Annotated in this window: 52 protein-coding genes, 1 tRNA gene and 1 pseudogene; 15 read left to right on the plus strand and 39 right to left on the minus strand. The window is 34.4% G+C overall.

Annotated features, from left to right (window positions below):
• Positions 1 to 340, plus strand: a pseudogene (locus tag QZU75_RS04205) (ATPase); the annotation flags it as partial.
• A gap of 215 nt (positions 341 to 555) precedes the next feature.
• Here QZU75_RS04205 and QZU75_RS04210 read toward each other — a convergent pair.
• From QZU75_RS04210 to QZU75_RS04245, 8 genes are all read right to left on the minus strand, one after another.
• Entirely contained in the window at positions 556 to 1,248 is a 693-nt protein-coding gene (locus QZU75_RS04210; RefSeq protein WP_296881746.1) for a hypothetical protein, read from the minus strand.
• A 401-nt stretch (positions 1,249 to 1,649) separates the two neighbouring features.
• On the minus strand, positions 1,650 to 2,108 hold the full coding sequence (locus QZU75_RS04215) for a hypothetical protein (RefSeq protein WP_296881749.1): 459 nt from the start codon (positions 2,106 to 2,108) through the stop codon (positions 1,650 to 1,652).
• A 206-nt stretch (positions 2,109 to 2,314) separates the two neighbouring features.
• On the minus strand, positions 2,315 to 2,752 hold the full coding sequence (locus QZU75_RS04220) for a hypothetical protein (protein WP_296881751.1): 438 nt from the start codon (positions 2,750 to 2,752) through the stop codon (positions 2,315 to 2,317).
• Between the two features lie 678 nt (positions 2,753 to 3,430).
• Positions 3,431 to 3,883, minus strand: a complete 453-nt coding sequence (locus QZU75_RS04225) for a hypothetical protein (RefSeq protein WP_296881753.1) — start codon at positions 3,881 to 3,883, stop codon at positions 3,431 to 3,433.
• A 274-nt stretch (positions 3,884 to 4,157) separates the two neighbouring features.
• A complete protein-coding gene (locus tag QZU75_RS04230) occupies positions 4,158 to 4,397 on the minus strand; it encodes a hypothetical protein (protein WP_296881755.1) in 240 nt (79 codons plus the stop codon).
• 119 nt (positions 4,398 to 4,516) lie between these two features.
• Positions 4,517 to 4,708, minus strand: a complete 192-nt coding sequence (locus QZU75_RS04235; protein ID WP_296881757.1) for a hypothetical protein — start codon at positions 4,706 to 4,708, stop codon at positions 4,517 to 4,519.
• A 120-nt stretch (positions 4,709 to 4,828) separates the two neighbouring features.
• A complete protein-coding gene (locus QZU75_RS04240) occupies positions 4,829 to 5,731 on the minus strand; it encodes a hypothetical protein (protein ID WP_296881759.1) in 903 nt (300 codons plus the stop codon).
• Between the two features lie 202 nt (positions 5,732 to 5,933).
• On the minus strand, positions 5,934 to 6,356 hold the full coding sequence (locus tag QZU75_RS04245) for a hypothetical protein (RefSeq protein WP_296881760.1): 423 nt from the start codon (positions 6,354 to 6,356) through the stop codon (positions 5,934 to 5,936).
• A gap of 117 nt (positions 6,357 to 6,473) precedes the next feature.
• Between QZU75_RS04245 and QZU75_RS04250 the strand changes: the two genes are divergently transcribed.
• On the plus strand, positions 6,474 to 6,704 hold the full coding sequence (locus QZU75_RS04250; RefSeq protein WP_296881761.1) for a hypothetical protein: 231 nt from the start codon (positions 6,474 to 6,476) through the stop codon (positions 6,702 to 6,704).
• 284 nt (positions 6,705 to 6,988) lie between these two features.
• On the opposite strand, the gene QZU75_RS04255 is transcribed toward QZU75_RS04250, so the two are convergent.
• Positions 6,989 to 8,449 (minus strand): sodium-dependent transporter, encoded by a 1,461-nt coding sequence (locus QZU75_RS04255; protein WP_296881762.1) that lies wholly within the window; start codon positions 8,447 to 8,449, stop codon positions 6,989 to 6,991.
• 51 nt (positions 8,450 to 8,500) lie between these two features.
• On the opposite strand from QZU75_RS04255, the gene QZU75_RS04260 reads away from it, so the two are divergent.
• The gene (locus QZU75_RS04260; protein ID WP_296881763.1) at positions 8,501 to 8,878 is read left to right on the plus strand and encodes a DUF4258 domain-containing protein; all 378 of its coding nucleotides are present in this window, start codon (positions 8,501 to 8,503) and stop codon (positions 8,876 to 8,878) included.
• A gap of 9 nt (positions 8,879 to 8,887) precedes the next feature.
• Here the strand turns inward: QZU75_RS04260 and QZU75_RS04265 are convergent, their stop codons facing one another.
• From QZU75_RS04265 to QZU75_RS04325, 13 genes are all read right to left on the minus strand, one after another.
• Positions 8,888 to 10,372 (minus strand): putative glycoside hydrolase, encoded by a 1,485-nt coding sequence (locus QZU75_RS04265; protein WP_296881764.1) that lies wholly within the window; start codon positions 10,370 to 10,372, stop codon positions 8,888 to 8,890.
• 10 nt (positions 10,373 to 10,382) lie between these two features.
• Positions 10,383 to 12,182, minus strand: coding sequence for a putative glycoside hydrolase (locus QZU75_RS04270; protein ID WP_296881765.1), 1,800 nt, complete (start codon positions 12,180 to 12,182; stop codon positions 10,383 to 10,385).
• Positions 12,183 to 12,304: 122 nt separating this feature from the next.
• Positions 12,305 to 13,654, minus strand: coding sequence for a signal recognition particle-docking protein FtsY (gene ftsY, locus QZU75_RS04275; protein ID WP_394350231.1), 1,350 nt, complete (start codon positions 13,652 to 13,654; stop codon positions 12,305 to 12,307).
• Between the two features lie 430 nt (positions 13,655 to 14,084).
• Positions 14,085 to 14,519 (minus strand): prefoldin subunit alpha, encoded by a 435-nt coding sequence (gene pfdA / locus QZU75_RS04280; protein ID WP_296881768.1) that lies wholly within the window; start codon positions 14,517 to 14,519, stop codon positions 14,085 to 14,087.
• A gap of 16 nt (positions 14,520 to 14,535) precedes the next feature.
• Positions 14,536 to 14,760, minus strand: coding sequence for a 50S ribosomal protein L18Ae (rpl18a, locus tag QZU75_RS04285; RefSeq protein WP_296881769.1), 225 nt, complete (start codon positions 14,758 to 14,760; stop codon positions 14,536 to 14,538).
• 24 nt (positions 14,761 to 14,784) lie between these two features.
• Positions 14,785 to 15,459 carry a translation initiation factor IF-6 gene (locus QZU75_RS04290; protein WP_296881770.1) on the minus strand — a complete coding sequence of 225 codons (675 nt, stop codon included), beginning with the start codon at positions 15,457 to 15,459 and terminating at the stop codon, positions 14,785 to 14,787.
• Positions 15,460 to 15,504: 45 nt separating this feature from the next.
• A complete protein-coding gene (locus QZU75_RS04295; RefSeq protein ID WP_296881772.1) occupies positions 15,505 to 15,750 on the minus strand; it encodes a 50S ribosomal protein L31e in 246 nt (81 codons plus the stop codon).
• Positions 15,751 to 15,761: 11 nt separating this feature from the next.
• Complete coding sequence (locus QZU75_RS04300; protein WP_004032463.1) at positions 15,762 to 15,917, minus strand: 50S ribosomal protein L39e; 156 nt, start codon at positions 15,915 to 15,917, stop codon at positions 15,762 to 15,764.
• A 20-nt stretch (positions 15,918 to 15,937) separates the two neighbouring features.
• On the minus strand, positions 15,938 to 16,522 hold the full coding sequence (locus QZU75_RS04305; RefSeq protein ID WP_296881773.1) for a hypothetical protein: 585 nt from the start codon (positions 16,520 to 16,522) through the stop codon (positions 15,938 to 15,940).
• Between the two features lie 5 nt (positions 16,523 to 16,527).
• Complete coding sequence (locus QZU75_RS04310; protein ID WP_296881775.1) at positions 16,528 to 16,884, minus strand: DNA-binding protein; 357 nt, start codon at positions 16,882 to 16,884, stop codon at positions 16,528 to 16,530.
• Between the two features lie 21 nt (positions 16,885 to 16,905).
• Positions 16,906 to 17,343: a 30S ribosomal protein S19e gene (locus QZU75_RS04315; RefSeq protein ID WP_296881777.1), complete on the minus strand. Its 438-nt coding sequence runs from the start codon at positions 17,341 to 17,343 to the stop codon at positions 16,906 to 16,908.
• Between the two features lie 96 nt (positions 17,344 to 17,439).
• Positions 17,440 to 17,697 (minus strand): YhbY family RNA-binding protein, encoded by a 258-nt coding sequence (locus QZU75_RS04320; protein ID WP_296881778.1) that lies wholly within the window; start codon positions 17,695 to 17,697, stop codon positions 17,440 to 17,442.
• Positions 17,666 to 18,031 carry a ribonuclease P protein component 4 gene (locus tag QZU75_RS04325; protein WP_296881780.1) on the minus strand — a complete coding sequence of 122 codons (366 nt, stop codon included), beginning with the start codon at positions 18,029 to 18,031 and terminating at the stop codon, positions 17,666 to 17,668. The genes QZU75_RS04320 and QZU75_RS04325 overlap by 32 nt, the downstream gene beginning before the upstream one ends.
• Before the next feature lie 291 nt (positions 18,032 to 18,322).
• On the opposite strand from QZU75_RS04325, the gene QZU75_RS04330 reads away from it, so the two are divergent.
• Positions 18,323 to 20,068, plus strand: coding sequence for a CAP domain-containing protein (locus QZU75_RS04330; protein ID WP_296881781.1), 1,746 nt, complete (start codon positions 18,323 to 18,325; stop codon positions 20,066 to 20,068).
• Between the two features lie 153 nt (positions 20,069 to 20,221).
• On the opposite strand, the gene QZU75_RS04335 is transcribed toward QZU75_RS04330, so the two are convergent.
• The 8 genes from QZU75_RS04335 to QZU75_RS04370 all read right to left on the minus strand — a co-directional run bounded on the left by QZU75_RS04335 (position 20,222) and on the right by QZU75_RS04370 (position 30,935).
• A complete protein-coding gene (locus QZU75_RS04335) occupies positions 20,222 to 20,761 on the minus strand; it encodes an adenylate kinase family protein (protein WP_296881782.1) in 540 nt (179 codons plus the stop codon).
• A 21-nt stretch (positions 20,762 to 20,782) separates the two neighbouring features.
• Entirely contained in the window at positions 20,783 to 21,877 is a 1,095-nt protein-coding gene (locus QZU75_RS04340; RefSeq protein ID WP_296881784.1) for a GTP-binding protein, read from the minus strand.
• Positions 21,878 to 21,934: 57 nt separating this feature from the next.
• Positions 21,935 to 24,661 (minus strand): STT3 domain-containing protein, encoded by a 2,727-nt coding sequence (locus tag QZU75_RS04345; RefSeq protein WP_296881785.1) that lies wholly within the window; start codon positions 24,659 to 24,661, stop codon positions 21,935 to 21,937.
• Positions 24,662 to 24,941: 280 nt separating this feature from the next.
• Positions 24,942 to 25,652, minus strand: coding sequence for a hypothetical protein (locus tag QZU75_RS04350; RefSeq protein WP_296881786.1), 711 nt, complete (start codon positions 25,650 to 25,652; stop codon positions 24,942 to 24,944).
• 429 nt (positions 25,653 to 26,081) lie between these two features.
• Positions 26,082 to 28,250, minus strand: coding sequence for a DNA topoisomerase I (gene topA / locus QZU75_RS04355; RefSeq protein ID WP_296881788.1), 2,169 nt, complete (start codon positions 28,248 to 28,250; stop codon positions 26,082 to 26,084).
• A 206-nt stretch (positions 28,251 to 28,456) separates the two neighbouring features.
• Positions 28,457 to 28,621, minus strand: coding sequence for a hypothetical protein (locus QZU75_RS04360; protein ID WP_296881789.1), 165 nt, complete (start codon positions 28,619 to 28,621; stop codon positions 28,457 to 28,459).
• 39 nt (positions 28,622 to 28,660) lie between these two features.
• Entirely contained in the window at positions 28,661 to 30,370 is a 1,710-nt protein-coding gene (gene serB, locus QZU75_RS04365; RefSeq protein WP_296881790.1) for a phosphoserine phosphatase SerB, read from the minus strand.
• A 13-nt stretch (positions 30,371 to 30,383) separates the two neighbouring features.
• Positions 30,384 to 30,935: a TATA-box-binding protein gene (locus tag QZU75_RS04370; RefSeq protein WP_296881791.1), complete on the minus strand. Its 552-nt coding sequence runs from the start codon at positions 30,933 to 30,935 to the stop codon at positions 30,384 to 30,386.
• A 567-nt stretch (positions 30,936 to 31,502) separates the two neighbouring features.
• Between QZU75_RS04370 and cyaB the strand changes: the two genes are divergently transcribed.
• The 6 genes from cyaB to fen are packed head-to-tail and all read left to right on the plus strand — an operon-like array spanning position 31,503 to position 36,659.
• On the plus strand, positions 31,503 to 32,048 hold the full coding sequence (cyaB, locus tag QZU75_RS04375; RefSeq protein ID WP_296881792.1) for a class IV adenylate cyclase: 546 nt from the start codon (positions 31,503 to 31,505) through the stop codon (positions 32,046 to 32,048).
• Between the two features lie 48 nt (positions 32,049 to 32,096).
• Positions 32,097 to 33,260 carry a homocitrate synthase family protein gene (locus tag QZU75_RS04380; RefSeq protein ID WP_296881793.1) on the plus strand — a complete coding sequence of 388 codons (1,164 nt, stop codon included), beginning with the start codon at positions 32,097 to 32,099 and terminating at the stop codon, positions 33,258 to 33,260.
• Positions 33,261 to 33,269: 9 nt separating this feature from the next.
• Positions 33,270 to 34,523 carry a homoaconitase large subunit gene (gene hacA, locus QZU75_RS04385; protein ID WP_296881794.1) on the plus strand — a complete coding sequence of 418 codons (1,254 nt, stop codon included), beginning with the start codon at positions 33,270 to 33,272 and terminating at the stop codon, positions 34,521 to 34,523.
• Between the two features lie 9 nt (positions 34,524 to 34,532).
• Positions 34,533 to 35,096: a chorismate pyruvate-lyase family protein gene (locus QZU75_RS04390; protein ID WP_296881796.1), complete on the plus strand. Its 564-nt coding sequence runs from the start codon at positions 34,533 to 34,535 to the stop codon at positions 35,094 to 35,096.
• 10 nt (positions 35,097 to 35,106) lie between these two features.
• The gene (locus QZU75_RS04395) at positions 35,107 to 35,667 is read left to right on the plus strand and encodes a chorismate lyase (protein ID WP_296881797.1); all 561 of its coding nucleotides are present in this window, start codon (positions 35,107 to 35,109) and stop codon (positions 35,665 to 35,667) included.
• An 8-nt stretch (positions 35,668 to 35,675) separates the two neighbouring features.
• Entirely contained in the window at positions 35,676 to 36,659 is a 984-nt protein-coding gene (gene fen, locus QZU75_RS04400; protein WP_296881798.1) for a flap endonuclease-1, read from the plus strand.
• Positions 36,660 to 36,893: 234 nt separating this feature from the next.
• On the opposite strand, the gene QZU75_RS04405 is transcribed toward fen, so the two are convergent.
• The 4 genes from QZU75_RS04405 to QZU75_RS04420 form a co-directional block, all read right to left on the minus strand.
• Positions 36,894 to 37,544 (minus strand): DUF2119 domain-containing protein, encoded by a 651-nt coding sequence (locus QZU75_RS04405; protein ID WP_296881800.1) that lies wholly within the window; start codon positions 37,542 to 37,544, stop codon positions 36,894 to 36,896.
• A gap of 22 nt (positions 37,545 to 37,566) precedes the next feature.
• Positions 37,567 to 38,817, minus strand: coding sequence for an adenosylhomocysteinase (locus QZU75_RS04410; protein ID WP_296881801.1), 1,251 nt, complete (start codon positions 38,815 to 38,817; stop codon positions 37,567 to 37,569).
• Between the two features lie 33 nt (positions 38,818 to 38,850).
• Positions 38,851 to 39,489, minus strand: coding sequence for a class I SAM-dependent methyltransferase (locus QZU75_RS04415; RefSeq protein ID WP_296881803.1), 639 nt, complete (start codon positions 39,487 to 39,489; stop codon positions 38,851 to 38,853).
• Positions 39,490 to 39,595: 106 nt separating this feature from the next.
• Entirely contained in the window at positions 39,596 to 40,228 is a 633-nt protein-coding gene (locus tag QZU75_RS04420) for a zinc ribbon domain-containing protein (RefSeq protein ID WP_296881805.1), read from the minus strand.
• Between the two features lie 154 nt (positions 40,229 to 40,382).
• Between QZU75_RS04420 and QZU75_RS04425 the strand changes: the two genes are divergently transcribed.
• The 5 genes from QZU75_RS04425 to QZU75_RS04445 all read left to right on the plus strand — a co-directional run bounded on the left by QZU75_RS04425 (position 40,383) and on the right by QZU75_RS04445 (position 45,852).
• Positions 40,383 to 40,491, plus strand: a tRNA-Met gene (locus QZU75_RS04425).
• A 107-nt stretch (positions 40,492 to 40,598) separates the two neighbouring features.
• On the plus strand, positions 40,599 to 41,765 hold the full coding sequence (locus QZU75_RS04430) for an aldo/keto reductase (RefSeq protein WP_296881807.1): 1,167 nt from the start codon (positions 40,599 to 40,601) through the stop codon (positions 41,763 to 41,765).
• Between the two features lie 8 nt (positions 41,766 to 41,773).
• Positions 41,774 to 42,517, plus strand: coding sequence for a HesA/MoeB/ThiF family protein (locus QZU75_RS04435; RefSeq protein WP_296881809.1), 744 nt, complete (start codon positions 41,774 to 41,776; stop codon positions 42,515 to 42,517).
• 250 nt (positions 42,518 to 42,767) lie between these two features.
• Positions 42,768 to 44,123 carry a type I glutamate--ammonia ligase gene (gene glnA, locus QZU75_RS04440; RefSeq protein WP_296881810.1) on the plus strand — a complete coding sequence of 452 codons (1,356 nt, stop codon included), beginning with the start codon at positions 42,768 to 42,770 and terminating at the stop codon, positions 44,121 to 44,123.
• Between the two features lie 46 nt (positions 44,124 to 44,169).
• Positions 44,170 to 45,852: a DUF128 domain-containing protein gene (locus tag QZU75_RS04445; RefSeq protein WP_296881812.1), complete on the plus strand. Its 1,683-nt coding sequence runs from the start codon at positions 44,170 to 44,172 to the stop codon at positions 45,850 to 45,852.
• Here the strand turns inward: QZU75_RS04445 and QZU75_RS04450 are convergent, their stop codons facing one another.
• The 5 genes from QZU75_RS04450 to QZU75_RS04470 all read right to left on the minus strand — a co-directional run bounded on the left by QZU75_RS04450 (position 45,853) and on the right by QZU75_RS04470 (position 50,579).
• Positions 45,853 to 46,143 carry a DUF2097 domain-containing protein gene (locus QZU75_RS04450; RefSeq protein WP_296881818.1) on the minus strand — a complete coding sequence of 97 codons (291 nt, stop codon included), beginning with the start codon at positions 46,141 to 46,143 and terminating at the stop codon, positions 45,853 to 45,855. It abuts the gene before it with no gap.
• Positions 46,144 to 46,263: 120 nt separating this feature from the next.
• The gene (locus QZU75_RS04455; RefSeq protein WP_296881813.1) at positions 46,264 to 46,554 is read right to left on the minus strand and encodes a DUF2097 domain-containing protein; all 291 of its coding nucleotides are present in this window, start codon (positions 46,552 to 46,554) and stop codon (positions 46,264 to 46,266) included.
• A gap of 44 nt (positions 46,555 to 46,598) precedes the next feature.
• Positions 46,599 to 47,474, minus strand: a complete 876-nt coding sequence (locus tag QZU75_RS04460; RefSeq protein ID WP_296881815.1) for a formylmethanofuran dehydrogenase subunit C — start codon at positions 47,472 to 47,474, stop codon at positions 46,599 to 46,601.
• A 2-nt stretch (positions 47,475 to 47,476) separates the two neighbouring features.
• Complete coding sequence (locus QZU75_RS04465) at positions 47,477 to 49,195, minus strand: formylmethanofuran dehydrogenase subunit A (protein ID WP_296881819.1); 1,719 nt, start codon at positions 49,193 to 49,195, stop codon at positions 47,477 to 47,479.
• A 7-nt stretch (positions 49,196 to 49,202) separates the two neighbouring features.
• Positions 49,203 to 50,579, minus strand: coding sequence for a formylmethanofuran dehydrogenase subunit B (locus tag QZU75_RS04470; protein WP_296881817.1), 1,377 nt, complete (start codon positions 50,577 to 50,579; stop codon positions 49,203 to 49,205).
• Between the last annotated feature and the right edge of the window lie 55 nt (positions 50,580 to 50,634).

A 50,634-nucleotide genomic window follows, 5' to 3' on the forward strand; every position in this document is an offset into this window, starting at 1 on the left:
AGGATTTTATGAAATCCAAACAGGATTTAATAAATCAAGAGGTAAAATTTTAGAAAATATTGTTTTTTTAGAACTTCTTAGAAGAAATTACAAAATTACTATTGGAAATATTGATGGACTTGAAGTAGATTTTGTATGTCAAAAACCTAACAAAACAATATACATACAAGTATCTGAAAGTATATTGGATGAAACTACCCGAAATCGAGAGTTTAGAAGTTTAGAAAAAATTAATGATAACTACAATAAATATGTATTAACACTCGATAATTGGGATTATTCAAAAAACGGAATATTTCATATGAATATAATTGACTTTATAAAAGACACAAACATTTAAAAATGTAACTGATACAACAATTTTTCCCGATAAAAAAATATCAATAAATGAAAAAACAATTATTATTTTAGACAAAAAAAATCAAATTGATGATTTCAACAGATTATTTAATGATAAATTAATTAATCCAAAAAATATATAGCAAGAAAAATTATACAATTTAAAAGAGAATATTTTGGTTTTTGAACCATATATTCTCATTATTGATTTGATTATTATCTGCTAGTATACCAAATTATTGCTTTAATAGGCTTATACCCCTTAATAAGCGGGGAATGAACATAAGTATATATCCTATCATTTTTTATTTTTGTCACTGTCCTAGTTTTATATTTTCCAGTTTTTGTGTTTTTATAGTAAAATTTCACTTTTTTAAAAATAGTACGAAGCGGTTTACCGCTCTTTCCATCATGAACTACTTCCACAGTGAGTCCACGAGGGTACTGTCCGTTAGTATTTGTATATATACTATATAGAGTATCTTTTGTTTTTAATGTCTTTTTAACTGGGTAATGTTTAGATAGTTTAAAAGGAATACTTACCGCTGCAGATATTTTTTTAGATGATTTTAAAACAATATTATCCGGAGAATCTGTAGTAGGTGCTGATAAAATATTTGATTCAATAGTGCATACTGCAGATAAGCGTGTTGATTCATTAGTGCATATTGCAGATAAAGCAGATGAATCATTGTTTATTGATGCTTTTAATTTACAGTCCTCTTCACTAGCAATAGGTTGTTCAAGTATATCATCATTACTTGGTTCTGCAGTTAAATTGTCAATGTTTTCTGTATTTTCTAATGCTATAACTTCATTAGTTGCATTATTTTGCGATGCACTGACAGAACTTATTGTTAAAACTGACAATAATAGCAGAGTTATCAAAATTATCTTTTTAAATTTCATGATTTTCCTCTTTTTGTTATTTTTAATTTTTTAAAAGCTATTGAAATAAAATAATTTAAAATATTTTTTTAAATTTAATCGGAGTTTTAATTAGTATATGTTTTAACTGTTTTTTTATCACCCCAGTATTATATCCTAGTTTAATGTTGTGTGTAATATAGTTTTATGATATATTGTTTTTATATTTTTACCAACATTAATGTTTAAAACTTGTATAACAAGAAATGTTTTAATGTTAATGGAGTTAAATAAAATAAGTATTTTTAATCTTAATCTTGAATATCTCCACTGAAATGATGCATCAGAGAATTATCAAAGCCAAAATAAGTTAAAGAACTGAAATCGTTAATGTAAAAAATAAGTCAAGGAGTGCCGGCAAAGCCAGCACTAAAAATATTTAATTATTTATTTCTTCTAAATATTGTAATACCACCAGCAACAACAATCAAAATCAATACAATGAAGATTGGATTACCAGTTGCCAACAAATTATGAAGGGCATTTCCGAGAGTATTGTTTCCGGCAGTATGATTTGTTGCATTTCCTGTAGTGTTGCCTGTTTTGTTTGCAGGAGTAGAGTTTGTTATCTCAGGAGTAGCGTTTCCTGTAGTATTGTCATTGGATATAACAGGTTCTGGATCAGTTGGAACTGTTGAACCGGAATCGCCATTGCCATTACCGTTTGTATCTGCATCACCAATAGCACCGTTGGAATTATCAGAACTGCTAGTATCCTGTGCCTGAAGAGTATCAGAACTTCCGCCTTGATCAGCGGCAACTTCTTCAGCACTTATTGCACCCACAGAACATACTAAACAGCATATTACTGCCACTAATAAAAATATTTTTAAAAAATTCATTATATCACCAATAATTTGTGAATACAACAATAATCAGTTAAGACGTATTAACTGGTTATGTGAATATACTATTAAACAATCAACATATATAAATCTTTTTGAATGTCAATATAATAAGACATTCCAAAAAAAAATTAAGAAAAAATTATACAAAAAACAGGAAAATAAGAGGTGCCGGTCCCCCGGCACGATATGGAGAAATAAGTTTAATTTTTTCTGATTATGCAATAACCACTTAAAAGAGTACATACACCAAGTAATATTACAATCGGATTACCGGTTGCATGTAATTTATGTGTTAAACTTGCATTGATGTTTGAATTTGAAAGGTTAGAATTTGTTGTGTTTGTCACGTTTTCACCGGCAGCGTGACCGGTTTGATTGAGCATTTTTGACTCATCGTGAGCTGCATCAACTGGAGCAACAGTTCCGTTGTGGCCGTTCTGACTTTCATTTAAGTAAGAATCCCCTCCGGCAGCATGGTGAGTATTAGCAGAAGGAAGCAATCCATCATGCCCAATATAATTTCCGCAAATACTATCTGCGCTTAAATTACCATGATCAATTGCATTAACTGCACATGCTGAAATGATTACGCAGAAAACTGCGAATATTACGATTACATTAATTTTTTTAAGATTCATTCATACCGCCTTTGAATATTAATTTTGAAATTTGTTTTGGGCAATTGAGGAGATGAGTTTTCCTTGCACAAATAATTATATGAATACGACCATATATAAAGTTTTTCGAATGTAAGTGGTTACTTACATCTTAAAAAATTGAAAAAAGAAATTTAAAAGCTAATTTTAAAAAAATAATTAATTTAAAGATTAATAATTTAAATTCCAGAAATTTTTGTTGGAAAAACGATTAAAGATTCAAAAATTGTTTCCAGTTGACAAAATTGTTTCAACTCCATTAAATTAACCCCAATTTATAATTAAAAGATTATAAATCAGTTAAATATATATCAAACATATTAAACATGGAAAAATACATTTTTTTCATATTACAAATAAAAAGGAGGTAAAAAAACAATGCCTACAAAACTAGAACGATTTAAAAAAAAGAAATGGAGGGTCCAAAAAAACTCTACACTCGTGAAATAAATTCTCTGACATAAGCACAAAAAAGTCAATGATGTCATTCTCCATATGAAAAAGATCTTCAACCATCTAAAATTAAAATAAAACTATTTTTTAAAACAAAAAAAAATCTAAAAATTGATTAAAACATACGCCTGATTGAAATTTAAAAAAAAAGGAAATAAGGGCGTGCTGACAGTTAAGCCAGCACGCAATATGGCAAAAATAATTTAATTATTTTCTTCTTATAATAGCATAACCGCCAAGAACTGCAGAAACAGCTAATAATGCTACAATTGGATTACCGGCTACAGGCAATTTGTGTGAGGAGGTTGCATTGGCAGTTTGGTTAGAAACACCAGCACCAGTTGAGTTTGTAATATTTTCACCAGCAGCATGACCAGTTTGATTAATCATTTTTGTTTCATTGTGGCCAGCGGCATGCAGAAGATCAGTTGCATTGTGGCTGTTCTGACTTTCATTTAAGTAAGAATCACCACCGGCGGCATGCTGAATTTCATCATGAGCATAATCCGGAGGAATAATCAATCCGTCATGTCCATCATGAGCTGTATAAATATCATCAGCATTTGAATTACCACTATCAGCCGCACATACTGCACCTGCAGAAATAATTACACATACTATTGCAAGAATTACTAATACATTAATTTTTTTGAGATTCATTATTATCACCTTTTAATATTAATTTTGAAATTTGATTTGAGCAATTGAGGAAATGAGTGTTCTTTGCACAAATAATTATATTAAAAAGACCATATATAAAGATTTTCGAATGTAAGTGCTTGCTTGCATGATAAAATAATTAAAAAAGAAATTTAAAAGCTATTTTAATAAAAATAATTGATTAAAAATTAATAAATGAAATTTAAAGTGATATGAACAAAAAAAGATGATAGAAATTAAACAAAAAATATAAAATTAAATAATAGTCAAAAGACTATTTTGCATTTAAAATATCCTTTTCAGACAAACCAGTCAATTTAACAGCCTCATCAATAGAATACCCATTATTAAGAAGATTCAAAGCAATTTCAAGTTTACCATCACGAATACCCTCTTTAAAACTTTCTTTAAAACCTTCTTTAAAACCTTCTTTAAAACCTTCTTTAAAACCTATTTCACGACCGCTCTTAATACCTTGATTTTTGAAATATCTTTCATTCGGATCAATTAACATATTATTCCTCCACAGATAATGATAATTTTGATTGAGAAATTCAAACTAGTCATTATACTCATCCACAACATTTAAATTACAATAACAGATTGAAAAAATTAAAGATATAAAATTAAAAACTATTTAGCATTTAAAATATCCTTTTCAGACAAACCAGTCAATTTAACAGCCTCATCAATAGAATACCCATTATTAAGAAGATTCAAAGCAATTTCAAGTTTACCCTCACGAATACCCTCTTCACGACCTTCCTCACGACCTTCCTTAATACCTTGATTTTTGAAGTATCTTTCTCTTGGATTTATTAACATACTATTCTTCCCCCGATAATGATAATTTTAATCCAGAAATCCAAACACTAGCTATCATACCCATTCACTTAATTACAATTACAGATTGAAAAAATTAAAACAAAAATATAAAATTAAAAACTATTTAGCATTTAAAATATCTTTTTCAGTCAAACCAGTCAATTTAACAGCCTCATCAATAGAATACCCATTATTAAGAAGATTCAAAGCAAATTCAAGTTTAGCATCTTCACGACCTTCCTCACGACCTTCCTTAATACCTTCTTCACGACCTTCCTTAATACCTTGATTTTTGAAGTATCTTTCTCTTGGATTTATTAACATATTATTCTTCTCCATATATTGATTATGTTCGTCTTCAGTTAACATATTAACGCTTAACATGTCAAACAAATATATTATTGCCATTTTTTCGTTAATATCGAATAATAACCTTTCAGAAATTTCTTCAAGTAACTTTCGTGCCCTGTTTAGAATATCAAGTTTAGATTCATCGAAATCAGCATAAACAATTAATTGCAATGAAGCAATATCCTCATCAGTGATTTCACCATTATTATTTAATTTATCTTCAATGTTTTTAAATATATCCTTAGCTTTGAATTCCTTAAGGGAAATCATATGCATAGTATATACACAGCCTTCTTTAATTACAAAGTCTTTTTTAGTATATTCAGTTTTTTCCGCACACAATATGTATAATTCAACATCATTATCCTTAAAAATACGTATTGAAGACACATATTGGAAAAATCTTTTGATGTCATCTTCTGTTGGAAGAAAGGTTTGACATTCCAAAATAAGACTTATAATTTTTTCGTCGTTTTTTGCTTCTGCAACAAAGTCCAAACGGGAAATTTTCGGACCTAAACCTGTATATTCAGACATCATCATTTTAGTGATTTTAAATGGAATTTTTACAAATTTCAAAACACCATTAGCACGTTTTTGAAGAACACTTTTGAAATAATAGTCATTATACTGAGCGTATTTCTTATCCGTAATCTGAATATTTGAAGTCATAATAGTTAATTAGATTTAAATCCTATTTAAACTTATTCTTTTTTAAAATACAATATTTATATCACTTTATTAAAAAAATAAACGAATATAAATCAATATTGAATTACAGTTAAAATTAAAAATCGGCACCATCACTAAAACAGTTAAAATAAAAAAAAAAGTAAAAGATTAGAATAACCCTAATCAGGAGTTAAAGTAAAAATCAGTCTCTTCCCATAACACCAATCATCAAAGACATGTCTTTTGATGTGAGAGTTACGGTATAATCCTGCTGATGAAAGCTGAATTCATAAGTGCCGTTCTTTTCAACCAAATCGCCTTCAACAGATCCGACCATTGTTTTTGAACCTGACACGCCCTTGAATGCTGTGGCATTCCCGCTTTGATTTGCATCCTTAACAACATTTACATTAAATGTTTCATTATTGCCTTCAAAATGCATATCTGTATTGTCGTGATAGGTTAAATTATAACTTGTCGGCATTACAAAATCAAAGCCGTTCAATGAGTATTTTTGAACTTCCTTATATGCAAACGGGCCTTCGTGAGGCATATAGGTTTCAGCACATACAAAACCTATTGAAGCCAAAAGCAAAAGGCCTACAATAAATATTTTGAATTTCATGTTAATTAGTATATAATTCATGTTTAAAAAAACTTTTTAAATGAGTCTCGAAAATCTTTTAAAATATAATTTACATAACAATTATTAACATTTACAGCTTTAATGGGAGGCGTAAAAATGGCAGAAAAAAACATGGCAGTTGCAATAGTCCTATCTATAATCTTCACAGGCCTTGGAATTGCTTATGCAGGGGATGTGAAAAAAGGACTGACCTATTTTGCAATCGCAATTGTGCTGAATATTCTGGGCATGTGGGTATCCTTTTTATTCAGCTGGGCATCATATCTTGTTTGGGCCTATGCAATATATCTGACCTATCTGGAAGTCAATGCCGCTAACGGCAGATAAATTCAAAAGTGACAGAATATCTCCGATTGAAGACATTGACAAATTCACAGAAGGCCAAAAGCAGTTCGATGACCCATTATATTTAAATTAATCTATATCTTGACGGGATTAACAATCAGAATCTGACACATCCATTAAAATAATAATATTTACCGCCAACCATACAGAAGTTAAAAAATAAAACTAGCAAAATTATTTATCGAAAATTAAATTTAATACAAGAGAAAAGCATGCGAAATATCGCAGTTACAAAATCGCTTAAAAAGAAAAAAATTGAAGATAGGTTAACTATCTTCTTCCGGTTGTTTAATCCTTGTCATGAAATATGCAACGGCCATAACTGAAGCAATAATAATCAAATCAATTATAATTTCAAATGATTTGGCAGTTGAAAAGAGTTTTATAATACCAGAAACCCACATTATGATTAAAACAATCGGCAATAAATATTTAATAATAAAAGTCCATGTTTTACCGACAGTAAATGTTGATGATTCGTTTAAAACATCCAAGAAGCGATCAACACCATATACCCATGCAAATATTATACATTGAACAGCAATTAAAATCAATATTCCAAACTCATTTACAAACGAATCGACAATACCGACAAGATAACTGCTGATTCCGGTTGTCAGTAAAAGTGAAAATGCACAACCAATAATCGCCAGAACAGTTGCGGTCCTTTTACGTGACCAGTCAAGTTTTTCGGCTGTTGAATTCAACATCGGCTCCAAAAATCCAAGTGCTGAAGTGACCCCTGCAAACAAAATAGCAAGGAACAGCAATGGTGCCAATATACGACCAATAGGACCCATAATATTGAAAATCATTGGAAATACAACAAAAATCAAACCGGTACCTTCAGTTACCAGCTGAGTCATCGGAGTTCCGGCCGTCACTGACATGTAACCTAAAATTGAAAATACTCCGAATGCAGTACAGATTTCAAACAGAGAGTTGGATGCAACAACAATCAAAACATTATCAATCAGTTTTGAGTTTTCAGGCAGATAGCTTGCATAGGTAATTGCAATAGCCTGACCCATACTCAGTGAGAAAATAATCTGGGCAAAAGCGGCAAGCCATATATTTACATCTGCAAGTCTGCCCCAATCGGGAGTAAGCAATGTATTGATACCTAAACCTGCACCAGGCAGTGTCAACGCATAAACGATGATAATTCCCATTATTATAAATAAAGCAGGAATCATGATTTTTGAAACCTTACCTATGCCCTTATCTACATCTCTATTTGCTATGAACCATATTATAACCCACAAAATCAAAACGCCAACTGTTGTTGGAATAAGCAAAAATCCTGCGTTGGACAGATTGGAACTTCCACCAACATTTTGAACAAAGTAAGCTGCTGTATCAGTTCCCCAATTGAAGGTAAAACTGGCCAGAAGGTAAATCAAATCCCAGCTTAAAATCACCATATAATAAATAGTTACTATAAACACAAAAAGAACTAAAGCCCAAGCAACAAACTCATATTTCGGATTGATTTTCCGCATTATATTCGAGAAAGAATCCTTGAAGCTAAATCCCACACCATACTCCAAAATTAAAAAAGGAATTCCCATAATAGCTATTGCTATAAGATATGGAATAAAAAAAGTTCCTCCACCATTAGAATAAAGCACATAGCTGAAACGCCAAATGTTACCTAATCCGACAGCGGCTCCAATCATAGCAAAAATAAATGATAATGACGAATCCCATTGTGAATGTCTAGACATAATAAATATTTTTATTAAAAGATATATAATAAAGTTTACATATTAATTGTAATGAATGTTTTTGACAAATTTTTAATGGGAGACACATCAGACATAAACTGGTGTTTTGAAAACAGGCACTTTATTGAACGACTCGACGAAAATGGAATTTCAAGGAAATACATTGTCGATTGTCTTTTAAATGAAGAACCCGTCAGCTGGGAGCATGTTGAAAGGGAAAAGTATGCTGCAGTATTTAAGGCACCACCTTCAAAGGACTATAAGGAAATCAGAGTACTCATGGCCTGCAGCGGCAACTCAATTGATCTTATTACCGTTATGAGAAACAACGAAACAACAACTAATCGCCAGAATAAGCAGTACCAATCAGAAAAAAAGAAAAATATAGAAAAAAAGCGTTTAAAAGCCTTATCAAAAAGAAAATGGTAACAATAAGGATTAAACCTTATTGAAATCTAATAATTTTGTAAGTCCCATCCTGAACAATAAAACACCTTTTGCTCCTCCGCTTTTAGCAGCCTGAGCATCTTTTAAAAGCTGAGAATATGACAGAGGTTTAGGATTGCTTTCAGACTTATATGTCTGAAGACCTGTCCATATCTGGGCACCATTGGAATCAAATACCAAGGCATTTGTAACGTATTGAATCCATGAGGTTGTTTTACCGTAATTTCCTTTATAAGCCATCGGAATAATGACATCAAGGTATTTGCTCATTGTAGGAACATCCTGACCGTAATAGTATTCAAGTGCGCCCGGTTCAGGCATTACTGATGCTGAAATAATGCAGTTCGGCTGAACCTTTCTTACTTCCACACAGACCTTTTTGACAAAGTAGTTGATGGCCTTTACGGAATAATCATAATTGTAAGCTGTTCCGGCATATCTTACATAATCCAGATGAACTCCGGCAACACCCTTAATTTTCGCATAACTTTTAGCCAGTTCAATTTTCTTGTTCATGTAGCCGTATTTATAAATGCCGTCCTTACCTACAGGAACATGCCATTTTCCGTCATAGAACACCTGCATCCAAATATGAACTTTCATTCCATACTTATTTGCATTGCTGATCCATGATGTTACTGTTTTTTTACCGAAAACATCTATAGCATAGGAGTGAAGGAAAATATGTTTGGTTCCTTTTGATTTAAGTGTTTTTAAATTAACACTTTTCATGTCAGATCCCCACATCCAGTATCCGTTGCCTTTCGGTAGGGAAGCCTTTACCTTAATATAAGTGTAGCCCTTTGAAGAAAGATAAGGACTGTTTGCCTTGAATGAATATGAAACCTTACGTGTACCTTTTTTTAAACTTAAAAATGCCTGAGCATATCCTCTTGAGTCAGTAACTGCTTTATGAGATTTTCCATTAGCCACAATAGTTACCTGCTGGTTTTTTACTGCAGCCCCGGAACTTGTAAGAAGACGGACAATAAAGACTGATTTTGAGCCCTGTCTGTAGTTGATGTCCTTATCAGCAACCTTAAAGACTGTTTTAACAGGATCCTTTACAGTAATTGTGGAAGTTCCGTTTGAAGGAGAATAAATTTCATCTCCTAAAAAGGCGAAAGTTGCTTTGTAGGTTCCTTTGGCAAGCTTTACATTCACTTTGGCTTGTCCGTTAGAATCTGTGGTCCTTTTATAGTCAATTTTATTGATATTTATTGAAACAGGTTTTGATGCAAGAGCAGTGCCGTTTGATGTTAATGTCACTGTAAACTCTGTTGAAAATGATTCATAACCTGTCGTAGGTTTTGCTGAAATTTCACTGTCATTTAAATCATCAACAACAGAATTATCTTCCGCTAAAATATCGCCGCCATCCGCTTCAGCCACATCTGTTATGTTTTCTGCGGCCGAAACGGCTGAAAGGGATACGAGCGTTAACGCCAATATTAAAAAAATTACTAATTTTCTCATTTAATCACCCTTAAAGAGTATCAAAGTCAAATAAATTGAATAATGAATATCTGAATACTATTATACCGTCAGCTCCGCCATATCCTGCATTGACAGCATCGTTTTTAAGCTCGGAAGCAGGCAATTTATTGACATTGCTGTCAGATCTATAGCCCTGAAGACCTGTCCATACCTGTGCTCCATTTGACTGGGATACCAATGTTGAGGTCACTGATTTAATCCATGAAGTTGTCTGACCGTAATTTCCCTTATATATCATAGGAACAATAGCATCAAGGTATTTGGTTAATGTAGGAATGTCCTGACCATAATAATACACATTTGAAGACACTTCCGGCATGACCGCTGCAGTAACCAGAAGCTTTGGATTGAGAGCGTGCAACTCATTGCAGACTTTCTTTGTAAAGTAATTGATAGCTTCAACACCGTTGGAATGCTTATATGCAGTTCCAGGGAATCTCAAGTAGTCAAAGTGAATTCCTGCAACGCCGTCTATTTGAGCATAGCTTTTTGCTTCCTTAATAACAGAGTTGAAATAACTGTATTTGTATGATCCGTCATCATTTACCGGAGAAATCCAGTTTCCTCCTGAATAGAAGGCCTGCATCCATATATGAACCTTGATTCCCAGTTTCTTAGCCTGTGTTGCAAAGCTGGCCACAGCACTTTTTCCATGAAGTTCAACAGCATAGAAGTTTAAGAATATCTGATTTACTCCATATTTTGCCATAGTTTTCAAGTCAACATTATACATGTCTGCACCAAAGAGCCAGAAACCGTTGTTGACTGGTCCGCTGGATTTTACCTTTATGGTAAATGTCTTTACAGATTTTTTATAGGTTTTAGCAGCATAGTATGCGGCTACCTTAAGAGAATATTTTCCCTGATTTAACTTAATATTGATTGAAGCCATACCATTTTTGTCTGTTTTAACTTTGTAGACTTTTCCGTTAAGCTTGAACACAATTATTTTGCCAGCTATAGGATTATTTCGAGCATCCACATGTTTAATTTTAAATACATCAGCAGTCTTATGAATATAGACTCTATCAGTCTGTTTTATGATGTTTGTAGGCATTCCCTGCCTGACAGATATCTTGGATGTGCCGCTTGCATAATGGGCATTCTTGATAGAATAAAACTTGTATTTTATTGCATATGTTCCCTTGCCACAGTTGATATTTAAAAATGCCTGACCTTTGGAATTGGTGGTCTTTTTATAGGTTTTGCCCTTGAAATTAAAAACTACCTGTTTATTTGGAACAGGTATTCCGTCAACAGTTAAGGTGACCATATAAGGATTTTTTACACCTTTATATGCAATATAGTTTGAACCCTTGATTTTTGAGACGGTATCCCCAACAATGGTTATTATTTTAGAACCGGATGTTTTTGTATATCCGTCAACCTTAAAAAGATAGCTCAATTTGTATGTTCCTTTGGTATCACCAAGTTCATAAAAGATATATCCGTTGCGGTTTGTTGTCAGATTGGTAACTTTCTTATTGAAAGTAATCTGAACAGGCTTTTTGGAAATTCCTTTTCCTTTATCATCCAAAATCTGAATACAATATGTAGAATTTAAAGTGAATACCTCAGTAACTGTAGTTCTTGAATTTGCAGTTATTTTTTTGGTAGTAGATTTGGCGGATGCCTGCAAATTGTCTGAATTTTCTGATTGAAGCTTATCAGCATCATTTTCTGCACTTACAATTTGAGAATTCTCATCATCCGCAGCTTGAATATTATCCGTCTGGTTTAAATCATTTGCACTGACTGCACCCAAACATAAAAGTACAGCTATAATCATGCAAATGAAGAATACCGATTTATATTTGATTTTATCACCCCTAATTGAATATAAAAAATATTCCACTCTAATATTTGTAATATAAATATAAATTTTTAATACCTTATAAAGTTTTTTATTGCTTATTCTGCCTCCAATGCCTCATCTTCGGAGAATAATTGGTTTAACATCCAATCTGCATCATATTCTTTAATATCATCATATCCTTGGCCGACACCTAAAAACATGATAGGCTTTTTGATGACATAACCAATGGATAAAGATGCTCCTCCCTTACTGTCAGCGTCAGCTTTAGTTAAAATTACTCCGTCAATGTCAATAGCATCATTGAACTTTTTAGCCTGTTCTGTTGCATCATTACCGGTTAAAGCATCACCAACGAATATCACCAAATCAGGATTTGAAACTCTCTTAATCTTTTTCATTTCATCCATAAGGTTGGTATTAGTCTGCATTCTACCTGCAGTATCTATTAACACAAGTTCTTTTCCTTGAGCTCTTGCATGCTCGACAGCATCATATGCAACCGCAGCAGGGTCAGATCCTTTTTTGTGCTTGATGATTTTTACACCAACATTATCAGCGTGATAAGTTACCTGTTCAATAGCACCTGCCCTGAATGTATCGGAAGCTGCAATTACAGGAGTGTAACCTTTTTTAAGATAGTAATTAGCCAATTTTCCGATTGTGGTTGTTTTCCCGGTTCCGTTGATTCCGACAAACATTACAACAAGAGGTTCGCCTTGGGCCTTTTTCTCTTCAATCATTTCTGTCATTGATTTGCCCGGAATGTCAATGATATCTGCAACGGTATCTTTTAAAGCATTGTATGTTAATTCTGTAATGTCATTGCTTCTTTTTACTTTCTTACCGACAAGGTTATTTTTAACACCGTCTACAACTTCTGTAGCTACTTCCATAGCTACATCCCCTTGGAGAAGTTCCATTTCAAGTTCAAAGAGAATGTCTTCGACGTGTTTTTCCTGAATGGTTTTTTCACGAACAAAGGAGAATATTCCTCCAGAAGCTTCGCCGTCAGCAGAAATATCGTCCTTATTCTTATTTCTGCTCCAGAAGTGAGATTTTTTCTCTTCTTCATCCTCTTCAACTTCTTCAGAGTCATTTTCTTCTACATCATCATCTTTATCTTTGTTCCTGCTCCAGAAGTGAGATTTTTTCTCTTCTTTGACCTCTTCTGCTTCTTCATCTTCTTCTACATCATCCTCAACGTCCTCTTCAGCATCATCATCTGAAGATTTTCTGCCGAAACTCCAGAAGCGGGATTTTTTCTCTTCTTTAACTTCTTCAACTTCTTCATCAGAAGTTTCTTCACCGGCAACCTCAACTTCTTCTGTAACCTCATCAGAAGTCTCATCATCATCAATTTCAGCTTCCTCATCGAAAGCATCTTCAGCAGCAACTTCAACTTCCTCATCTAAAACTTCTTCAGCAGCAACTTCGGCTTCTTCCACATCATCATCCTCAGATTCTTTTTCATCATCTGAGGATTTTTTGCCTAAACTCCAGAATCCTGATTTTTTCTCTTCTTTAACTTCTTCATCAGGAGTTTCCTCTTTAACTTCCTCTTGAGTTTCTTCTTCTTTTTTCCTGCCGAATGAGAAAAATGAAAATCTGGTACCTTTTTCTTCCTGAAGGTTATCCTCTTGTTCTGCTTCTTCTTTGAGTTCTTCTTCCAGTTTTTCACTTGTACGTGAAAATTTCTTTTTTAATGATTCAAACAAAATAACCCCACCTTTTCAGTTTAGTTAAAAATTTAATTATTTATATTTATATTTTTCATAGTATTTAAAAAAGAAGTTAAAAAAAGGATATTTTTCAAAAAAAATAATTTGTCAATAATAAATTTAAAAAAAATAGAAAAAAGAAAAAATTGTAAAATATCTATCCCATCTGGGTCATGTTGCCCTGAGCTGCAGCTGCAATTTGCTCAGCCTGAGCCTGAAGAGATCCGACAATGTCTGTGCATTGCTGTAAGTTAGCAAGCATTTTATCCAAACTGTCTTTTAAATCTTCTTTCTGACCTGTGAGAATTTCACGAGCTCCTTCAGCATCCTTTTTAATAGCGATGCCGGAACCGATACTTACAATAATTTCGTCAGTACTTTTAATTTCTCCTTTAATGAAAGAACCAGCACCTACAGGAACAAAAGCTTCAACAGATTCTTTTCCTTCAATATCTTCTAAAGTTGAAAATAATGCGTCAACTTCAGCAATGGAAGTCTGAATCATGTCAATCTGTTGTTGAATTAATTCAGCTTGTTGTCTGTATGCGTTAATTTCATTAAGAAGACTGTTTAATCTTTGCTGATCTTCCATAGTTACACCAACGTGCCTATAAAATTTCTTTTACAATAGGGTCTTCGACATCTTCAGGAGCAATTTCTTCAATGGATTTGATAGAAATCTGGTTCCTGTTAATACCATGTTTACTGCCGAAACGGTCATAGATTTTTTGTTCTATGTCAGCTTCACAAGTAGCTTTGTATTCTTTAGTGAATTCATGGTATTCATCACCCATTACAAAAGTACCTTTAACTCTGTAAATTTTTGTTATCATATAAAATCCCTCATGATATATTAATTAAAAATTATCATCCAAAAAGCCTAATGCTTCTTCAACTCTAGCCATTTCAGGACCAGTACTGTCTTTAGCTACAATTGCTCCATTGACATTTGCAATGGAACAGGCTCCTACTAAAGAAATACCTTTACCAACAGTACCAATATCTCCTTCAACACCAAATACTTTATGAGCGAAGTTAACTTCTGAGGAAGTGGCATTTTTGGTTATTAAAAATCCTTTGTTTGTAACTTTGATTAAAGAACCAATGATATCAGTTCCTGCAATGGAACGTGCCTCTACATCAACGTCCAATGTATCGGCGATAATATTCTGTGCCTCTTCTGTTAAAAACGGACTTACAATTGCACCTGAGTCATTTGCCGCAATGATATTTCCAACAGCAGTGTAATGACCCGGAATGGTAGCAACTTTCAATCCCAAATCTTCAAACTGTTTAACTTCTCTGTCAAGAACGTGTGGGGAAACAACGATACCGTTTGAATTAGCTACAGCTAAAGATCCGATAAGATTACTGCCTGAAACAGAAGATTTTACAATATCAACTTCCAATGTTTCCTTAATAATTTCAGCTTTTTCATCTATGAGATTATAAGGAACAATAGCTACATCATCAGTTGCAAGAATAAAAACTCCTATATTCGGATTTCCTACAATATCAACTCTTTTCAACATATTGTTACCTCACATTGATCAAATATATGGCGAAGGTACTTATAGCTATTCTGCTAAAGTAGCTTTCACTACACCATCATCATCTTTAACTGCTTTAACAGTGATTTTAGAAGGTATTTTTTGAATACCTCTTTCCCAAATAGCATGATTGATAGATTCATCAATTTTAACTTCTTCAGCTTTCATGTGTTTGGTCAAGAAGTTTTTAACTTCTCTAATAGCTCTAGGAGCTCTGATAGTCCTTTTGACATTTTTTACATTTCTAAGTGGAATTGTGTAAACTCTTTCCATTTTAACCCCTCTTATAATTTAAGACTGTTTCTTCTCCAATGTCTAGGTTTTGGTCTGTATCTAAGTTTACGGTTAGTTTTAGCATAAGCCCAGATTGGAATTCTCCTGTTTTGTTTATTTGCTTTTGCCATTCTTAATTTTTTAGCTAATGGTTTATTTCTACTCATTTTCTCACCTGTAATAATAATTATTTTTTGTATCCAATAACACGAGTTTGATAATGTTCAGGGAATATATCCAGTGAATTTCCTCCTTTCTCATCAATCAATGTCCTGATTTCAACCTCATAGTCTGAACTGTTGTCCTTGTTTGACTTTTCATGTGAAATCTCAAAGAGATTTGAGGTAATAAGTTTCACAGATTTGTGACCGAAACTGTCGAGATTAATGTATTGAACATCTTTTCTGTCTTCAAGACTTCTTATCTGATTGACTGTCAGTTTTGGAGTTCTGTCATCACGTCTTGTCCCGTCGGCAATAATATCATATTTTTCTGCAACCATCTCAACGACATTCTCATGAATATACTTGATTCCGTCATTTGGAAAACCGTCTTCAAGTATCATATCACAAGTCTTATCAAGAATGTCAGTGTCCATATCAAGAACCCTATGGTTGAATCCAAGTGATTTTGCTGATTTACTGGCAGGAATATATGAATCATAAACGCCGAAATTGGCAGTGCACAATTCAACATCAAGACCCAGTCTTTTAAGCATGACAGCCATAAAAGACGAATCTTTACCTCCACTATATAAAACAGCTGCTTTCATTGATATTATTTCCTTGTAATTTTAATTTCTCTTTTCTGACCCGCAATGTTGCGTAATAAAACTTTCAACTGCTCGTCAGTAACTTTTCCTCTTAAACTTCCTGCCTGAGCGGATTGAATCAATTGAAGTTCAATCTGATTTACCATTTCAGGTTTGGTTAATCTAAGATTTCCTAGCCTATTACGAGCTTCAGGAGTCAAAATTTGTGCTAAGATTTGTTTTTTCTGAGCTTCAAATTGTGCCTGTGCTTCTTGCTGTTGAGCTTGAGCAGCAGCCTGTTGCTGTGCCTGATTTTGCATAGCAGCTTGTTGAGCTTGTAATTCAGCCATTCTTTTTTGACGAATTTCATCTAAATCGCTCATATCAAACTCTCCGAATTATAATTAATATTTTTCAAGTTCAGGAATATCTTTAATGATTTCAGCAGAAATTTTATCTAAGAATGATCTTCCTGCTGGGGAGACAACTCTTCCACCTTCAACTTTTTCTACATATCCTGCGTCTTCTAACTGGTGAAGTGCGGTTCTGATAATGGATCCGCTTCCTTTTCTGAACACTTCAGGACGTACACCACGGTCTTTTTTACCACCGTAAAAAGTTCTTAAACTCATAACTCCTACAGGACCATCCATGTAAACTCTTCTGATGATAGAAGCAGTTCTGGTATACCACCAATCTTTGTCTTCAGGTTTTCTTTCTTTGTGAACACCGGTTTTAACAAAATTGGACCATGCAGGGGAATTGATTTTTTCGTTATTTTTAAATTCTTCTGCGACTTTTTTAATTAATAAATCTGCAGGTACATCAAATACAGTAGTCATATTAATTCTCCAATATTTTTATTAAATAATTGTAGCTTAATCCACTGTAAATTTAAGACCTAAAAAATAGGGCCTGTAACTCTAAATTTAAAATGTTTAAGGCTTTTTCTTATAGATTACCGCAACGTGGCCTCTAACATCAACGAGACGTGCTCTTGTTTTAGAGACTATTTCATCTATGTAATCATCTTTATTTCTAGCGATATTCTTTGCAAATTTAAGTTTAACAATTTCATTAGCTTTAAGCTGGCGTTTAATCTCTTCAATAACATTATCATTAACACCGCTTTTACCAATGTTGATTGTCATCGCATTAAGAGCTCTATTCATCAGTTCTTTCTTTTCGTGACTCATATTTAGCTCTCCTCTTTAATTTTTTCTCCTTGTGATAAGGAATTTTCATTACATGACCACACTCACCACAAAAAATGTTGACCTGTGAGTCAACCAGCCGGACGGTGCAGTTATGGCCAGGATAAAGGAAACACTTGCATTTCCTACAATACCTTCTGGACCATTTCTCAGGCACTTTGATATTGTATTTTGTGGATAATTTCAAAGCAAGTTCAACGTAGCGATCGGATCTCTCTGGATGGGTGATGAATTCCATCTCAGCACGCTCAAAAAGAATATTCATTCTTTCAATCGCTATATTAATCATCCACTTTGGTCGTTTTCCTCTACTCAAAAATATCCTCCTTTAAAATGTAGGATATAATATTCAAAATTGAATTAAAATGATTTGCGCAAATTAAAACAAAAACCATAGTTAGAATAACCTTAGGTTAATATGAATATTAAGAATAAATATGTTTATTACTATTTATAAAGGTTATGGAAAATTTGAAAATTCCGTGAAAATATTCCTGACAAAATAAAAAAATATTTTGTAATTGGCTTCAATAACGATTGGAATCGCCCTATTATTATTAAATGAATAATATTGATTTATAATTACATTTTTAAAGAAACATTAAACATGAGATTTAAAAAACTCCTCTTAGTCAGTTTAGTTTTACTGACTATTTTTACAATAAGTGCAGTTAGTGCATCAGACAACATTACGGATGATACACTAAGCGCTGACGATTCAGCAATTGAATTGTCAGATAAAGAAATCAAGACAGACGAAATTTTAAAGACAGATGCCAACGAGGAGGTGCTGTCCCTAAATGATTCAAACATGAAGGCTGATTTTGTAGACCAGTATGATAACGGTACAATTTACACAGTCAATCCCGAAACAGACTTCTATGTGAATGACCATGACAGCGATTATTTAAGAGTGAAATTTCCAAACCTGGTCACCGGAACCCTGTCACTTTCCATTGACGGCAAAATAGTGAATGAAAAAGAAATAACCGCTAAAACCCATTATCTTTTCATAAACACAAGAAGCTACGGATTAACTGAAGGAAGCCACACATGGAATCTTGCATATTCCGGAGATGACTACTATGCATCAACATCCCTAAATGGTACATTTGTCCTAAACCCTGCAAGCGAAACCTTCGTTAAAAAAGATTCAAAAATGAACGTTTATGTGGTTACACAGGATGAAAGTGGAGTAATCTATGCAATTGATGAAAACAAAAACCTTTCAATCAAAAATACAAAAACCGATTACTTCAATGTCAAGTTTCCAAAAGAAGTTGCCGGAACATTATATCTCTACATTGACGGCAGGCTGAAATCTACCAAAAATATTACCGCAAAAACCCATTATTTCTTTACAAATGCAGAGGAATACAACTTGAAAGCTGGAAAACACACATGGAAGATAGTTTATTCCGGAGACGATGAATACAATTCCACAAGCGAAGACGGCACATACACATTATATGAGAATACCAAAAAAGTGCCAATCAATAAAACAACCACTTCATTAAGTGTTCCTAAAACAAAAACATTTAAATTGTCACAAAAAACCAAAAAGTATACCGTTACATTAAAAGCAAACAAAAAAGCATTGAAAAAGGTTAATGTTTACCTCACACTTTCCTCCGGCAAGAAATACAAAAAGACATTTACCGCAAAAACAAATTCCAAAGGTCAGGCAACATTCAAGATAACCGGATTGACCAAAAAAGGAACATATACAGGTACAATAAAATATAAAGGAAGCAAAGACTACAAGACTATCGGATACAAAATAACTGCCAAAAATGTCAAGTCAAAACTTAAAATTACAAGAGGAAAAGTGATTCCAGATACAGGAAAATATTATATAACCGTTCCTATTATAACAGCAGACATTGACGGCCAGCTTGATGTTAGTGAGGTTTATACCTTATTAAACGAATTCAGAACCCAAAAAGGCGTATGGCAATTGGATAAAAACAACCAGAACACAACCTTCTTCAACACCAACCCTTCAAATACCCTCAAACCTTTAACAACTGATGAGGAATTGGAAAAAGTTGCACAGAGAAGAGCAGAAGAAGCATATGAAGTATGGAACAAAACAGACAAACTAAGCCATGACCGTCCAGACGGCAGCGATTGCTTTACAATATACCCTAAATTAAAAGACTATGGAGAAAATCTTGCACTAGGTCAAACCACTGCAAAGCAAGTAATGGAATCATGGAAAGAAACCAATGAACCATACGAGCGCCAAGGCCACAGACGCAACATGCTTAAACCGGACTTCAACTGTGTAGGAATTGCTGCATACAAAATGAACGGTATAACCGTCTGGGCACAAGCTTTCGGAACAATATGAAAGATTAAACTCTTTCATCTCCACTTTTTTTATTATATTACTAATTTGATAATATTTCTTTATTTATTATTTTAAAGAAAAACAATAATACAAATATATTTTTATGAGATTTGAATGATTTTTTAAAATAAAAAACGTAATAATTTTATTAATCTAATTAATCAACCAGTCAGTAAAATCAACATCACCGACAGGATAGCTGCCGCCATTTTCAATGACGTCTTTTACAAGGTCTGCTGCATCTTCAATACTTAAATCACTTATATCAAGTTCATAAATATCATCGCAGTATAACTCATATGCTTCAGCTGAACAGACTCCAAGAGCTTCGGCTTCAAGGTTTTCATGTATCTTTGACTGTGAATAATCACGGGCTTCAAGGCGTTTTTCTAAAATTTCAGGCCTTACCCTTAAAACAATCACCTTATCAGCGCCCTGACATAAATGAGACAAATGCCCTTCAAAAATAGTCAGCCCGTCACTATCAGAGATAATTTCAGATACTTTTTCGTTTAATGCGGGAATATCAATGACTTTGTATCCTTTTTCATCATCGATTCCTAAAACAAAATCATTTTCAATAGCTAAATCATTAATTTTAATCAGTTTACAGTTTAAATCATTTGAAAGCACTTCACTGATAGTTGTTTTACCTGTACATGGAGTGCCTGTTATAAAAATACTTTTACACATAATATCAAAAAAAAAGAAGAATTATTTTTTTAGAATAATTCTAAGTACATCCTCATCATCCAATACGTGGTCGGGACCTACCTTTTGTCCTGGGAATTTAACTGAAGTTCCCCAGATTTTAGCATGACGGAAATTCTTTACGAATTCTCTGTGCAGTTTTCTGCATGCGTCAATAACGGTAGAACCTTTTTTAATAACCAACGGATCTTCCATGTCCGCTTTTCTACCTTGGGGTTTTAGATATACACGAACCAAATCCAAGTTGTCAAATATCAAATCTTTCAGCTCATCAATATTTGTTTTTTTATCGGCAGAAATTGGAATGAATTCTGGAATGTATTTTTTTAACTCCTCTATGTATGCGTCATCTACAAGATCCACCTTATTTAATAGAACTAACATCGGAACATATGATTTATTTCTATCGAGTACGTCAATAAATTGGTCCATTGTCACATCATCTCTAAAAAGAACATCTGCATTTATATATCCATACTCATTTAGGATAGATCTGATAGTTTTCTCATCAAGATGAGTTAACTTACAGGTTGATGAAACTTTTACTCCACCTAATTTTTTCCTTTTGACAGTCACATCAGGTGGCTGTTCATTCGGCCTTATTCCAATAGCTCTTAATTCTTTTTCAATAACCTTAATATGTTGTGGATTTAAAGTATCCAGGACGACTAAAATCAGATCAGCTGTTCTTGCAACAGACAAAATTTCTTTACCCCTACCTTTACCGCTGCTTGCTCCTGTAATGATTCCAGGAATATCAAAAACCTGAATTTTTGCATTCTTATGCTCCATTACACCAGGAACAATATCCAGAGTAGTGAACTGATATGCTCCGACTTTACTTTCAGCATTGGTAATTTCATTTAAAAGAGTTGATTTACCTACAGACGGAAATCCTACAAGCACAACAGTAGCATCACCTGATTTTTTAACGTGAAATCCCTGTCCTTTGGACCCGCCGCTGCTTCTCTGCAAGGACTCCTCTTTCAGCTTGGATAATTTAGCTTTAAGCTTACCAATATGATGTGAAGTCGCTTTATTGTAGGGTGTTTTTTGAATTTCTTCTTCAATATCTTTTATTTTCTCCTCGATACCCAATTTAAATCACCAAAATATTAAAATAAAAAAAAAGTTTTAGATTAGGAAAATCCTAATCTAATTGCTAGTTGAGTTACTAGTTGTATTGGTGCTGGAACTGCCAGAACCGCCTCCAGCAACTGTATTGTTAAAGTTTACATTGAACAGCATTACACCGTTTTCCACGTGAACATTTTCAAATATGTTTTGTCCCGCTCCACCTAAAAGGTATAATCTAGTAAACATCGAATCGGCCAGTTCATTACTGAACAGAATTGGCGTATACTGATTCTTGTTACCCATCAGGAACAGGGTGAAGTTGGCGTCCTTGACATCACCAACAGACTCGTTTTTCATGATATAACCGTCTTCAATAACGATTATATTGGAAATGTTCAATGGGTTGTATGTAGTGTTGTTGACTTTAACCTGCTCACCTGTTTGTGAGTAAAGCGCTTCAGTGTAACCTGAAGTGGTATTGTTACCTGTACCTCTGGTAATGACCGCATTGAATTCAACTGGTCCGTCGGTAATCAAGTTTACTTTACCGGTTTGACCAGGCTGCACATCAACACCGCCTGTTCTAGGTACGTAGTAGTAGTAGTTTTCGGAAGTTTGGTTTTCAAAGTTCCAGTTTCCGAAGTAAGTCCACCAGGCCGCTTTTCCAAGCATATCTGAAGATGCAACAAATATTACAGGACGTGGGTTGTCAGGGTGAGTAAAGTTGACTACAGTACGTGCCTGTTCATCATTCAAGTTATACTTGCTTGTTAAAGTTTTTTGAGCGTCATCTGCTGTTCTAGGTAAGATATCAATTAATATGCTGGTAGCTTTAGATGCGTCTCCAGTATATTCAATCAATGCTTCCTGAGCGCTTGTACCTGTTGTATCCAACATTCTGAAGATACCTGCCGATAGATCCAGATTGCTGGTAGTCATCGCCTGTCCGAGCCAGAATGCCCGGTCACCTGATTGAGAACCTCCATCGAAGGTTACTTGCCTGTCTGCGGCAACCTCAAACAGGTACCCGAAGTCCCACCAGGATGTGATTACAGTATCGTTATCGGTATTTTCATTTACCCATGCCATTGCATTCCACATTGAATCGCTGGTACCAGGAACAACGTTTGCTGAAGTCTGATAAGCAGCACAGATAGATGGTGAAATCAATGCCAGTACAAGAGCAACAATTAACACGTACTTTTTAAGAGGCACTTTTTTACTTGCGCTTGATTTAAGGGCATAAACAGTTATTAAACCTGCGACTACAATAATCAGGAACAGGACAATTCCGTACATGCTGTTTATTTGGGCCAATGGTATAGCTGCCAAAAATCCTGTAAAGAAGAATAATACAACAAGAATTCTGTCGTCAGTTAATTTATTTTTAATGTAATCTGTGGCAAATCCAACAAATATACCAGTAAGAAGAGCAAACGGCAATACGATTGTGGTAATGAACCTTGAACCTCTACTTACCGCAAGAGCTGTAATTACTACCCAAACAACAAATAATGTTGCATATAAAATAGTTGTACGTTTTGAAGTTAAAAGTTCTTCAACTGAACCGAAGTTGAAACTGCCTACATTTAAATTAAATCTACGTTCATCATCAATTTTTTTAGCTGAAGCAACCCTTTTATCTTTTGAAGGTTTTTTAGCTTTTGTATTGTCGGTTTTTACTTTAGCATTTCTGAAACCGAAAACTCTTTTAATCAATACATATAATACTGCTAAACCTGCAAACAATACAGAGATACCACCCATACCGTTAACTACACCATCGGTACTAGCTAAAAATGCTGAAGTCATTCCGCTACCAAGCAGACTTGGTAATTGCATCTCTGCAACAGAAACAAGAACGTTCGGGAATCCGTTAATAGCCCTTGAAGCGGATTGCAGGGAAAGTAATCCCAGTAAGTTACCGAATAAACCGGTTACTCCATCTATACCTCTGAAAACTGCAAGACCGATAACACCAACAACACCTAAAATTATTATAGACAATAATGCATTTTGATGTATAAACCAGCTGATCTTGCTTGAATACTCGCTTGGATCATCTTCACCAACATTGAAGATGTAACATGCAATCAGATAAACAACTGCAAATACACCCATAAGACCTACGTAAAAGATATAACCAGTCCAGGATATGGAAAACAGTCCAATTGATAAAATTGACAGTACCGCAAATAATACCTTGAAAATAATATTTTTCGCCCGTATACACTCTACAAAGAAGAATATAAAGAACAGCGAAAATATGTAATAGAACATATCTGTATCGAAAAATCCTGGGAATGTGTGCGCAAAGTAGTTTGGAGCAAGCGCAATAATCACTGTGGCTACAATCGCTCCGTAATCATTTGTCAGTCTTCTTGCAAATATAAATGCGGGAATAACAGCAAAAATTGAAACGAATGCACCAGTCCAGAATGCAACTTCTTTTACAGTGTGATCTGGGAACAGGCTATGGAAAAATGACGTAATATATACAATACCCAGTTCGTAATTAATCTTGTTACCCGTAGGAGCGTACCTATGCATATCCCACTCACTACCATTTACCATTTCATCTCCTACAAAACCGTGTTCTACATAGTCGTTGGTCAACCTATAGTTATAATATGAATCCATTTCACTAAAATAAGGAAGACCTGAAGAATCTATATATTCACCCTTCATATCATCGGATAGAATATTTAAATCGGCTGCAGGAAGTTTTAATGCAAAGACAAAAGCTAATAAGATTACTATAATAAGCACTGATTTAGCTACTGTCATCATAGTTTCTTTATTCATTAAAAATCCTCGTTTTAAGTTCATTGATGATTGTTGAAAAACAATCTATAATTATTAAAGTTAATTTTCTTAATTTAATATCGATATTAAATAAAAATATTAATTAAACAGATAATATTTTTATTAAGATATATTTATATTTCTTAACATTATTAAGTATTTTGTATGTATTACTTTTTTGACAAAAAACAGAAAAAACAAAAAAATAAAATTTAACTTAAAATCCATCAAAATCCGTTTAAAAATAAAATGAAAAGGGATTGTAATAAATCCCCTGAATTTATCTTCTGCGATAGCAAGGAATTATCGCAAGTAATGCAAGCGCAAGAAGAACCAATGGATTACCGGTTGCCGGTAATGTTTCTGTAGCCGCATTAGCTTTTATGGCAGCATTGGAATTTTCAGCCACATCGATGAAAGCAAAATATGTGCTGTCTTTAGTAGGAGCAGCATTATCTGCCGCAGCCATTGCAACAATCACCTTAGGACCGCTTTGGGTAGCTAAAAATGTTAAGGTAACATCATCACTTTCACCTGCACCAAGATAACCGAAATCAATACGATAGACACCATTATTTTCACTAACATCAGCATCGTCATCATCAACAAGGATAAAACTCTTGTCTATTGTTGCTTTTAAATCAGTAAATGAAACTGCTGCACGGGCATTTTCAGCATCTGCATCGCCAGTGTTAGTTATTGTGACTTTGATTCTGAAATTTTCACCTGCAACAGGTTTATCAAGTACGTCAACCTTTACGCTGAGAGTAGTAGGCTCCAAATCCTCCTCGTCATCTAACGGTGCTATGTCTTCTTCTTCAACATCTTCTTCAACTACATCGCTTTCTTCATCCACACTTACTTCTTCATCAACATCGTCAATTTTAAGTTCATTAGAAGCATCTGAAACGTCTTCTGCAACAGCAGTGCCTACAGATGCAATGAATACAAATATTAATAATATGGCTAATAATTTACTCTTTAATTTCAATAAAATTCCCCCGAATTTTATAAACAAAATTCTTACAGAACATTATAACAAATTAACTCAAACATATTAGACCGGAACCTGATAGAGCCAAACATATCTGGCAAAAAACCACAATATGCCTGACAGTACTAGATTAAAATAATCATAATATACCTTATTAATCAACTTATTGAATATTTGTAAATAAATTTTGACATCAAATGAGATATTTAATCCTATTTTAAAAAAAATATGAATAAATATGTATAATAATATTTGTAATGCATCACATATATAGTAGATGGATTTAATTTAATAACAAAATACAAATAACCATCCAAATTAGCTGAAAAATTAAAACAGGAACTGTAAAAATCCAAAAAAAGCATAATTGAAATATAATAGGATATTTAACTAAAAAAAAAGAAAAAGAATAAAATTCAAATAATATTAATCTGAATTATTCAATTTAGACTCAAGTTCTTCTAAAGAACAGGTAAAGTTGCATTTTGGAAATCCGCTGCAACCGACGAATTCTCCAAACCTTCCTGAACGTTTAAGGAGAGTTTTTCCACATTTAGGACATTCCCCTATTTCTTCAGGATTATGGTTTTTTGTAGCGGCAGCATCCTTTCCACAATTCGGATCAAGACACATTTCCCTTCTGTTCTTACCCTTACCCGCAGCAATCATTGGAAGACCGCATTTTTCGCATGTCTTTTTAATGACACTGGCATTTCTAGGAATTGAATATGTAACATTACAGTCAGGATAATTGGTACATCCAACAAATTTACCATAGCGGCCGGATCTTTTAACAAGTTTTCCGCCACAGCTGCACTCACCAATGATGTTACTGAGCTGATAGGCCTCATATAGTTTGGATCCTATGCCCTTAACGTTTTTGTTGATGTCATCCAAAATCTCCTTGACATCCTGTTCGCCTTCATTTACAACACTGTCTCTTGTGGTTTTATCCTGGTTGATTCCTTCGAGCTTATTTTCCAAATCCCTAGTTAGTTCTTCGCTTGTTAGGTTATTACAGTAGGTATTTAATGTATCGATTAGATGCTCACCCAATGCATTTACTTCGATTTTAGTTCCTTCTATATATTTCCTGTCATAGAGCTTATCGACAATATCTGCACGGGTTGCCTTGGTTCCGAGGTTTTTCTTTTCAAGTTCCTTTATAAGAGAAGCCTGATTATAACGGGCAGGAGGTTTAGTTTCTTTTTCATCCTTAATAAGCTCCTTGACACTCATCAAATCTCCCTCTTCAACATCAGGGAAAGGTTCATTGTCAATCTTTCTGAAAGGATAATGTTCCATCCATCCTTTATATGTAACCCTTCTTCTTGAAAACTTGAATTTTTCACCTTCAATGTCCAAAATGGTTTTCATGGTTTCAAATTTGGCTGAATCGAAAAATACTGCTATAAATCTGTAAACGATTAAATCATAAATCTTCTGTTCATCCTTGTTTAATTTGGATGTAGGTAAAATTCCTGTAGGGTGGATTGGAGGGTGAGCTGCATCCTCTTTTTTACCATTGTGAGGTTTTAATTTTGAAGGCAGCTTGTCAATATGCTTTTTAAACTCTGAATTGGCAGACAGTTGCTTGAATATATTTGCAAAGCCCAAACTTTCAGGTAATTTTTGAGATGATGTACGTGGATAGGAAGTATAACCTGCACTGTAGAGGTTTTGAGCTGCAACCTGAGTTCTTTTAGGTGAAAAACCAAACACATTATAGGCTTCTGCCTGAAGTCCGCTTAAATCAAAAGGAACAGGAGGTTTGGTTTTGGAGTTTGAAAGAGTGATTTTATCAACTGTAGCATCCTTGCCGTTGCATTTGTTAAAAATTTCTTCAGCACGCTGTTTATCAAAGATATTTCCGTCAACATGCTTTATTTCAATATCTTCAAAGTCAAGAATAGCCCTTAAATTCCAATAAGGTTCAGGAACAAAATCCCTGATTTCCTTTTCACGGTTTACAAGAATGGAAAGTGTAGGAGTTTGAACCCTACCTACAGACAATTTCAAAAACCTGTGCTTGGTTTTTTTAACGGCATCTGAAAGAGCAATTGAAAGATTCATTCCGAAATAATAATCCAGGATATGTCGTGCAATACCATTGTCGACCTGGTGCATGTCAATGTCAATTCTGTTTTCATAAGCATCGACAATGTCCTTTTTTGTTAATGTGGAGAATTTCATTCTTGATGACTTATTAAGGGAATCTTCACCGCAGGCATATTTTAAGGCATTATAACCAATTAATGTTCCTTCAACATCATAATCGCAAGCATGGATATAAGAATCAGCACCTTTTCCAAATTTTTTAATTGCATTGAGATAATTTTTAGTAAAAGAACTGCTTTTGCTTGCTTCGTAGGACGGAACCCAATGAAGATTGAATGATACTCGGTATTTTGAATCCTTAGGCAGCAATGAATACAAATGTCCAACACCAGAAACGACAGTAATATCCTTTGAATCCCTTGTTAATTCCCAATATTTAACTTTCTTATTATATACTTTCTTTTTGGCACTTGATGAAAGTGCTTTTGCTATTTTTTCAGCAGAACTAGGTTTTTCGCAAATTATTACTTCACGCATTCTATCTCTCTAAATCACAATTTTTTATAAATATATTTTAATAAAATTTATCATATAAAAATATTACGATTGAGATTATGAAAAGAAAATCCTCAACAAAATATTCAAAAATATGATGAAAATATAAACAATAGTTGAAAATAAGTTAAAATTGATTTTAAAATTAATTATAAGATAAAAATAAATTAGTATATTTATAGAGAAAATTATTCTTTTTTAGGAACTACTTTTTCTTCTCTAAAAAAGCTGTAAAATTCAGCACAAAAATCGCAAATAGGATACTTTCCATTACGATAATAAGCAAGTTCAGAATTGTTCATGTCAAATTCCTTACCGCATAAAAAACAGGTTTCGATTTTTTCTTCAGACATTATATAACCTAAAAAAATAAAAAAATAGAGGTTAATTGCTTAACCTATATTATATTTTTGCAAGAGTAAGATCTCTTCTGTGGAAACTTTTCCACCTTGTTTAAATTTAGCAAAGATTTCTTCAGCTCTTTCTTTTTCTTCACGGTTTTTGTTACCGCCGGAACTGCCTTTGTTTTCATTTCTTCTTTTCTTAGGTTTGTTGGAACCTAATTTTTTGTTGATAACATGAATGTCGCTTAAGATAGCTTTAAATTCTTCATGTTTAGCAGAAGCGTTTTTACGTGCTTCGATGAATTTTTTATGAGCTTCGTCAGCAGCAGTTCTAATATCATCAGTTTTTCTGAAGTAGGTGAGCATTTCTTCGTGAGCTTCTTGAGCTTTTTCAGAAAGTTCAATAACTTTTTCATGTTCTTCTTCAGATACTTTTTTGAGTTCTTGAGCTTCAGCTTTAACGGATTCATCTTCATGAATTTCCATTAACTGTTTTCTTAAATCATTTGCATTTTTAACAAGCTGATTTTCTTTTTTAATGTCTAAAACGCGAGTTTCAATGATTTTATCAATCTTTTTGATTTCATTTTCTATTTTGATTTTATCGCGTTTACCTGAAGACCATTCGAGATTTTTGATTTTATTATTAGCTTCGTTACGAGCCTTTTTAGCAGCTTCAACTTCTTTGTTGATTTCATTACGCTCGTTTCTGTATTCAATAGCTTTATTTAAGTTTTCTTTCAATGATGCATTTAATTCATCACGGATTTTGCGTTGTTCTTTAGCTATTCTATTGAATTCTTCCCTTTCTTCTGCAACTTTGGAGATTTCAGCTTCTTTTTCATCTTTTTGTTTTCTTACACCTTCCATGGTGTCAGCAAGAACAAATTCAGATTTAGGGAGTGCTTTTTTATCTTCTTTCTCTTTAGCTTCTTCAGATTCAGCAGGTTCTTCAGCAGCTTCGGTTTCTTCGACTTCTTCTTCAACAGCTTCAGCTTCTTCAGTTTCAGCAGGTTCTTCAGCAGCTTCTTCTTCAGCAACTTCTTCGTTGTCTGCAGCTTCAGCTTCTTCTGCATCTTCTTCAACAGCTTCTTCGTCGTCAACAGCTTCAGTTTCTTCTTCAGTGGATAATTGATTAAGAATTTCATCTAAGACTTTGCACAAGTCTTTTTCATCTACTACTACATCAGCAATTTCTTTTACGGAATCTTTTGCATTGAATGCAATTCCGCAGCCAGCTGATTCAATCATGGAAATGTCGTTTGCGCCATCTCCAACAGCAACTACTTCATCTAAAGTAATTCCTGCTTCTTCAACATGGTCTTTTAATACATCTAATTTATTACCAGATACTAAAGGACCAGTCACTTCACCAGTTAATTTACCATCTTCGACTGTGAAACTATTAGTATAAACTGTGTCAACACCGAGTTTATCTTTTACTTTTTCAGCCACTACATCAAAACTACCACTAATGATAGCTACATCTACATCTTTATCTTTTAGACATGCGATGGTTTTTTCAGCGCCAGGCATTAATGGAAGATCATCAGCAACTTTCTCGATGTCTTCAATAGAAGTTCCTTCAAGAAGTTGAACTCTGTCTTTAATAGAAGTTTCAAAGTCTATTTCACCTTGCATAGCTTTTTCTGTAATTTCAGCTATGTCTTCTTCAACATTTGCTAATTTACCTATCTCATCTATCGCTTCACCATCAATAATAACGTTATCTAAGTCAAATACTACAAGTTTAATCAATAATACCACCAAATTATATTAAATCTAGCTCACTTAATCTATCGTAAGCTCTTTCGACGCCTAATTTAGCATCGCTACGTGTTTTAGCTCCAGTACATACAACTTTTCCGGAACCAAATAATAATAAGACCACTTTAGGATCAGATAATCTGTATACTAAACCAGGGAATTGTTCTGGTTCATATTCAGTATCTTCAAGTTCTAAAGCTACAGCCTCTAAGTTTAATGTGGATTCTAAGTTAGCAGAAGCCACAATGTTTTGAATTTTAATTTCAAATTCTTCAGGAATGTCAGTATCGACAGTCCTCATTAAATCTACAGTCTTCTTAATAGCAATTTTAGAATCATCTATAGATTTTGCTCCAGTACAAACAAGTTTACCAGACCCAAAAATTAAAGCTGCTGTTTTCGGTTCTGGAAGTTTGAAAACTAGACCTGGAAATTGTTCACGATTATATGAAACGCCCTCTAACGCATTAGAGCTTTCAATTTCTTTTAAATCGATGTCTTTACCAATGCTTGCAGAAGCCACAATGTTTTCTATTTTTATATCAACATCGGTCAACTTAAAACCTCCAATTCATTTTTAAAAGTAGAATAGTAAAATTTAAGAAAACAAAAAAAATATGTTAAATTTTTACTATTAAAATATATAGTTTATATAGTATATAAAGGTATGTTTATTTGAAATAATTAAGAAAAATTTTTAAAAAATTAAAAATTTTAAAATTATTAAATAAAGTGCTGTATATATAAGAAATGTAAAAAAGTATATTAATAAAACTTATTTATAAATGTTACTAATTTTTAGTATTTTTTTAAATAAAATAGCCCTACACAATAATTTTTGAAATCGTTTTTATTTCATATCAGTTTAAATATAGAAATCATCACTGTAATTAAGCAAAATTCAACACAGTCTATAAAAAACAAAATACAGCAAAAATGTTTAATAGTCAATGAATATTTAAGCAGACGTAATAATAAAATGTAAAGAAAACAGATTTAATTAAAATGCTACTTTTTAATCCATGTCTAATCAAAAATACAGTGCACATATGGAAAACATGCCAAATTATTAAAATTAACAAATTCAAATATTAAACATGATTAAGTTAACCTGCATGATACTATGATTGAAGTTGAAGTAAAAGCAAAAATAGACAGTTTTGAAGAAATAGAAAATAAACTCGAGAAGATAGGCGCACAAAAAAGCAAAAAGGAATTTCAGGAAGACATCTACTTTAACAGCCCCGTTGTGGATTTTGCAAAAACAGATGAAGCCCTGAGAATAAGAACAACAAAGGAAAATGACAAAACAAACATATTCATAACCTACAAAGGACCGAAAATAGACTCTGCATCAAAAACCAGAAAAGAAATAGAAATGGGAATTGATGATGCTGAAAAATGCTCACAAATCTTTGAAGAAATAGGATTTAAGAAAGTGAGAACCGTCAGAAAAAACAGACAGTATTATACATACAAAAATTTTGAAATATCTTTAGACGACATTGAAGGTCTTGAGCCATATATGGAAATAGAAATTGGACTGGATGACAATGAAGACTATTCTGATGCTCAAAATAAAATATTCGAGTTATTTGAAAAATTAGGCATCACAGACGGATTTGAAAGAACATCCTATCTGGAGCTATTAGAAAAGTTATATAAATAATATCCGAATTATATTAATATAGTATAAATTAATTTAAGAAGTGATATATTGCAATATTTTATAAGTCATTATAATAAAGAAACAGAATTGACATTTCCTGATGACATTACAATTTATGACACAACTTTAAGAGACGGTGAACAAACACCAGGAGTCTGTTTTAGCTTTGATGAAAAAATGGAAATCGCAAGAAAACTGGATCAGTTTAAGATACACCAGATTGAGGCCGGTTTTCCAATAGTTTCCGAAAAAGAAAAGGAAAGCGTAAAGGCAATAGCAAATGAAGGATTTGACGCTACAATTCTTGGATTGACCCGGACAAAAGCTGAAGACATAGATGTTGCGCTTGACTGTGATGTGGACGGAATTATTACATTTGTCGGAACATCAGACATTCATCTGGACCATAAAATGCACATTACAAGACAGGACGCAATAAATTTATGTGAAACTGCTGTAGACTATGCAAAAGATCACGGTTTATTTGTAGCATTTTCAGCAGAGGATGCAACAAGGACAGATATTGACTTTTTAAAACGCATATATGGTAAAGCTCAGGAATGTAAAGCTGACAGAGTACATATTGCAGACACTACCGGAGCCATTACCCCACAAGGAATCAAATACCTGGTTGAAGAGCTTGTAAAAGATATCGATATAGATATCGCAGTTCATCTGCACAATGACTTCGGACTGGCAGTAATAAATTCAATTACAGGAGTTTTAGCAGGTGCAAAAGCTGTATCAACAACAGTCAATGGTATTGGAGAAAGAGCAGGTAATGCATCTCTTGAAGAACTTATCATGGCAATGAAAATCCTTTACGGAAAAGATTACGGATTCAAAACCAAATACATCAAGGAATTATCCGATTTGGTATCCGAAGCCAGCGGACTTCCTATTCCATACAACAAGCCGGTTGTTGGAAACAATGTGTTCAGACATGAATCAGGAATTCACGTTGATGCAGTTATCGAAGAACCTTTATGCTACGAACCGTACCTTCCGGAACTGGTTGGTCAAAAAAGACAGCTTGTTTTGGGAAAACATTCAGGATGCAGAGCAGTCAGAGCAAAATTGAATGAATGCGAACTGGACGTTAGTGATGAAGAACTCATCGAAATCGTAAGACAGGTTAAAAAATCCAGAGAGGAAGGAAAATACATTAACGATCAGGTATTTAGGGAAATCGTTAAAAAATCAAAAAAATAGGTCATGATTATGAACATTACTGAAAAAATATTATCCAAAAAAGCGGGTCATGAAGTCACTCCAGGAGAGATAATCGAAATTCCGGTCGATCTTGCAATGTCACATGACGGAACAAGTCCCCCTGCAATCAAAACCTTTGAAAAAGTAGAGGACAAAGTATGGGATCCTGAAAAAATAGCTATAATTTTTGATCATAATGTTCCGGCCAATACAATCGGTTCTGCCGAGTTTCAAAAAGTCTGCAGAGACTTCATCAAAACCCAGAAAATCACTAAAAACTTTATTCACGGCGAAGGAATTTGCCACCAGGTAGTTCCTGAAATGGGACTTGTTGAACCGGGAATGGTAGTGGTTGGAGCAGATTCACATACCTGTACCTATGGTGCATTTGGAGCATTTTCAACAGGAATGGGTGCAACAGACCTTGCAATGGTTTGGGCAACCGGAAAAACCTGGTTCATGGTTCCGGAAGCAATCAGAATGGAAATTGAAGGTGAATTAAATCCATATATTGCTCCTAAAGACATAATCCTAAATATCATCGGAGAAATAGGAATCGCCGGTGCAACATATAAAACTGCAGAATTCTGCGGACCTACAATTGAAAACATGGGCGTTGAAGGAAGAGCAACCATGTGTAATATGGCAATTGAAATGGGAGCTAAAAACGGAATAATGGAACCGAACCGTGACGTTATTGATTATGTCTGTAAAAGAACCGGTAAAAGCGAATCCGAATTAAACATTGTAAAATCAGATGAAGATGCAATATACTCACAGGAGATGCACTTTGACATTTCCGATATGGAACCTCAAATTGCATGTCCGAATGATGTCGACAATGTTTGTGACATCTCAAAAATCGAAGGAACCATCATTGACCAATGTCTGATTGGTTCCTGTACAAATGGAAGACTATCAGACTTAAAAGATGCATGTGATATCTTGGAAAATCAAAAGATATCCGATGACATCAGATTATTAATACTTCCTGCTTCAAGAGAAATTTACAAAAAGGCAATGCATTTAGGATACATTGATACATTCATAGATGCTGGAGCCATCATCTGTAATCCGGGCTGCGGACCATGCCTTGGAGGACATATGGGAGTATTATCTGAAGGAGAATCATGCATTTCAACAACAAATAGAAACTTTAAAGGAAGAATGGGAGATCCAAAGTCTTCTGTTTACCTTTCAAATTCAAAAGTAGTAGCTGCTTCAGCAATTACAGGCGTTATTACAAATCCAAAAGACCTTTAAGTGATTTAAATGACAATAAGAAAAAACGAAGCAAATAAGAGACTCATTGAAAAAATAAATGATTTAGAACAAGAATACGGCAAAACATTTTCAAACACGCAAAAAATCCTATTGACAACAGACGGGTCCATTACTGCCATTTTAGATGTACTATACGGTAAAATCGGCTTATTTACCATAGACCAGCATTTTGGAATCGCAGATGAGAGTCATGCAAAACTGGTGAATGTTAATGCAGGGGATGAAATCAATTTCAGAGAAGTTATAATGCATAAGGGAAAACAGCCTCTAATATATGCAATATCCCACGTTCCATTAGGCCGATGCAGTGAGGAAATCTGTTCCGATTTACTTAGAGCAGACATACCTATTGGAAGAATATTAAAAAATTATAAAATAGAATCCAGAAGGGAAATCAACAATATTTACATTGAAAAGCCAAATGAAATGTTAAAAGACTTATACAAAACAGATGAAGATTTTTTAGCTCGTGATTACGTTATAATCAACAATAACGAAATATTAATGTGGATTAAAGAAATGTTTCCAGTGAGCTATTTTACAGAAATATAGAGGAGTTAAAATGAATTCTAAATATGAAAGACTACCCAATCAGGTCAGGGAAAAAATAAACCAACTAGAAAAAGAAAACGATATGAAACTGTCAACCCTACAAAAAATACTTGTCTCCATAGAAGGGCCAGTTGTCACAACTTTAGATATTTTATATGGTGACCTTAACGTTTTCATATTAGATCAGCACATGGAAAAGGCAGACAAATCAGTAGCAGAAAAACTCGATATAAATGAAGGCGATGAAATAGATTTAAGAGAAGTAATTCTCCACAAGCACGGTCGCCCTCTTGTTTACGGATTTTCATACATACCAAAAGACAGATGCAGCAATACCGTTATTGAAAAATTACTTAGTGAAGACCACACCACGGGCAGAATACTTCTGGAGCATGAAATAGAAACAATAACAAAAATAGAGAAAATTTACCTAGAAGAACCTGATGAAAAGCTTCAAAATCTTTTCCATACTCCAGGAAAAATGTTAGCACGTGACTATATAGTAATACACAAGAAAAATATAGTTCTTTGGTCAAAAGAAGCATGTCCTCTAAGTTACTATAATGAATAGGTGATAATTTGGGTGTTAAACTAAAAGATATTGTAGAACCAGAAAAAATTGATTTTAAACATTTAGAAGGTAGAGCCGTCTCAATTGATGCGTTTAATACCCTCTACCAATTCCTATCCACAATAAGACAAAGAGACGGAAGACCATTAACCGATGAAAACGGAAACGTCACATCACATTTAAGCGGTATACTATATAGAAACTCCTCAATGATTGAAAAAGACATCAAACCAATTTATGTCTTTGACGGAAAGTCTTCAGAACTTAAAAGTGAGACTCAAGCCAAAAGAAGAGAAGTCAGAGAGGAAGCAGAGCAAATTTATAAAGAAGCATTAGCCGAAGGAGATACAGAAAAGGCACGCAAATTTGCAATGAGATCATCCAAACTGTCTCCTGAAATTATCGAATCTTCTAAAAAATTACTGACATTAATGGGAATACCTTATGTTGAAGCCAAAGGTGAGGGTGAAGCTCAGGCAGCTTATCTTGTAGCGAACGGTGATGCATATGCAGTTGCTTCACAGGATTACGATTGCCTGCTTTTTGGAGCGAAAAGAGTTGTAAGAAACCTTGCTGTCAACTCAAATTTAGGTAATCTGGAATACTATGAGCTGAACAAAGTATTAAAAGAGCTCAATATTACCCGTGAAGAATTGATTGACATGGGAATTCTAATCGGAACTGATTTTTGTGAAGGCCTTAAGGGAGTCGGTGCAAAAACTGCACTTAAACTGGCCCATAACGGACAGCTAAAGGAAAAAATTGCAGAACTTCAAAAGGAATCCACCCACGATTTGGATGAAGTAAGAGAGCTGTTTTTAAACCATAATGTTAATACAGATTATAAAATCAAGTGGGAAAAACCAAAAAAAGATGAACTGATTGAATTTTTATGCTTTGAACATGGATTCTCACAGGAGAGAGTTTCAAAAGCATCTGACAAACTTAAAAATTTAAGTTCATCACAGGGCAGTCTTGATGCATGGTTTTAATTATATTTATATATTAAATTGAACTTATTTTTAATTGGATTCACATATTGGATATAAATGCAATCTACCACCACACACCCCAGATTGCGCAAACACAAAATAGCAGCTGTAATGGATGCGGTGAAAGCTATTTTACCCAAATATCCAATGAATCCTAGTATTGATGGCTTCTCACCACCCTTAACCCAGGAGTCATCAATATCTATATATTATAATTATTTTTAAAAATAGAATTTAATATGGCGGAAAATCCTTTCCAAAAACTTTTTCAGCATATTCCATTGCCAATTTAACCTGAGGAGCATATTCAGCTGAAATCTGTCTTTCAAAATGACTTCTTGAAGGAGATTTTAAAATAAGTTTCAAAAGATTTTCATAAGTTTCAACAGCCTTATTTTTATCAAAATCATACTCTTCAATAATATCGGGAGTTAACTTTTCAAAACAGGGAATTTCCAATGTTTTACAGACAGTTTCGGTTGAAAAATAAGTCATTCTGATTAAAGGGGAAACCGAAGATACAAGTATATGATTTTTTACCTTAATCAATGGAGGAATACCTGTCTTTTTATATCTCTCCATAGAAGTTAACTTATTATAGTTTTTAAGATTATAACAGTGAAGTTCAGTGTAAAAATCAGGTTCAAAATAGTTTATCAGATTTAAAATCTTCTGGCCGATTTCAGATTCATAATATTCCTTTTTGATTGTGGAAATATATGGAGTTTTATCAAAATTGTAAAAATAGAATTGTCCGCAAGATAAATCCTCTTCTTTTATTCTTTCAATGAATTTTAAAGAGGTTACACCTTCATTTCCGTGAACCCCACCAATAAAGAGTTTGGTTGGACCTTCACCATTGTCAATGTATCTGAAATAAGACATAAAAAAAGAAAATTTGAAGGAATTATGTTCCTTCCTGCCAGTTTGCCAGGTATGCTTTTTGGCTGTCTGTTAAAGAATCTATTTCGATACCCATAGCGTTTAATTTCATACTGGCTACTGTGTAGTCGATTTCATCAGGAGCTTTGGTTACTCCAATAGGCATGTCGTTTTCGAGAATGTGTTTAGCTGATAATGCTTGTACAGCGAAACTCATGTCCATGATTTCTGCAGGGTGTCCTTGACCTCTTGCTGCTGATAGGTTTACTAAACGGCCGTCTGCTAAAAGGTAAATTTTACGTCCGTCTTTGGTTGTGAATTCTTCGATACTTTCTCTTACTTCTTTTACTTCAGTTGAGATTGCTTCGAGGTCTGGTCTGTTGATTTCTACATTGAAGTGTCCGGAGTTTGCAAGCATACATCCGTCTTTCATGTATTTGAAATCATCACCGCATATAATGTCTGCGTTACCGGTTACGGTAATGATTAGGTCTGCTTGTTTTACTGCTTCTCTGATGGTCATTACTCTGTATCCGTCCATTCTTGCTTCTAAAGCACGGATTGGGTCAACTTCGGTTACAATAACGTCTGCTCCGAGACCTGCTGCTCTGAGTGCTAATCCACGACCGCACCAGCCGTATCCGCATACAACAACAGTTTTTCCTGCAATTACCATGTTGGTTGTTCCCATGATTGCATCGAAACTTGATTGTCCGGTTCCGTATCTGTTGTCGAATAAATATTTAGTGTATGCGTCATTAACTGCGATTACTGGGAATTTTAATGCTCCGTCTGCGTGCATTGCTTGTAATCTGTGTACACCAGTTGTGGTTTCTTCACATGCTCCTTTGATGTGGCTTAACAATTCAGTTCTTTCGTTATGAAGAACCATAATCATATCTGCACCGTCATCAATAATGATGTCAGGTTTGTGATCTAAAACCATGTTAATGGTCTGGTAGTATTCTTCGTCGTCCTGTTCTCTCCATCCGTAGACGTTTAATCCTAAATCAGCTGCTCCTGCAACTGCATCGTCATGAGTGGATAAAGGATTACAACCGGTCATAGCCACTTCAGCTCCACCAGCCATCAAAGTTAAACCCAAGTTAATGGTTTTAGGTTCCAAGTGTAAACAGGACCCGATAGTAATTCCTTTGAAAGGCTGAGTTTCCAAATAATCTTGTTTGATTTGTTCTAAAACAGGCATGTGTTTTTGAACCCATTCAATTTTACGTACACCTTCAGGTGCAAGGGACATATCTTTAACTTTACTCATAATATCATTCCTTAAAATAATGAATATAACTTTTTATAATTTTTTGGCTACAATACGGATGACGTAAGGGTTGTCATCTTTGTATACTGCCAAATTATTATCTTCAATTTTATATACGATTTCGAAGTTTCTGGATTCGAGCTTGCTTATGATTTTTGCTAAATCCATATATCTTCTGTAGTGATTTGTGAAGTTTTCTGTTTCACTTAAAGCTCTTCCCTGTTTGAACATAGGGTCATTCATACTTCTTGCTTCAAGTAAAAAGCAACCTCCTTTGCATAAATTTGATTCTATCCAATCAAGAGTTCTGTCTTCTTTTCTTTCATTGATTGAATGGAAGGTAAATCTGGAATAAACGTAATCAAAATTAGTATTTTTAATATCTTCAGATTCTGTGTTAGCCAAATTTGTAAAGTCATCACAAACAAATAAGATGTTTTCTTCTTTGTGATGTTCATTTAAATAATCCACTTCTGTTTGAACTTGGTCGATAGCTATTACATTTATACTATTTTGTGCGAAATAAATACTGTCTCTTCCATTTCCGCATCCAAGTTCTATTAAGTTTTTGTTTTCAGTTAATTTTGGTAAAATAAATTCAGCAAATGATGAAGCATCAGTTGGCTTTGAATTTTTAGCATAATATTCAGTCCAATATTCTTTATCGTCCATAAACATATCACTCCTATTGATACGATATTATTTATATTTCTATTATTATATATAGATAAGCATAAAAAGAGGGTTTTTTGAAAATTTTTAAAAATAAAAAATTAAATTAAAATATTTCAATTTCATCAAAAAGATCTGAATTTGAACAAAAAATCGTGATGAGTTTGCCATCCCTGACAAATGAAAATGAACAGGCATCTGAAAGCTCAGTATAATATCCGTCATATCCCATCATATTAGTTTTATTGCCCCCCAGCTCCTTTAGAGCCTTATTTACATCAACACTGCCGTCTGTGGAATATGTAACGTCAATCTGAATGTAATCGCCAGAGTTTTCCCAGAAGCCTGAAACATACTTTACATTTCCCTCACTTTCGTCCCCGCTTAAATTATCATTAAGCTCATAGTCACCGGGAATGCTAAAAGAAAATTCATCCACCTGAATATCCTGGCTTTCACCAGAATCCAACATAGTAACTGCACCAACACCAATGACGGCTATTACCAGAAAAACAACTACAATTATAATTGGATTTTTATATTTTTCCAAAAAGCTTTCATTTTTTGGATTTTTAATCTTTGCACCGCAGTTTCTGCAGAAATATTCATTTTCCAGAATTCCATTTCCGCAATTGGGACAATGTCTGGTGCCAATCTGGTGATTTGGTCTGCCGCAGTCAGAACAGAAAAGTGCTGTCTCTTCAATGTATGCTCCGCAGTTTTTACAGAATTTTGTCATGAAATCACTTAAATGAATATTTCCTTTTAATACAATAATTAATTTTTGGGTATTTTTAAATTTATTTTTTTAAAGCACTTATCGAAACCTCTAAAAAAATCCTAAAAAACAAAAACTTTAAATGTAATGATGAAAATAAATATATTTGTTAGATGCCGGGGTGGCTCAGCTGGTTAGAGCGCACGGCTCATAGGGTAATATAGCGTGCTCTAGCTTATTCCTGGGATACCGTGAGATCGCGGGTTCGAATCCCGCCCCCGGCATCCTTATATCCCAGGAACCCCCATCTTAATACTATTTTTAAAATATTTTTTCAAATCATAACAATTTAATACTTTTTTTATATAATATATAATATGAGGATTTGAAAATGCTATACAATAAACTTGGAAAAACAGGATTGGAAGTTTCAAGACTTGGTTTTGGAACAATGAGGCTTCCAACAATTAATTCTAACGATGAGATTAACACCGAAGAAGCATCAAAAATGCTCAAATATGGAATCGAAAACGGAATTAATCTCATAGATACTGCCTACCCGTATCACAGCAAAACTTTGGAAGGCAGCGGAAACAGTGAAAGATTTGTAGGAGAATTTTTAGCTGAAAACAGCTTAAGGGACGAAGTTTACATCTCAACAAAATCTCCGTCATGGGCAATTGAGACCAAAGATGACTTCTCAATGTTTCTTGACGAGCAGCTCGACAAACTCCGCACCGACTACATTGACATTTACCTGCTTCACTCCCTGACCGTGCCTGACTGGAACAAAGTTAAAAATCTGGGCGTTCTGGACTTTTTGGATGATTGCCTTTCATCCGGGAAAATAAAGCATGTCGGATTTTCATCACATATTGAAATAGACTACCTGATTGAAATTATTGACGAATATCCGAAATGGGAAGTTGCACTGACACAAATGAATTACTTTGATGAATATTATCAATCAGGAGTAATGGGTCTTGATTACCTCAAACAGGTCAATATCGGAAGCATGATTATGGAACCTCTCAGAGGAGGAAGACTGGTTCAAAATATCCCAAAAGAAGTTAATAACTTATGGGACATGGCAGAAGTTAAAAGAACACCTGTTGAATGGGCTCTGCAATATTTATGGAATAGAAATGATGTTGACTGTGTTTTAAGCGGAATGACAACTTTAGAACAGGTTAAACAAAACATTGAAATAGCATCAAAGCCCGATAAAATCAGCGACTATGATCAGGAATTAATAAGAGAGGTTGCAAGAACCTACAGAGGATTTTTAGGAAACCAATGTACCAGATGCGGTTATTGCATGCCTTGTCCCCATGGTGTCGATATAATAAACTGTTTAACAGAATACAACATTGCACATATGTTAAATGACCCTAAAGCCAGTGCAATGCAGTATTTTACATTGATTGATGATGATTCAAGAGCAGACAGTTGCGTTCAGTGTGAAGAATGCATACCGTTTTGTACACAGATGCTGAATATTCCGGAAGAGCTTCAAAAAGTATATGAATACTTCGGAAGCGAATTTGACCATTTCTAGGTGGAAAAATGGAAGATGATAACAGATATTGGCAAATCATGACCCGCCAGATGCCAATTGTAAATAAAGAAGAGCAAGAAAAATTCAAGAATGCAAAAATCACTGTCATCGGATGCGGAGGAATTGGAGGTCAGACCATCGAAATGCTGGCAAGATTAGGTGTTGGCGAGCTGATTTTAGTTGATGAAGATGTATTTGACTGGACAAACTTAAACAGACAAACACTTGCAAGTACTGCCGAAATCGGATGCAAAAAAAGTGATGTTGCAAAACAAAAAGTCGAACTGATAAATCCCTATGTTAAAGTTAAAAGTTACAACCAGCATGTCGACAGCTCAAACATCGATGAAATCATCAAAGACGCAGACATTGTCATTGATGCGCTTGATAATGTCCTCACACGAGTAATTGTTTCAAGAAAGACAAGAGAATATAAAATTCCATACATTCACGGAGCAATTCATGGAACATTAGGCCAGATTACAGTATTTTTAGCAAATACAAAAAGTTATGAAGAAATGTTCAACCTGCCATCCCTGGGAAAGGAATTGAATAATGATGTGACTGAATGTTTAAAAAATATTACATCAGGAACCCCTCCGGCTCTCGGACCTACACCCAATCTGATAGGCTGTCTTGAAGCTATGGAAGCCTTTAAAATAGTAACCGGCCTTGGAAAAGTTACAGTTGCACCAAAAATATTGACATTTGATTTAATGGATTTCAATTCTTTTAAAATAGAAGAAATCTAAAAACAAATCACTTTTTAAAACTTTTTTATATTAGATTGAATATTTTATAATATTATTAAAAAATTATTAAATTATATTTAATAAATTAAATTAAACATATACAGTGATATAGTAAAAATTAGAGAATAGCTATATCTAATTATTTTTTTTCAAAATCTTTATATAGTAATAAATAAAGATATTTATTTAATAGGAAATATATTTCCGACATTTAAAACTCAATTTTATAAGCATTCGGAGCTTGATTTAGATGAGCGATATTCCAGAAGAAAAAATACAACTCATAAAAGAAAAAATGAAAGAGGATAATATCAAATTTATCCGTTTACAATTTGTTGATATCAACGGAACTGTAAAAAACATTGTCATTCCTTTCAATGGCGAAGACATGTCTGAATTATTTAATGAAGGAATGTTATTTGACGGATCATCCATTGCAGGATTTGTTGGTGTAAATGATAGTGACCTTGTCTTAAAACCAGATATTAATACCTATTCCAGACTGTCATGGAGACCTGAAGAATCCGCAACATGCAGATTTATCTGTGACATATGGACTGCTGATAAAAAACCTTTTGCAGGAGACCCAAGAGGAGTACTCAAAAAATCCCTTGCACACATTGCTAAAAGAGGCTTGCAATACAACATCGGCCCAGAACCTGAATTCTTTATTGTAGACATTGATGAAAACGGATATCCTATGCCCTACGATGATGCAGGATACTTTGATGTTGAACCTTTAGACAAAGGCCCTGACTTTAGAAGAGAGCTAACCTTAAACCTGGAAGACCTTGACTTTGAAGTTGAAGCTTCCCACCACGAAGTGGCACCTGGACAAAACGAAATAGCATTCAAATTTAAAGACGCTCTTAAAACCGCTGATGCAGTAATCACATTTAAACAGGCTATCAAAGCTATCGTAGACAATATGGCTACTTTTGATCAGATGGATTACAGAGTAACATTCATGCCTAAACCGTTCTTTGGAGTGAGCGGAAGTGGAATGCACTGTCACCAGTCAGTCTTTAAAGGAGATAAAAACCTCTTTTCAGATCCTGATTCAGAAACAGGCCTTTCCAAAGACGCACTTTACTTTATGGGAGGATTGCTTAAACATGCTCCTGCAATTACCGCAATTACAAACCCTATTGTTAACTCATACAAACGTTTAGTGCCTGGTTTTGAAGCTCCAGTATACAGAGCATACGGTCTTAGAAACAGATCCGCATTAATCAGAGTACCGGCAGCACGTGGAAAAGCTACACGTATCGAATACAGATCACCTGACCCTGCATGTAACCCTTACCTTGCATTTGCAGTAATGCTTGAAGCAGGAGTAGACGGAATTGTAAATAAAATTGACCCAGGTGAACCTGTAGAAGATGACATCTACAAAATGACACAGGAAGAAAGAGAAGCAAGAGGCATTAAAGTATTACCAACCAGTTTATGGGAAGCATACCACTCATTAGAGGAAGACCCAATGATACTTAATGCCCTGGGACCTCATGTCAGCGAAAAATTCCTGGAACTCAAATACCAAGAATGGGACGAATACCGTGTTCAGGTATTCGGATACGAACAAAGAAAATATTTAGATATCTAAATCTAAATATTATTTTTTCTTTTTAAAAATTAAAGTAGGCCTTTTCATGTCAGAAACAGAACATAAAATGATTGAGATATTACGCATTTTGACTCAGCACGATAAACCTATCGGGTCTAAATTAATTGCTGACGAACTAAAAAACAAAGGATTTAATTTAGGCGAGCGTGCCGTAAGATATCATATGCAGATATTAGATGAAAAAGGCTATACTGAAAGAATCGGGTATGCCGGAAGGCAGATTACCGAATTGGGTCGTGAGAAATTAGAAAAGGGTCTGATATATGACCAGGTCGATTTCATTCATTCAAAATTTGAAGAAATGATTTATTTAACTGACTTCAACTATATGACACAAACCGGAAATGTTGTAGTCAACACTTCAACCATTTATAATGAAGAATCCATCAATATAATGAAAGAAATTTTTGAAAGTGGTCTTTCTGTTAGCCCTTACATCAATTTAAATAAAGTTAAAAATTCAGATGAAATTGAAGTAACAACAATATGCGGAACAACTATAGACGGAATACTGCTCAACGAAGGAATTCCTTCACAGCTTAAATACGGAGGACTTCTTAAAATTGAAAATTCACAACCCATCAAATTTACAGAATTAATATCATACAAAAAGACATCCATAACACCTTTGGACGCATTTTCAATGGCTTCACAGACATCAGTTCTTGATGTAGTTACAAAAGGAAACGGAACCATTCCTGCAAACTTCAGATTGATTCCAAGTATAGGGCGAAAAAAGGCAGTTTCAATAATTGATAAACTGAAAAATATTGGAATAAATGGAATTATAAGCATTTCACATGACGGAGAAGACATTCTGGGTCTGCCCGTACCAAACGGAATGGTTGGAATAGCAATCGTAGGCGGAATAACACCTTTCTGTGCAATCAAAGAGTTGGGAGAACCGATTGACATAAAAATAGCCGAAGAGATAATGGACTTCAAAACATTACATCCAATTACAAGCAAAATAGAACCTATATTGAAACATCCTCAAAGCAACAACCAGCCAAAAATTCCATTTTTGCTTCCGAAATCATGGAATTTAATCCAGCAGGTTAATTTTGATGTTGAAAAAAGAAAAGGAGACATTATTGCAAATGTTTCTTATATTAGCAAAGACAATTTGGATAAATCAATGAGAATAATGGAGGAAACATACAATTCCGATCCTAAATACATTAATCCTTATTATAAACTTATTGACCATCCTACAGATGATGAAAAAATAGGAATAGCTACCATCTGCAGTTTAAGTATAGACGGACTTTTAATAAACAATGGAATAATGTGCAATCCGATTTATGGAGGATTGCTTGAGCTTACAGAACCGCCTCTCTTCATTGACCTAATATCATATAGCGGAACAACCCTTGACCCTCATAAGATATTCATATCAAAAAACAAGACTACAGTATATAAAAATCAGGGTGCTAAAAAGATATTAGCCAGTTTCAAAGAAATTCCTTATGTTTCCCGCGAATATGCAGTTTATCTATTGGACATATTGAAAAACACAGGATTTTCAATTTATAAAATAGGAAAACCACGAGAAGTAACCTACAATGCAAAAGCAGATAATTATAATTTCGGTGTTGTAGCCGGAAGTGGACTCAATACAATAGCTGCAATAAAGGAAAATGGAATAGCCATTCAAGTAAAGGCTATTGAAAAATTAATACCTTTTGAAAAAATGGATAGACTGTAACTAAATTACAGTAACATCCACAGCTTCATCATTTTTAGGATAGTGAACAAATTCTATAATATCCTCTTCTACTTCATATACATCTATTTCAACTGTAGCTCCAAGGTCGCTTTCATCAAGAGAAACAAGTAACCTGAAGCCCGGTTCACCGAAATATTCAGAAAAATCAACGTTTAAAACTTCTCCTTCTGCGAATATTCGGTTGTATGAAATCTCAATGTTATCATGAATTTTCACATTTTCTTTTAAGTATTTTACTGCTTCTTCTGTTGTTAATTCCAAATCTTTCATGATAATCAACTCCGATATATAACAATATATTTTATCACATATAAAAGTTTGTATTCATACGAACAAAATAATTTTTCAATGAAAAATGAAAAGTAAAAAATAATAGAAAAAAAAGAGTAATTAAAGTACTTCAATGATAAGTTCCTTATCATCATGAATGTGGCGCATTTCAATTAAATCTTCACCAATTTCGTTGAAATCAACTTCAATGGATTGATTTAATATTTCACCAGTCAGTTGTAAACCGACTCTAAGACCTTCTCCTGTTACTTCGTCTTCTTCTGTAATACCTAAAACTTCACCAGGAGCAAAAATACGATTGTAAGAAATTTCTAAAATATCTCTAACTTTAACATTGTTTCTAACATATTCAATAGCTTCTTCCAAGGTCATTTGAACTTCTTCTACCATAGTATCGCCCATACAATTTTAAAAAAAGAAAAAAGAGAAAGGAATTATAAATTCCTGTATTCTCTGATTGAAGTATATTCGTCGTCTAATTCACCGTAAGTAGCTAATTTATCTTTATTAGCTTCAGCACCTAAGTAAAGGTTACCTTTACCGTTGAGACCAATATCTCCAGTGTAGTGAATATATTTACCTTCGAAAGTAACACCATCTACTTCAGGGTCTACAACAATTCCGTTGAGGACGAATCCTTCGAGTAATCTTCCAAGGAATCCGTGGATAACAATGTTACCGTTTTTCATTTGTCCACCAGGCCAACGGTTTACGTCACCGTCAATTTCGATGGTACCTTTGGTCATGTGAATACCGGCTAAGATATCACAGTTACCTTTAACATGAATTTTACCACCAGTTAAACATTCACCACATTGTTTTCCAGCATTACCGCCAACAACGATTTGTCCACCGGTCATACCTCTCCATTCACCAATGTAAGAAGCACCAGTAAATTCTTTGGTGTTTCCTTCAATTTCAAGGTATCCTCCGGACATTTCTCTTCCTGCGTGAGCTGCTGCGTTACCTTTAACGAGAATGGATCCACCAGACATTTCAGCTCCAACGTGTAAATCTACACTGCTGTTACATACGATGTTTCCACCGCTCATTTTACAACCGATGTATTTTACTCTGTTTAAATCTCCGTTTAAAATCATTTCAACTTCATCAGGTCCGTTAGCTTCTCCTTCAACAGTTACTGTGAAGAAGTCAGTAAGTGGGAATCTTGAGTTTCCAATTGGGACTTGATATTTAGCGAAATCTGCTTCGGTCCATGAATAAATTTCATCTGGAATTAATTCATCGAATTCTAAAGCGATTGAAGAAGTTTTGATTTGATCAAATGTAATTGTTTTCACAATAATCACCCCTATTTACCATCAACATCAACAACGATTGGGTTGGATACGTAGTGGTCATGTACTGGGTAGTTTTCCCATTTGACTGAGTAGTATTGAGTAAAGAACGGCATAATGTTGTCGATAACTTTTTGTTCGTTTTGTTCCCATCCTTTTACGTTAACCCAAATGTTTTGACTTTCTTTAACTTTAACAATTTCTTTATCTTTTACTAAGATTTGACCATCTTTAATAGTGTAATCAGCAACATTGAAACCTTTTTCGATTTCTGCAGCTTGTCTGGATGGATCAATTTCATTAGGATTTATGTCGTATACTGCAATGTCTGCTCTGTAACCAGGGGTGAGTGCACCTCTGTCAGTAAATCCGTAGATTTTAGCTGGAGCAGCTCTGGAAATAGTTGCAATATCGTAGAAATCGTATTCTCTGTCGAGAGTTGCAAGGGTAGTTCTTTTTTCTGCCCATTTGTGAACTTCTCTGTTTTCAATCATTTCCATTCTTCTTTGGTTACTCATCAACCAGGAGATAATTCTAGGATATCTAGTGAATGGACCTGCGTTAGGGTGGTCAGTAGTTAAACATACTTTCCATGGGTCGTCAATGTGTAAGAACAATTCAAGACCGATAGCCCATTGTAATGTGTTAACAGGGTTTTTACCAGAGTAGATACATGGAATAATACCAGCTGCGGTTTCACATTCAATATCTTTGTTGGTCCATTTAAGACCGGATAATTTGAATAAGTCGTATTCCATAGGAGCGTCTGCAGTCATGGTAGTGGTTTCATCTAAAGTTACTTGACCTACATCACAAGTTATGTGGTCGTTTTTGTTAATGTATTTAGCAACTTCTTCTGCACCTGATCCTGCATCTTTCCAACTGTTACCAGTGTAAGAGTGGAATTGTAAGTGGCAAACGTGCATAACTTGATCTCTGATTTCGGCTGCTTTGGAACCTTTTTTAACGTCTTTAACAGCGTCCATGGTTTCGATAGTAGTTGGTACGTTACCAGGGTGTCCTAAGTCGTTAGGGTGAATGTGGATAGAGTGAGGTAAGTTTAACATTTCGTTAGCTTTTGCTAATGCGATGATAACTTCTTTGGAAGTTACGTCAAAGTAAGGTGCTTTGTCGTTTACACCGTGTACGTTCATACCCCAACCCCATGCTTCACTTCCACATGGGTTTACGATTTTAATTCCGTAACCTTTGGATATTTTTAACCATGCAGCTACGAATGCTGCGATGTCTTCAATATTGTTATCTTTTGCATATTCCATTACAAACCAGTTGTTACCGAATAATGGCATAGCTGGAATATCAATTTGTGGAATAGTTGCAATTTCTTCGTGAGTGTGTTTTGCTTCAAGAGGAGGCATAGCTGCTTCTACAACAGTACCGTAACCTAATCTTGAGTATCTGTAACCGGTTGCAGGACAACTTGGAATGGAGAATCCAGATTCTGATCTGATTACTTTAGTTTTTTGAGTAACACCTCTTCTGGAATCTTCAGGTCTGTATAATCTTCCTACTACTAATTTAGGACCTGCAACGTGTGCGTGAGGGTCAATACCTGCTGGCATGACTATTTTATCAGTAACGTCTAAGACTTTAGCATCTGCGGAAACATCATCAACGATAATGCCATCTTTAAACATGACATCTTTCTTTTCCCCATTGATTTCATTAGCTGGGTCGTAGACAATACCATTTTTAAGAATATATTCCATTATATCACCTTTAGAGTGCGTTTGGATTTGGCACATATTTTGGAGCTACGTTTGGCTCTTCTCTGAGTTTCATTACTCTTTCTTTCAATTCACGGACAATCCATTCGTCATCACGACAGGTTTCTGGTTTGTCGATAGCTTTTTTCATGTAAATAGGAACTCCATCCATACGATAACTGGTACCAGCACATTCTACAGCAATGAATGAACCTGGTAATACTACATCAGCGAGTTCAGTTGATGGACCCCAGTGAATATCGATTTGAATAACAGGAATGTTAGCTAAGTGTTGGTTTGCTCCGTTAGGGAAGTGAGCACCTGGGTCAGCTGCAATAACCATGAAACAGTCTGGTTCTTTTCTTACTAATAAATCGATAGTGTTGGTTTCACCCATCATATATCTTGGGTATCCTCTACAGTAGTCAACACCGAAAGCGAATCCACATTCGAATGCCATGAAAATGTTGAATCCGTTTACGTTAAAGTGACCTCTCATTGGAGTAAGACCCCATTTACTGTATTTGTTTAAGTCTTGTACCATTTTAATAGCGATATCAATGTTTCTTTGTTTTGATAAAGTATGGGTTAAACCTAAACCGAAGAAGAGAACACCGAATTCTGCATTTTTCATTTGTTCAGCTAATTCGTAAATATCTTCTTTAGGAATTCCGGAAATTACGTCTTGGTATAATTCTTTTCCTCTGAGTACAGCTCTAATAGCATTGTAGAAACCGTAGTCCCCATTTTGTTCGAATCCTACCCACATATCTGAACATTTTGCGGTATCTGAGAATTTAGGATCCATAGTGACAACAGTTCTGTCGAATCTTCCTCTTTGTCTGAAGTATCCACGACAGAATACAGCATATCTTGCCATGTGTCTTGGGTGAGAGTTCATAGCGTTACTTCCAGAGTATACAATCATATCAGCTCTGTTTTGAACTTCTCCTAAAGTTTGGATAGGGTAACCTGCGTTTTGTACAGCTTGGAGAGAAGGACCGTGACAGATAGTAGCTTGGTTATCTAATACTGCACCGATGTATTCACCTAAAGCTACACCTTCTTTCATACATTCAGTAGAGGTTTCAGACCAACCGTAGAATACTGGTCTAATGGAATTAGCAATATATTCAGCAGCTTTGTCTAAAGCAGTATCCCAGTCTACTTCTTTGAGTTCTCCGTTTTCATCCCTAACCATTGGAACAAGTAATCTTTGATCCATATCTTCCATAATTTTACTTGCTCCTAATCTGCATGCGTGTCTTACAGCAACAACATGATTATTTTTAACTAAGTAATCTAAATCGTCACAGTTACAACCACAGAATGCACAGGTACAATTTTCAACAATGTAATCATAATCAGTTACAGGTGGTTCATAAGTCATGGTCAATCAACTCCTCCCATTTACGTCCGTGATAAACAGGTAATTCACCTAAAGA

Origin of the sequence: uncultured Methanobrevibacter sp. (assembly GCF_902764455.1) — an archaeon.
In the GTDB taxonomy this organism is placed as follows: Archaea; Methanobacteriota; Methanobacteria; order Methanobacteriales; family Methanobacteriaceae; genus Methanocatella.

Coding starts and splice junctions, on each gene's coding strand:
- QZU75_RS04290 (WP_296881770.1), bottom strand. CDS start 15,459: ATGTTGAAAAGAGTTGATATTGTAGGAAATCCGAATATAGGAGTTTTT.
- QZU75_RS04390 (WP_296881796.1), top strand. CDS start 34,533: ATGACAATAAGAAAAAACGAAGCAAATAAGAGACTCATTGAAAAAATA.
- QZU75_RS04330 (WP_296881781.1), top strand. CDS start 18,323: ATGAGATTTAAAAAACTCCTCTTAGTCAGTTTAGTTTTACTGACTATT.
- QZU75_RS04470 (WP_296881817.1), bottom strand. CDS start 50,579: ATGACTTATGAACCACCTGTAACTGATTATGATTACATTGTTGAAAAT.
- QZU75_RS04455 (WP_296881813.1), bottom strand. CDS start 46,554: ATGGTAGAAGAAGTTCAAATGACCTTGGAAGAAGCTATTGAATATGTT.
- QZU75_RS04250 (WP_296881761.1), top strand. CDS start 6,474: ATGGCAGAAAAAAACATGGCAGTTGCAATAGTCCTATCTATAATCTTC.
- QZU75_RS04220 (WP_296881751.1), bottom strand. CDS start 2,752: ATGAATCTTAAAAAAATTAATGTAATCGTAATATTCGCAGTTTTCTGC.
- QZU75_RS04255 (WP_296881762.1), bottom strand. CDS start 8,449: ATGTCTAGACATTCACAATGGGATTCGTCATTATCATTTATTTTTGCT.
- QZU75_RS04310 (WP_296881775.1), bottom strand. CDS start 16,884: ATGAGCGATTTAGATGAAATTCGTCAAAAAAGAATGGCTGAATTACAA.
- QZU75_RS04430 (WP_296881807.1), top strand. CDS start 40,599: ATGCTATACAATAAACTTGGAAAAACAGGATTGGAAGTTTCAAGACTT.
- QZU75_RS04210 (WP_296881746.1), bottom strand. CDS start 1,248: ATGAAATTTAAAAAGATAATTTTGATAACTCTGCTATTATTGTCAGTT.
- glnA (WP_296881810.1), top strand. CDS start 42,768: ATGAGCGATATTCCAGAAGAAAAAATACAACTCATAAAAGAAAAAATG.
- QZU75_RS04265 (WP_296881764.1), bottom strand. CDS start 10,372: ATGAGAAAATTAGTAATTTTTTTAATATTGGCGTTAACGCTCGTATCC.
- hacA (WP_296881794.1), top strand. CDS start 33,270: ATGAACATTACTGAAAAAATATTATCCAAAAAAGCGGGTCATGAAGTC.
- QZU75_RS04435 (WP_296881809.1), top strand. CDS start 41,774: ATGGAAGATGATAACAGATATTGGCAAATCATGACCCGCCAGATGCCA.
- QZU75_RS04420 (WP_296881805.1), bottom strand. CDS start 40,228: ATGACAAAATTCTGTAAAAACTGCGGAGCATACATTGAAGAGACAGCA.
- QZU75_RS04260 (WP_296881763.1), top strand. CDS start 8,501: ATGAATGTTTTTGACAAATTTTTAATGGGAGACACATCAGACATAAAC.
- QZU75_RS04295 (WP_296881772.1), bottom strand. CDS start 15,750: ATGGAAAGAGTTTACACAATTCCACTTAGAAATGTAAAAAATGTCAAA.
- QZU75_RS04230 (WP_296881755.1), bottom strand. CDS start 4,397: ATGTTAATTGATCCGAATGAAAGATATTTCAAAAATCAAGGTATTAAG.
- rpl18a (WP_296881769.1), bottom strand. CDS start 14,760: ATGATAACAAAAATTTACAGAGTTAAAGGTACTTTTGTAATGGGTGAT.
- QZU75_RS04240 (WP_296881759.1), bottom strand. CDS start 5,731: ATGACTTCAAATATTCAGATTACGGATAAGAAATACGCTCAGTATAAT.
- QZU75_RS04305 (WP_296881773.1), bottom strand. CDS start 16,522: ATGAAAGCAGCTGTTTTATATAGTGGAGGTAAAGATTCGTCTTTTATG.
- topA (WP_296881788.1), bottom strand. CDS start 28,250: ATGCGTGAAGTAATAATTTGCGAAAAACCTAGTTCTGCTGAAAAAATA.
- QZU75_RS04405 (WP_296881800.1), bottom strand. CDS start 37,544: ATGTCTTATTTCAGATACATTGACAATGGTGAAGGTCCAACCAAACTC.
- QZU75_RS04450 (WP_296881818.1), bottom strand. CDS start 46,143: ATGAAAGATTTGGAATTAACAACAGAAGAAGCAGTAAAATACTTAAAA.
- QZU75_RS04345 (WP_296881785.1), bottom strand. CDS start 24,661: ATGAATAAAGAAACTATGATGACAGTAGCTAAATCAGTGCTTATTATA.
- QZU75_RS04335 (WP_296881782.1), bottom strand. CDS start 20,761: ATGTGTAAAAGTATTTTTATAACAGGCACTCCATGTACAGGTAAAACA.
- QZU75_RS04270 (WP_296881765.1), bottom strand. CDS start 12,182: ATGATTATAGCTGTACTTTTATGTTTGGGTGCAGTCAGTGCAAATGAT.
- QZU75_RS04445 (WP_296881812.1), top strand. CDS start 44,170: ATGTCAGAAACAGAACATAAAATGATTGAGATATTACGCATTTTGACT.
- QZU75_RS04410 (WP_296881801.1), bottom strand. CDS start 38,817: ATGAGTAAAGTTAAAGATATGTCCCTTGCACCTGAAGGTGTACGTAAA.
- QZU75_RS04360 (WP_296881789.1), bottom strand. CDS start 28,621: ATGTCTGAAGAAAAAATCGAAACCTGTTTTTTATGCGGTAAGGAATTT.
- QZU75_RS04320 (WP_296881778.1), bottom strand. CDS start 17,697: ATGAGTCACGAAAAGAAAGAACTGATGAATAGAGCTCTTAATGCGATG.
- QZU75_RS04300 (WP_004032463.1), bottom strand. CDS start 15,917: ATGAGTAGAAATAAACCATTAGCTAAAAAATTAAGAATGGCAAAAGCA.
- QZU75_RS04245 (WP_296881760.1), bottom strand. CDS start 6,356: ATGAAATTCAAAATATTTATTGTAGGCCTTTTGCTTTTGGCTTCAATA.
- QZU75_RS04215 (WP_296881749.1), bottom strand. CDS start 2,108: ATGAATTTTTTAAAAATATTTTTATTAGTGGCAGTAATATGCTGTTTA.
- pfdA (WP_296881768.1), bottom strand. CDS start 14,519: ATGGAAGATCAGCAAAGATTAAACAGTCTTCTTAATGAAATTAACGCA.
- QZU75_RS04395 (WP_296881797.1), top strand. CDS start 35,107: ATGAATTCTAAATATGAAAGACTACCCAATCAGGTCAGGGAAAAAATA.
- cyaB (WP_296881792.1), top strand. CDS start 31,503: ATGATTGAAGTTGAAGTAAAAGCAAAAATAGACAGTTTTGAAGAAATA.
- QZU75_RS04225 (WP_296881753.1), bottom strand. CDS start 3,883: ATGAATCTCAAAAAAATTAATGTATTAGTAATTCTTGCAATAGTATGT.
- QZU75_RS04315 (WP_296881777.1), bottom strand. CDS start 17,343: ATGACTACTGTATTTGATGTACCTGCAGATTTATTAATTAAAAAAGTC.
- QZU75_RS04415 (WP_296881803.1), bottom strand. CDS start 39,489: ATGGACGATAAAGAATATTGGACTGAATATTATGCTAAAAATTCAAAG.
- QZU75_RS04235 (WP_296881757.1), bottom strand. CDS start 4,708: ATGTTAATAAATCCAAGAGAAAGATACTTCAAAAATCAAGGTATTAAG.